At 62.7% G+C, this 57,671-nt stretch carries 49 protein-coding genes (2 of these 49 running past the window's edge); 25 read left to right on the top strand and 24 right to left on the bottom strand.

Going from position 1 to position 57,671, the window contains the following annotated elements:
* From HMPREF2760_RS09850 to HMPREF2760_RS09835, 4 genes are all read left to right on the top strand, one after another.
* A protein-coding gene (locus HMPREF2760_RS09850) for a carboxyl transferase domain-containing protein (protein ID WP_070564898.1) crosses the window boundary here: on the top strand, positions 1-1,328 show its 3' portion. Its footprint begins 4 nt before the window's first position; only the last 1,328 of its 1,332 coding nucleotides appear in the window; the start codon falls outside the window, past its left edge; its stop codon occupies positions 1,326-1,328.
* Between the two features lie 10 nt (positions 1,329-1,338).
* Positions 1,339-1,533 carry an acyl-CoA carboxylase subunit epsilon gene (locus HMPREF2760_RS09845; protein WP_070528100.1) on the top strand — a complete coding sequence of 65 codons (195 nt, stop codon included), beginning with the start codon at positions 1,339-1,341 and terminating at the stop codon, positions 1,531-1,533.
* Positions 1,534-1,537: 4 nt separating this feature from the next.
* Complete coding sequence (locus HMPREF2760_RS09840) at positions 1,538-2,134, top strand: Maf family protein (protein WP_070564901.1); 597 nt, start codon at positions 1,538-1,540, stop codon at positions 2,132-2,134.
* A gap of 99 nt (positions 2,135-2,233) precedes the next feature.
* Positions 2,234-2,650, top strand: a complete 417-nt coding sequence (locus HMPREF2760_RS09835; RefSeq protein WP_012714873.1) for a DUF3151 domain-containing protein — start codon at positions 2,234-2,236, stop codon at positions 2,648-2,650.
* 302 nt (positions 2,651-2,952) lie between these two features.
* On the opposite strand, the gene HMPREF2760_RS09830 is transcribed toward HMPREF2760_RS09835, so the two are convergent.
* Both HMPREF2760_RS09830 and HMPREF2760_RS09825 read right to left on the bottom strand, forming a co-directional pair.
* Positions 2,953-4,119, bottom strand: a complete 1,167-nt coding sequence (locus tag HMPREF2760_RS09830) for a DUF4282 domain-containing protein (protein WP_070564904.1) — start codon at positions 4,117-4,119, stop codon at positions 2,953-2,955.
* A gap of 197 nt (positions 4,120-4,316) precedes the next feature.
* Positions 4,317-5,375: a Cj0069 family protein gene (locus tag HMPREF2760_RS09825; protein ID WP_070564907.1), complete on the bottom strand. Its 1,059-nt coding sequence runs from the start codon at positions 5,373-5,375 to the stop codon at positions 4,317-4,319.
* A 289-nt stretch (positions 5,376-5,664) separates the two neighbouring features.
* Between HMPREF2760_RS09825 and HMPREF2760_RS09820 the strand changes: the two genes are divergently transcribed.
* The 3 genes from HMPREF2760_RS09820 to HMPREF2760_RS09810 all read left to right on the top strand — a co-directional run bounded on the left by HMPREF2760_RS09820 (position 5,665) and on the right by HMPREF2760_RS09810 (position 9,249).
* Complete coding sequence (locus tag HMPREF2760_RS09820) at positions 5,665-6,525, top strand: sulfurtransferase (RefSeq protein WP_070564911.1); 861 nt, start codon at positions 5,665-5,667, stop codon at positions 6,523-6,525.
* Positions 6,526-6,666: 141 nt separating this feature from the next.
* Positions 6,667-8,439 carry an ATP-binding protein gene (locus HMPREF2760_RS09815; protein ID WP_070597161.1) on the top strand — a complete coding sequence of 591 codons (1,773 nt, stop codon included), beginning with the start codon at positions 6,667-6,669 and terminating at the stop codon, positions 8,437-8,439.
* Between the two features lie 252 nt (positions 8,440-8,691).
* Positions 8,692-9,249, top strand: a complete 558-nt coding sequence (locus HMPREF2760_RS09810; RefSeq protein WP_070531085.1) for a GNAT family N-acetyltransferase — start codon at positions 8,692-8,694, stop codon at positions 9,247-9,249.
* Positions 9,250-9,750: 501 nt separating this feature from the next.
* Here HMPREF2760_RS09810 and HMPREF2760_RS09805 read toward each other — a convergent pair.
* Positions 9,751-13,182, bottom strand: coding sequence for a pyruvate carboxylase (locus HMPREF2760_RS09805; RefSeq protein ID WP_070597160.1), 3,432 nt, complete (start codon positions 13,180-13,182; stop codon positions 9,751-9,753).
* A 338-nt stretch (positions 13,183-13,520) separates the two neighbouring features.
* Between HMPREF2760_RS09805 and HMPREF2760_RS09800 the strand changes: the two genes are divergently transcribed.
* Positions 13,521-14,207, top strand: coding sequence for an ABC transporter ATP-binding protein (locus HMPREF2760_RS09800; protein ID WP_070597159.1), 687 nt, complete (start codon positions 13,521-13,523; stop codon positions 14,205-14,207).
* Positions 14,197-16,632: a BatD family protein gene (locus HMPREF2760_RS09795; protein ID WP_070597158.1), complete on the top strand. Its 2,436-nt coding sequence runs from the start codon at positions 14,197-14,199 to the stop codon at positions 16,630-16,632. Before HMPREF2760_RS09800 ends, HMPREF2760_RS09795 begins: the two co-directional genes overlap by 11 nt.
* Here the strand turns inward: HMPREF2760_RS09795 and HMPREF2760_RS09790 are convergent.
* Genes HMPREF2760_RS09790 through prpD form a run of 3 tightly spaced genes read right to left on the bottom strand, consistent with a single transcriptional unit; the run spans position 16,629 to position 20,272 of the window.
* Positions 16,629-17,777 carry a bifunctional 2-methylcitrate synthase/citrate synthase gene (locus HMPREF2760_RS09790; RefSeq protein WP_070597157.1) on the bottom strand — a complete coding sequence of 383 codons (1,149 nt, stop codon included), beginning with the start codon at positions 17,775-17,777 and terminating at the stop codon, positions 16,629-16,631. The two genes, HMPREF2760_RS09795 and HMPREF2760_RS09790, sit on opposite strands and share 4 nt — an antisense overlap.
* Before the next feature lie 50 nt (positions 17,778-17,827).
* Positions 17,828-18,760: a methylisocitrate lyase gene (gene prpB / locus HMPREF2760_RS09785; RefSeq protein WP_070563895.1), complete on the bottom strand. Its 933-nt coding sequence runs from the start codon at positions 18,758-18,760 to the stop codon at positions 17,828-17,830.
* A complete protein-coding gene (gene prpD, locus HMPREF2760_RS09780; RefSeq protein ID WP_070563892.1) occupies positions 18,761-20,272 on the bottom strand; it encodes a 2-methylcitrate dehydratase PrpD in 1,512 nt (503 codons plus the stop codon).
* 166 nt (positions 20,273-20,438) lie between these two features.
* On the opposite strand from prpD, the gene HMPREF2760_RS09775 reads away from it, so the two are divergent.
* Positions 20,439-21,746: a short-chain fatty acyl-CoA regulator family protein gene (locus tag HMPREF2760_RS09775; protein WP_070530634.1), complete on the top strand. Its 1,308-nt coding sequence runs from the start codon at positions 20,439-20,441 to the stop codon at positions 21,744-21,746.
* 134 nt (positions 21,747-21,880) lie between these two features.
* Entirely contained in the window at positions 21,881-21,958 is a 78-nt protein-coding gene (locus HMPREF2760_RS12610) for an Ltp family lipoprotein (protein ID WP_083299228.1), read from the top strand.
* A gap of 35 nt (positions 21,959-21,993) precedes the next feature.
* On the opposite strand, the gene HMPREF2760_RS09770 is transcribed toward HMPREF2760_RS12610, so the two are convergent.
* The 3 genes from HMPREF2760_RS09770 to upp all read right to left on the bottom strand — a co-directional run bounded on the left by HMPREF2760_RS09770 (position 21,994) and on the right by upp (position 25,414).
* Positions 21,994-23,418: an NAD(P)H-quinone dehydrogenase gene (locus HMPREF2760_RS09770; RefSeq protein ID WP_070530636.1), complete on the bottom strand. Its 1,425-nt coding sequence runs from the start codon at positions 23,416-23,418 to the stop codon at positions 21,994-21,996.
* 72 nt (positions 23,419-23,490) lie between these two features.
* Positions 23,491-24,672, bottom strand: coding sequence for a M20 family metallopeptidase (locus HMPREF2760_RS09765; protein ID WP_070563889.1), 1,182 nt, complete (start codon positions 24,670-24,672; stop codon positions 23,491-23,493).
* 106 nt (positions 24,673-24,778) lie between these two features.
* Positions 24,779-25,414, bottom strand: coding sequence for a uracil phosphoribosyltransferase (gene upp, locus HMPREF2760_RS09760; protein WP_070530640.1), 636 nt, complete (start codon positions 25,412-25,414; stop codon positions 24,779-24,781).
* Positions 25,415-25,475: 61 nt separating this feature from the next.
* Between upp and HMPREF2760_RS09755 the strand changes: the two genes are divergently transcribed.
* Genes HMPREF2760_RS09755 through HMPREF2760_RS09745 form a run of 3 tightly spaced genes read left to right on the top strand, consistent with a single transcriptional unit; the run spans position 25,476 to position 27,873 of the window.
* Positions 25,476-25,760: a hypothetical protein gene (locus HMPREF2760_RS09755; protein ID WP_070563886.1), complete on the top strand. Its 285-nt coding sequence runs from the start codon at positions 25,476-25,478 to the stop codon at positions 25,758-25,760.
* Positions 25,760-26,623: a C40 family peptidase gene (locus tag HMPREF2760_RS09750; protein ID WP_070563883.1), complete on the top strand. Its 864-nt coding sequence runs from the start codon at positions 25,760-25,762 to the stop codon at positions 26,621-26,623. Before HMPREF2760_RS09755 ends, HMPREF2760_RS09750 begins: the two co-directional genes overlap by 1 nt.
* 11 nt (positions 26,624-26,634) lie before the next feature.
* On the top strand, positions 26,635-27,873 hold the full coding sequence (locus HMPREF2760_RS09745) for a hypothetical protein (RefSeq protein ID WP_070530645.1): 1,239 nt from the start codon (positions 26,635-26,637) through the stop codon (positions 27,871-27,873).
* 3 nt (positions 27,874-27,876) lie between these two features.
* Here the strand turns inward: HMPREF2760_RS09745 and HMPREF2760_RS09740 are convergent, their stop codons facing one another.
* Positions 27,877-28,761 (bottom strand): amidohydrolase family protein, encoded by an 885-nt coding sequence (locus tag HMPREF2760_RS09740; protein WP_083299224.1) that lies wholly within the window; start codon positions 28,759-28,761, stop codon positions 27,877-27,879.
* 39 nt (positions 28,762-28,800) lie between these two features.
* Between HMPREF2760_RS09740 and HMPREF2760_RS09735 the strand changes: the two genes are divergently transcribed.
* Positions 28,801-30,021 carry a D-alanyl-D-alanine carboxypeptidase family protein gene (locus HMPREF2760_RS09735; protein WP_070563877.1) on the top strand — a complete coding sequence of 407 codons (1,221 nt, stop codon included), beginning with the start codon at positions 28,801-28,803 and terminating at the stop codon, positions 30,019-30,021.
* On the opposite strand, the gene HMPREF2760_RS09730 is transcribed toward HMPREF2760_RS09735, so the two are convergent.
* The 6 genes from HMPREF2760_RS09730 to HMPREF2760_RS09705 all read right to left on the bottom strand — a co-directional run bounded on the left by HMPREF2760_RS09730 (position 29,996) and on the right by HMPREF2760_RS09705 (position 35,377).
* A complete protein-coding gene (locus HMPREF2760_RS09730) occupies positions 29,996-30,727 on the bottom strand; it encodes an RDD family protein (protein WP_070563874.1) in 732 nt (243 codons plus the stop codon). The genes HMPREF2760_RS09735 and HMPREF2760_RS09730 overlap by 26 nt on opposite strands.
* Positions 30,728-30,731: 4 nt before the next feature.
* Positions 30,732-31,814, bottom strand: coding sequence for a YhjD/YihY/BrkB family envelope integrity protein (locus tag HMPREF2760_RS09725; RefSeq protein WP_070563871.1), 1,083 nt, complete (start codon positions 31,812-31,814; stop codon positions 30,732-30,734).
* A 62-nt stretch (positions 31,815-31,876) separates the two neighbouring features.
* Positions 31,877-32,911 (bottom strand): tryptophan--tRNA ligase, encoded by a 1,035-nt coding sequence (gene trpS, locus HMPREF2760_RS09720; RefSeq protein ID WP_070530655.1) that lies wholly within the window; start codon positions 32,909-32,911, stop codon positions 31,877-31,879.
* 48 nt (positions 32,912-32,959) lie between these two features.
* Entirely contained in the window at positions 32,960-33,151 is a 192-nt protein-coding gene (locus HMPREF2760_RS09715; RefSeq protein WP_049157254.1) for a hypothetical protein, read from the bottom strand.
* 65 nt (positions 33,152-33,216) lie between these two features.
* On the bottom strand, positions 33,217-34,116 hold the full coding sequence (locus HMPREF2760_RS09710; protein WP_070530657.1) for an exodeoxyribonuclease III: 900 nt from the start codon (positions 34,114-34,116) through the stop codon (positions 33,217-33,219).
* Between the two features lie 10 nt (positions 34,117-34,126).
* The gene (locus HMPREF2760_RS09705; protein WP_070597156.1) at positions 34,127-35,377 is read right to left on the bottom strand and encodes an MFS transporter; all 1,251 of its coding nucleotides are present in this window, start codon (positions 35,375-35,377) and stop codon (positions 34,127-34,129) included.
* Between the two features lie 162 nt (positions 35,378-35,539).
* Between HMPREF2760_RS09705 and HMPREF2760_RS09700 the strand changes: the two genes are divergently transcribed.
* The 5 genes from HMPREF2760_RS09700 (at position 35,540) to HMPREF2760_RS09680 (ending at position 44,263) form a co-directional block, all read left to right on the top strand.
* Positions 35,540-37,723 (top strand): NADP-dependent isocitrate dehydrogenase, encoded by a 2,184-nt coding sequence (locus tag HMPREF2760_RS09700; RefSeq protein ID WP_070597155.1) that lies wholly within the window; start codon positions 35,540-35,542, stop codon positions 37,721-37,723.
* A gap of 180 nt (positions 37,724-37,903) precedes the next feature.
* Positions 37,904-39,382 carry an RNA-binding domain-containing protein gene (locus HMPREF2760_RS09695; RefSeq protein WP_070521413.1) on the top strand — a complete coding sequence of 493 codons (1,479 nt, stop codon included), beginning with the start codon at positions 37,904-37,906 and terminating at the stop codon, positions 39,380-39,382.
* Positions 39,383-39,694: 312 nt separating this feature from the next.
* Entirely contained in the window at positions 39,695-41,053 is a 1,359-nt protein-coding gene (locus tag HMPREF2760_RS09690) for a PepSY-associated TM helix domain-containing protein (protein WP_070597154.1), read from the top strand.
* 52 nt (positions 41,054-41,105) lie between these two features.
* Positions 41,106-43,139, top strand: a complete 2,034-nt coding sequence (locus HMPREF2760_RS09685) for a M3 family metallopeptidase (protein WP_070564931.1) — start codon at positions 41,106-41,108, stop codon at positions 43,137-43,139.
* Between the two features lie 95 nt (positions 43,140-43,234).
* The gene (locus HMPREF2760_RS09680) at positions 43,235-44,263 is read left to right on the top strand and encodes an HNH endonuclease signature motif containing protein (RefSeq protein ID WP_083304508.1); all 1,029 of its coding nucleotides are present in this window, start codon (positions 43,235-43,237) and stop codon (positions 44,261-44,263) included.
* Between the two features lie 210 nt (positions 44,264-44,473).
* Here the strand turns inward: HMPREF2760_RS09680 and ppc are convergent, their stop codons facing one another.
* The 3 genes from ppc to pdxS all read right to left on the bottom strand — a co-directional run bounded on the left by ppc (position 44,474) and on the right by pdxS (position 48,969).
* On the bottom strand, positions 44,474-47,248 hold the full coding sequence (ppc, locus tag HMPREF2760_RS09675; protein ID WP_210386355.1) for a phosphoenolpyruvate carboxylase: 2,775 nt from the start codon (positions 47,246-47,248) through the stop codon (positions 44,474-44,476).
* A 66-nt stretch (positions 47,249-47,314) separates the two neighbouring features.
* Positions 47,315-48,025 carry a pyridoxal 5'-phosphate synthase glutaminase subunit PdxT gene (pdxT, locus tag HMPREF2760_RS09670; protein WP_070564937.1) on the bottom strand — a complete coding sequence of 237 codons (711 nt, stop codon included), beginning with the start codon at positions 48,023-48,025 and terminating at the stop codon, positions 47,315-47,317.
* A 41-nt stretch (positions 48,026-48,066) separates the two neighbouring features.
* Positions 48,067-48,969, bottom strand: coding sequence for a pyridoxal 5'-phosphate synthase lyase subunit PdxS (gene pdxS, locus HMPREF2760_RS09665; protein ID WP_070521426.1), 903 nt, complete (start codon positions 48,967-48,969; stop codon positions 48,067-48,069).
* A gap of 81 nt (positions 48,970-49,050) precedes the next feature.
* Here pdxS and HMPREF2760_RS09660 point away from each other — a divergent pair, with 81 nt between their 5' ends.
* Positions 49,051-50,352 (top strand): MocR-like pyridoxine biosynthesis transcription factor PdxR, encoded by a 1,302-nt coding sequence (locus HMPREF2760_RS09660; protein ID WP_070564940.1) that lies wholly within the window; start codon positions 49,051-49,053, stop codon positions 50,350-50,352.
* 43 nt (positions 50,353-50,395) lie between these two features.
* Here HMPREF2760_RS09660 and HMPREF2760_RS09655 read toward each other — a convergent pair whose 3' ends face one another.
* The 3 genes from HMPREF2760_RS09655 to HMPREF2760_RS12890 are packed head-to-tail and all read right to left on the bottom strand — an operon-like array spanning position 50,396 to position 51,784.
* Complete coding sequence (locus HMPREF2760_RS09655) at positions 50,396-51,034, bottom strand: anti-sigma factor (RefSeq protein ID WP_070521432.1); 639 nt, start codon at positions 51,032-51,034, stop codon at positions 50,396-50,398.
* On the bottom strand, positions 51,031-51,639 hold the full coding sequence (locus tag HMPREF2760_RS09650) for a sigma-70 family RNA polymerase sigma factor (RefSeq protein ID WP_070597152.1): 609 nt from the start codon (positions 51,637-51,639) through the stop codon (positions 51,031-51,033). The genes HMPREF2760_RS09655 and HMPREF2760_RS09650 overlap by 4 nt, the downstream gene beginning before the upstream one ends.
* A gap of 7 nt (positions 51,640-51,646) precedes the next feature.
* On the bottom strand, positions 51,647-51,784 hold the full coding sequence (locus HMPREF2760_RS12890; RefSeq protein ID WP_167595548.1) for a hypothetical protein: 138 nt from the start codon (positions 51,782-51,784) through the stop codon (positions 51,647-51,649).
* Between the two features lie 170 nt (positions 51,785-51,954).
* On the opposite strand from HMPREF2760_RS12890, the gene HMPREF2760_RS09645 reads away from it, so the two are divergent.
* The 4 genes from HMPREF2760_RS09645 (at position 51,955) to HMPREF2760_RS09630 (ending at position 56,714) form a co-directional block, all read left to right on the top strand.
* Complete coding sequence (locus HMPREF2760_RS09645; RefSeq protein WP_070597151.1) at positions 51,955-53,535, top strand: cytochrome c biogenesis protein CcdA; 1,581 nt, start codon at positions 51,955-51,957, stop codon at positions 53,533-53,535.
* 10 nt (positions 53,536-53,545) lie between these two features.
* Complete coding sequence (locus HMPREF2760_RS09640; RefSeq protein ID WP_070521612.1) at positions 53,546-54,148, top strand: MBL fold metallo-hydrolase; 603 nt, start codon at positions 53,546-53,548, stop codon at positions 54,146-54,148.
* 99 nt (positions 54,149-54,247) lie between these two features.
* Positions 54,248-55,567, top strand: a complete 1,320-nt coding sequence (locus HMPREF2760_RS09635; protein WP_070597150.1) for an O-acetylhomoserine/O-acetylserine sulfhydrylase — start codon at positions 54,248-54,250, stop codon at positions 55,565-55,567.
* Positions 55,515-56,714 (top strand): homoserine O-acetyltransferase MetX, encoded by a 1,200-nt coding sequence (locus HMPREF2760_RS09630; RefSeq protein ID WP_239249254.1) that lies wholly within the window; start codon positions 55,515-55,517, stop codon positions 56,712-56,714. Before HMPREF2760_RS09635 ends, HMPREF2760_RS09630 begins: the two co-directional genes overlap by 53 nt.
* A 10-nt stretch (positions 56,715-56,724) precedes the next feature.
* On the opposite strand, the gene HMPREF2760_RS09625 is transcribed toward HMPREF2760_RS09630, so the two are convergent.
* A complete protein-coding gene (locus HMPREF2760_RS09625; protein ID WP_046648384.1) occupies positions 56,725-57,039 on the bottom strand; it encodes a DUF3017 domain-containing protein in 315 nt (104 codons plus the stop codon).
* Positions 57,040-57,114: 75 nt separating this feature from the next.
* A protein-coding gene (locus tag HMPREF2760_RS09620) for a bifunctional methylenetetrahydrofolate dehydrogenase/methenyltetrahydrofolate cyclohydrolase (protein ID WP_070527991.1) crosses the window boundary here: on the bottom strand, positions 57,115-57,671 show its 3' portion. 298 nt of this gene lie beyond the right edge of the window; 557 of the gene's 855 nt are visible here — the last part of the coding sequence; the start codon falls outside the window, past its right edge; the stop codon is at positions 57,115-57,117.

Raw genomic sequence — 57,671 nt, 5'->3', positions numbered from 1 at the left:
CTGACTTGAAGACGACCGCTGGCAAGATCGAGGACCTGAGCGCCAAGCTCACCGAGTCCCGGGCGCCGCAGGGAGAAGTCCCGGCAGCCCGCAGCGCCATCGAGGCGCTCTTTGACGCCGGCTCCTTCGTGGAGACCGACGCCCTTGCTCGCCACCGCTCCACCGAGTTCGGCCGCGAGCACATCCGCCCCTACACCGATGGTGTCGTCACCGGCTTCGGCACCGTCGATGGCCGCAAGGTCTGCGCCTATGCGCAGGACGCCTCGTTGTTCGACGGCACCATGGGCGAGGTCTATGGCGAAAAGGTCACCAAGCTCTATGACCTGGCCATTAAGACCGGCGTGCCCATCGTCGCGCTCGTTGCCAGCGATAAGCCCCGCGCCCAGGAGGGCATCGTCTCCTCCGCCATGCAGGCCCGCATCCTCGCCCGCGCCACCACCGCCTCCGGCCTCATCCCGCAGATCACGGCGGTTTACGCGGAGTCCAAGGAGGCCTCGCTCGTGGCCGCGCTGTCCGATGTCGTCATCGCCCCCGACGGCGACGTGCAGGCGGACGGGGAGCACGAGGTGAGCGTCGCCAAGCGCGTGCTCTCCTATCTGCCCTCCAATAACCGTGCCGCCGCGCCCCGCACCGAGGCCACCATCGTTGCGGGTTCGGTGGAAGACAACATCAGCGAGGCCGACCACGCGCTCGATACCCTCGTGGGCGATGACGGCGCCGTGGATCTCGCCGACGTGGTCACCGCTACCTGTGAGGATGTTTTCGAGCTCGGCGCCTGGGTGCGCGGGGTCTTCACCGGCTTCGGCCGCGTGGAGGGACGCACGGTGGGCATCATCGCCAACCGCGACTCTCTCGATGCCGCAGCCGCCGCCAAGGCCGCGCGTTTCATTCGCCTGTGCGATGCCTTCAACACCCCCATCGTCGAGTTCGTCGACTCCCCGGCTCTGGATGTGGAGAAGGCAGCGTTGGCCAAGCTCGTGCATGCTTATGCTGCGGCGAGCGTGGGCAAGATCAGCGTGATCGTGCGCCGCGCGCACGGCACCGGCTACATCGCTTTCGGTTCCAAGGAGCTCGGTGCGGACCTGTCCTATGCGTGGCCGACGGCCGAGATCGCCGTGGCCGATGCCCCTGAACTGGCCGCTGAGCTGGAGCTGAGTGAGGACGAGGCCGCAGCCTACCTCACCCCGTACCAAGCCGCTGAGCGCGGTCTCGTCGATTCCGTTATTACCCCGGCAGCCACGCGCGGTTCCCTCATTGAGGGACTGCGCCTGCTGGATCGCAAGATTATTCCGACCCTGCCGAAGAAACACGGCAATATCGTTTTGTAGAGGTTTCCCCATGACCGCTTCCCTGTTTACCGTTCTCAACGGCAACCCCACCGACGCTGAGGTGGCGGCCCTGACCACGGTGCTCAGCCAGCTCGACTCCGAGGCGCGTGCCAAGGCCGCCGATACCCGCTCCGAGCGCGACCTGTGGGGCCAGCCGGGCGACGTGTTTAACCCGTCCGCCTTCCGCAACGTCCGCTACTACTAAGCACATGCGCCTGGTTCTGGCTTCTCAGTCCCCGTCCCGCCTGTCCATCCTGCGGGGTGCGGGCGTGGAACCCGTCATTGCCCCGGCCCACGTGGATGAGCGGGCCATCGAGGAGCGCCTGGCGGGTGCTGAGCCCGCCGAGATCGTCTGCGCACTCGCCACGGCCAAGGCAGAGGCCATTGCCCCGGACTATCCCGAGGACGTCGTGGTGGGCGGGGATTCCATGCTGCTTCTCGACGGCTCCCTCCAAGGCAAACCCCACACCCCCGAGGCCACCGTGGAGCGCTGGCACGCGCAGGCCGGCCGCGCCGCGGAGCTCATCACCGGCCACTGCGTGCTGCGCGGCGAGGAGCGCTTCGTGGAGGCCTCGCGCACGACGGTGCACTTTGCGGAAGCTACTGCCGCCGATATCGAGGCCTATGCTCGCACCGGCGAGCCGCTGGAATGCGCCGGCGCCTTTACCCTGGAGGCCCTCGGCGGTTGGTTCATCGACCGCATTGAGGGCGATCCTTCCTCCGTCATCGGCCTTTCGCTGCCGGTGCTGCGCCGCGCTCTGTATTCCTTTGGACTCAACGTTTCCGACTTCTGGGCCCAGCCCTAATTCGGGGCGAGCCCTTCTAGTTGCGGGTGAATCCATCCAGCTGCGGGCGAACCTTTCTAGGTTCGCCCCCTCGCTGCCACATGGCTAGAGTGGGACGGCATGGAAATGAAAGATATGCTCGCTCCCCCGCCCATCAAGCTGCCGGCCGATCCGGGTGCTGACAGCACCTCCGATCTCACCGCAGGAATTGTCGCCCACCCGGATTCCCCGCTGCTGTGGGCACTGCTGGCGGAGCAGGAACTAGACAAGCACAAGGGCGCTGAACCCACCGCTTTCATCACCGCCTACGCTTATGCGCGTACCGGCTACCACCGCAGCCTCGACCGCCTGCGCGGCAATGGATGGAAGGGCTGGGGCCCTGTCCCCTTCTCCCATGAGCCTAACCAAGGCGTGCTGCGCGCGATTGCCGCACTGGGCCATGCTGCAAAGGCCATCGGTGAGGACGCGGAGTATGACCGCATCCGTCAAATGCTTTCCGACGCCGACCCCGAGTCCGTCGCCACGCTGCTGGACTAAGCAGCCAGTAGCGCCGTTGCGCGCTATCCCGCCTACCCCGGTCCGCCACATGGTTCTAGTCAACTGGTTCTACTCAAAAGGTTTAGCTGGGGGCAGGTGAACCATCTAGGTGCCCACAGATGGTTTGTTTAGGGGCACACGAACCTTCTGACCCGAACCATATGACTGGAACCATCCGTGGCGGCTAACGGGCCTCTCCGACGGGCATAGGGCTTTAAATACAAAAATCCCGCGGACCTCAAATAATGAGGCCGGCGGGATTAGTCTGTCTGCCCTAAAGCAGCGCAGGGATTGGTATGCGATTAAGCCTTGTCGCCGTCTGCCTTAGCAACAAGATCACCGGTGTTCTGCGCGGTGCGGATGTTTGCCACGAAGAACTCCAAGATCAAGCGGAACTGGATGACATAGAAAAAGAACGCGATTCCGCCAAAAATGACAGCGCCCAGGAACGCCAAGATTCCGCTGACAAAGCTGTCAGCAAAAGCCACGAAAGAGAAGAGGATCAATCCTGCCCAGGAGAGTCCTGCCAAAATGACGAGCAGAATGTAGATGAAGGAGGAGAACTTCAGGGTGACAAAGCTGCTGAAGGAGAAGTCAAACAGCGCCTTGAAGAAGCCCGTGCTCTTAGAAGAACCACCGTTCTGTGCGGCCTGCTGCGGGTACTGATTGTTCTGTGGAGAGGCAGCAAAGGGCGAGTTCTGCTGACCGAAGCCCTGCTGTTCCTGCGTACCAAAGCCCTGCTGGCTTTGGGAGCCGAACCCTTGCTGCTCCTGTCCACCAAAGCCCTGGTTCTGCTGCTGGTAGCTACCAAAACCGGACGTGGAGTTGGAGTGAGAAGCCTGGGCGCCGAAGCCATCACCAGACTGCTGCCCAAAACCCTGGCTCTGGTTGGATTCTGCCTGCGCACTGCCGCCAAAGCCTTCGCTGCCAAAGCCGCTGTTGCCGTAACCGTGGTTGCCGTAGCCCTGATTCGAGTTCGTCGCCTCAGCGGAGTGCTCGGCGCCAGCACTGCTATCGGAGTTGTAGGAAGCGTAGGAGGCGCCAAAAGAGTCATGGTTAGCGCGGGTGTCATGGCTTTCAGACTTGTTGTCAGATGACTCCGTGTTGGCAGAACCAGAGGCGGACTCAGACGCAGCAAAGCTGGAGCCAAAAGTGCTGTCCTTGGCCTCACCTTCAGACTCCGGCTGCGAATTCTGGGAAGACGCACTTCCGAACGAGGAGGTCTCAGCGGAGCTCTCGGAGTAATCGCCGTAGCCGGCCTGGCCGCCCCAGCCGAAGTTGGAGTTCTGTCCCTGGCTGTTCCACCCAGAAGCAGAATTATCGCTGCCGGACTGAGAGCTACCGTAGCCGCCAAAGCTACCGAAGCTGTTGTTCCCAGCGTTGTCGCCGTGGGAACCGTGAGCGTTGTAGTCGCCAGCGTTGTTATCGTTCTTGTCGCCGTTCTCACCAAACTGGTTGGGGTTCGTCATAGTTTTTAAACCTTTCGGAGAATCATTGATTTTCGCAGTGCGCTACAGCACGATACTGTCATAAATTTTTTACCCCACCGAACGTACCTGAGATCTTGCTCACCGGCAGCGCGAGTTAGGCAAATGCACCCCAGAAAACGACAGTTTCCCCCGCCACGGCAGGGGAAACTCAACAGGATTAGTGCGAAATAAATCGCTTAAGCGTGCTTGGCCTCCACGCGCTTGATGGCCTCAGCAGCCACCTTCTCCTGAATGCCCATGTCCAGCTCAGAGGTGAAGCCCACGCAGGAGCAGTTGATCTCACCAAGGACGTAAGTATCTTCGCCGTTTTCGCCGTCAGCCAGCATGAAGTCCGCGGTCCAGATCAGCGGGATGTTGTCACCGCCGAGCTTCTCTGCGATGACCGGGCGAACGTCAGCGAACATATCGACGAGCTCCTGCCACTCCTCCGGCTTTTGGTAGGTGTACTTGGCGCCGGAGAACAGGGTGGCGGAGAAGGCATCGCCGCCCTCGGCCGGCTTCTTGTGCACCACGAAGACCGGGTCCGGGCCCACGAGAAGAATACGAATCTCACCCTCAACGATGCGCGGCATGAAGCGCATGTCCACGAGCATGCCGTTGTCACCCACGATGTACTGATCGCAGAAGTCCATGAACTCGCCCAGCTCGCGCTCCTCGGAGTGGTTGTCCACAGCCTCGGTGCACTTGATCTTGGTGTCGAGCGACAGAGCCGTGCCCGGCTCGACGGACTCGGCCAGCTTCTCGTCGGCAAGGCGCACGCGCCAGATGCCGGAGCCGGTGGAGCCACGGTTCTGCTTAAGCACGCGCTCGCCGTAGGACAGGGAGGTCGGGAAGGTGTTGTGGAAGGACTCGACGTCGTAGTAGGCGGCGGTATCGGACGGGACCAGGTCGGTGTCGTTGAGCTTGACCAGGGCATCCTTAGCGCCGTAGGCCATCATCTCGTACGGGGTGGACATGCCGACCAAACCAGCGTCGGACAGCTTGGAGAGCAGGTCAAAGTAGCCCTTTTCACCGCCCGGGATGTTGCCCGGGTTCACGCGGGAGATGTAGGCATCAAAATTCTCGGATACATACTCGAAGAGCTTCTCGGACCACTCAGGGCGGTAGAACACGACCTCTGCATGCCAGCCTGCATCCTTGATGCAGTCGACGATTGGCATGGTGTCCTTACGGTGTCCGTTGATCTGCTTGTCTGATCCGCCCTCAACCTCGAAGACGACGATTGCCTTGTGCACAGTAATTCCCTTTCGCTAGGGGGTTGATGAGTGTCACTACTTAAAATAACCCAGGTTTGGCCCGCGCGCTCCCCTACAAAATCGGCCCAACAGAAGGTTAAAAAGCGAGCTTAGCGCACTTTTCAGCCCCTGACCTGCATACTTGTTATAACCAGTAAGTGCGAAGCGGCACAACCCGCCCAAGAAATGTATCCAACACCACAAAAGGCTCTCCCCCGTGACCACTTTTCGGCCAAGCACGCTAGAGTTGAAGCGAACGTTCCCCCTTAACGAGAAAGGCAGGTGGACCGTGGCCGAATTCGACCCGAATCCCCCTTTCCAGGAATACGCGCACCCCGAGCGTCTCGTGTCCGCACCGTGGCTATCCGCGCGACTGGGCATTAACGGCCTCCACGTGATCGAGGTCGATGAGGATTCACTCCTCTACGATATCGGCCACATCCCCACCGCTATCCGTATCAACGTCCAGACGGAACTGCTCGATAGCACAACGAGGGACATCATCAGCGCCGAAGACTTCACCGCCCTCCTTCGCTCGAAGGGCGTCGAGCGCGATGACACCGTCATCCTGTACGGAGACAAGTCCAACTGGTGGGCCGCGTTCGCCCTGTGGATCTTTGAACTGTACGGCCACGAAGACGTGCGGCTTCTCGACGGCGGCAGGGACGCCTGGATGTCCGAAGAACGCGATACTTCCTTCATGGTTCCCGAACCATCCGTTTCCTCTTATCCGGAGGTTTCCCGCGAAGAATCCTCTCGCATCTTCGTCGATGAGCTGCGCGGATCCACCGCCACCGTTGTCGACACCCGCAGCCCAGACGAGTTCTGCGGCGAAGCCGCCTTCAAGAACGGAACCGGCGAGTCTGCCTACGGCACCACCTTGACGCACGGCCATATTCCCGGGGCCATCAACTTGGAATGGGATCGCGCGGTCTACCCCAACGGCTGCTTCCGTACACTCAGCGAGCTCAAGGTCAACTATGGTGAGCTAGAGCCCGCAACGGAAACCGTCCTTTACTCGCATGTCGGCGCTCAGGCCGCGCACACCTGGTTTGTGCTGAAGTACCTGCTCGGCTTCGACACCCCGCGCGTCTACGATGGCTCGTGGGCAGAGTGGGGCAACATGGTTCGCATGCCCGTTGAGCGCTAGCAACACGCCGAAATAAGCCCGCATCCTCGCTGGTGCGGGTTTATTTTTTGACACGAAACCAAGACGTGACGGTATCCTCATGTTTTGGTGTGCAAGAATAGTACGCAGTCCTATCAGAAAAATTGGAGGAGGGTTCCTGCCGTGGCAGTTGAAACCAAGAACATCACCAAGGTCCTCGTGGCCAACCGCGGTGAGATTGCGGTCCGCGTCATCCGTGCGGCTCGCGATGCCGGCATCGCATCCGTAGCGGTTTATGCCGAGCCCGATGCTGACGCCCCATTCGTCACGCTTGCCGACGAAGCCTTCGCACTCGGCGGCCAAAACTCCGCTGAGTCTTACCTCGATATCAACAAGATTCTCGACGCCGCCTCCAAATCCGGCGCCGACGCTATCCACCCCGGCTATGGCTTCCTCTCCGAGAACGCCGACTTTGCCCAGGCCGTCATCGACGCCGGCCTGATCTGGATCGGCCCCTCGCCGCAATCGATTGCGGACTTGGGTGACAAGGTCACCGCCCGCCACATTGCCGAGCGTGCCGACGCGCCCATGGCACCGGGTACCAAGGATCCCGTCGCCAGCGCCGAAGAGGTCGAGGCCTTCGCCGACGAGCACGGCCTGCCCGTTGCCATCAAGGCTGCCTTCGGCGGCGGTGGCCGCGGCATGAAGGTCGCTCACACCCGCGAGGAGATCAAGGACCTCTACGAGTCCGCCACCCGCGAGGCCACCGCAGCCTTCGGCCGCGGCGAGTGCTTCGTTGAGCGCTACCTGGATAAGGCCCGCCACGTCGAGGCGCAGGTCCTGGCTGACCAGCACGGCAACGTCGTCGTCATGGGCACCCGCGACTGCTCCCTACAGCGCCGCTTCCAGAAGCTCGTCGAAGAGGCCCCTGCCCCCTTCCTCACCGATGAGCAGCGCGCCTCCATCCATGAATCCGCCAAGCGCATCTGCCGCGAGGCCGGATACTACGGCGCTGGTACGGTGGAGTACCTCGTAGGTGCGGATGGACTCATCTCCTTCCTCGAGGTCAACACGCGCCTCCAGGTGGAGCACCCCGTTACCGAAGAAACCACCGGCTACGACCTCGTTCGCGAGCAGTTCCGCATCGCCGAGGGCCGCGAGCTTTCCATCGCCGAGGACCCGACCCCGCACGGCCACGCCTTCGAGTTCCGCATCAACGGCGAGGACGCCGCTGCGGGCTTCATGCCGGCTCCTGGAACCATCGTCTCCTACTCCGAGCCTTCCGGCCCGGGCGTGCGTATGGATTCCGGCGTGCGCGAAGGTTCCGTCATCGGCGGACAGTTCGATTCCATGCTGGCCAAGCTCATCGTCTGGGGCCCGGACCGCGAGACCGCCATCGCGCGCGCACGCCGCGCGCTGTCCGAGTACCGCATCGAAGGCCTGCCCACGGTTATCCCCTTCCACCAGGCAATCCTCACCGATCCTGCCTTCACCGCCGAGGACGGCAACTTCACGGTCTACACCAAGTGGATCGAGGAAGAGTGGGTCAACGAGCTGCCCGAATACACCGACACCGCCGAAGCACCTGAGGATGAGGACCAGGAAGCACCCCAGAAGTTCGTCGTCGAGGTTGGCGGCCGCCGCATCGAGGTTGCCCTGCCGGGCAACTTGCTCTTGGGTGGCGGCAACAAGCGCAAGAAGTCGAAGAAGCGCCGCGGTAAAGGCGCAGCAGCCAACGTGTCCGGTGACGCCGTGACCGCACCGATGCAGGGCAGCGCCATCAAGGTCGCCGTCGAAGAAGGCCAGGAAGTCGAAGAGGGCGAGGTCGTCGTCGTCCTTGAAGCCATGAAAATGGAGAACCCCGTCAAGGCCCACAAGTCCGGCACCGTGACCGACCTCAAGGTGTCCACCGGCACGCAGATCAACAAGGGCGAGCCGATTCTGGAGATCAAGTAATTTGCCGATGCTTCCTTACGGCCAGGGAGCACTGCAATAACCTTGCTTCAGTCAGCAACGTTACATACTCTTTGTACGTGATACCCCGGTGGAGCTCTGCTCCGGGTCACTGACTCGCTGAGTACAACTTACCGGGGTGCTGACTTGTCGCTCTGAGGGGATGCAACAGTGGCGCATCAGGATAGCGCCACCAACTCCACTCGAACCACTCAGTGAGTAGCTAGATTCAGAGATCAAGTAGCCTCGAAAGGCATGAGCGTTAACGATTCTGAGTTCGGTGTACGGTTGGCCAAGGAGCACGACCGTACCTACCTCTCCCGTCTCCTTTTCCTCGCCGATGTCCTCGGTGACGAGGACGCCCATATCGGGGATTTCCACACGCCTGACGTGGGGCTGTACATCGACGAATGGTCGCCCCATGTCGACGGCGGCGTCATCGCAGTCTCCAGCCATCGCGTCCCCGTCGGTGGTGCGTGGCTGCGCTACTACACCACTGAAGCGAAGGGTGCCGCCTACACCGGCAACCCCGAGGCCGATCCTTTTGATGAGTCTCAGTGGGCCACCGACCTAGATCCGGAGGAAATCCCCGAGCTCTTCATTGCTGTGGAGTCTCGCTACAGGGGCCTAGGCGCTGGGCGACGCCTCCTGCGCAACGCCTGCGACCTCGCCGAGGCGCAGCAGGCTCCCGCCGTATCGCTGTGGATTGAGCCGGAGAACACTGGCGCCCGCAAGCTGTATGAATCCGAAGGCTTCGTCGACATCGACGTGCCCGGCCGCCCGGATGCTCACGTGATGCTCAAGCGCTTCTAGTACGCAAACCGACAAAAGGTGTCGACTATACTCGACACTTCCTCGGTTTCTTGTAAAAGAGTCGACTATACTCGACGCCTTCGGCGGCGCGCCGACGACAGCGCCAAGAGCGACGTTGCTCACCCACCCATGACCCAAGTCGGGTGACAACGACCGTTTCCGTAGAACGCTGCACGTATCTTCGCGAAACGGATTACCTTCTTCGCACCCCTCGCAACGCACAGCATCTGCATGCCTCCATCGACATGCTGGAGACATCTGCCAAAAGGCGTCTGGTAAAAGGCATCTGCCAAAAGGCGTTTTCACGGCTAAAAACGCCTTTTACTCATTGCAGATGGCGTTCTTGGACCCAAAGATGCCTTCTGCCAGATGCCTTTTACGAGGCACGCCCTCCTGACTTAGGCCAATGCAGTGCGGAAAAATCCCACCCCACCGCTGAAAACCACCGGTGAGCAGCGCCAAGAATGACGCTGCTCACCCATCCATGACCTAAGTCGACTTTTAGTTGATAACGGCGATGAGGTCGCCGCCCTCCACCTTGGTGGCGGCGCCAATGGCGACGCGCTCGATGGTGCCATCCTTGGTGGCGGAAATAGAGGCTTCCATCTTCATGGCCTCGATGACGGCGATCTGGTCGCCGGCCTTGACCTCGTCGCCAGGCTTGGCGGTCGGGTTCACCACGCCGGCGAACGGTGCGGCCACGTGGCCCTCGTTGGACGGATCGGCCTTCTCCACGGTGGCGACGGTGGACTCGACGTTGTTGTCGCGCACCTTGAGCGGGCGGATCTGGCCGTTGACGTTGAGCACGACGTTGCGGATGCCCTTCTCGTCCGGCTCACCCATCGCGTCAAGACGCACGGTGATGGGCTTAAGATCCGCGCGGTCGTTGGAGCCCTCCGGGAAGTGGTGAACAATGTAGTCCTTACCTTCTTCCAGACCGTAGAAGAAGACCGTGTCCGTCAGCGCCTCGGTGTTGCCGTAGGTGCGGCGGAACTCGTTGAACTCCTCGAACTGCTTCGGGAAGAGCAGGCGGTTGAGGGAAGCGCGGCGCTCGGTGGAATCATCCGAAGCCAGGTGCTTCTTCTCATCCTCCGGCACGGGCTTGACGGTGACGTCGCCAGGCGCGCGGCCCTCCAGGACCTTATCGCGCAGCGGCGGCCAACCACCCGGAGGCGTACCGAGCTCACCGCGCAGGAAGGCGATGACGGAATCCGGGATGTCGTACTTGGTCGGGTCGGCCTCAAAGTCAACCGGGTCTACGCCAGCGCCCACAAGGTGCAGGGCGAGGTCACCGACCACCTTGGAGGACGGGGTCACCTTGGTCGGGCGGCCGAGCATCTCATTCACCGCAGCGTAGGTGTCCTCGATGATCTCGAAGCGATCCTCCAAGCCCAGAGCGGTAGCCTGCGCGCGAAGGTTGGACAGCTGGCCACCTGGAATCTCGTGGCGGTAGACGCGGCCGGTCGGTCCAGGAATACCCTTCTCGAAGGGCTGGTAGAGCTGGCGGACGGCCTCCCAGTACGGCTCAAGGTCGGAGACGGCCTTGAGGGAGATGCCGGTATCACGAGAGGAGTTCGAGAATGCCGCGATGATGGCGGACAGCGAAGGCTGGGAGGTAGTGCCCGCCAGCGGCGCGGAAGCACCGTCGACGATGTCGGCACCAGAAAGCGCTGCCGCGTAGTAGGTGGCCAACTGACCGCCAGCGGTGTCGTGCGTGTGCACGTGAACCGGCAGGTCGAACTCCTTGCGCAGAGCCATAACCAGCTTCGATGCGGACTCCGGACGCAACAGGCCCGCCATGTCCTTGATGGCCAGGACGTGAGCGCCGGTGTTCACGATCTCCTCGGCCAGCTTGAGGTAGTAGTCCAGCGTGTAGAGCTTCTCATCCGGGGAGCACATGTCGCCCGAGTAGGCCATAGCGACCTCGGCCACGGTGGTGTTGGTCTCCAGGACGGCGTCGATTGCCGGGCGCATCTGGGTGACGTCGTTCAGCGCATCGAAGATGCGGAAGACGTCCACACCAGACTTGGCGGCCTCCTGCACGAAACCGGTGCACACATCGTTGGAGTACGGCGAGTAGCCCACGGTGTTGCGGCCGCGCAGCAGCATCTGGATGTTCTGGTTCGGCATGGCCTCACGCAGCAGATCCAGGCGCACCCACGGGTCTTCCTTGAGGAAGCGCATGGCGACGTCGTAGGTCGCACCGCCCCATGCCTCCACCGAGTACAGCTCCGGGGTCATGCGGGCGACGGCTTCAGCGGCGGTGACCAACGCGGTACCGCGCACGCGGGTGGCCAGCAGGGACTGGTGGGCGTCACGGAAGGTGGTATCAGTGACGGCCAGAGCGTCCTGCTTGCGGATCTTCTCCGCCCACTTCTTCGGGCCCAGCTCCAACAGTTCATCGCGGGAACCGCGGGGCAGCTCAGAGTTAAAGTCCAGGTCCGGCAGCTTGTCGAAGGGGCGCAGGGTGGTCGGGCGCTCGCCGTTCGGCTTGTTGACGGTCACATCAGCGATGTAGTCGATGATACGGCCAGACTCATCCACGGCCGGCGGAGCCTTGAGCAGGTCCGGGTGCTCCGGAATGAAGCTGGTGTCCACGCGGGTGTTGACGAAGTCCGGCTCGCGCAGCAGGGCGCGCAGGAAGCCGATGTTGGTGGCCACGCCGGCCACGGTGAACTCGTTGAGCGCGCGCTGTGCACGTGCCACGGCCTGCTCAAAGTTGACTCCACGGCAGGTCATCTTCACCAGCAGGGAGTCGAAGTTCGGGGAGACCTCAGCGCCGACGGCCGTTGCGCCGTCGAGACGCACGCCTGCGCCGCCCGGCGAGCGGTACTGGGTCAGCGTGCCGGTATCCGGGCGGAAGCCATTGGAGGGATCCTCGGTGGTGATGCGGCACTGGAGCGCCGCGCCGGTGATGTGGATGTCCTCCTGCTTCAGGCCCAACTCCTCGAGGGAGAAGCCCGCCGCAATCTGCATCTGGGACTTCACGATGTCCACGCCCGTGACCTCCTCGGTCACGGTGTGCTCGACCTGCACGCGGGGGTTCATCTCGATGAAGACGTGGTTGCCCTTCTCATCGACGAGGAACTCGACGGTGCCGGCGCCTTCGTAGTTGATGTGCTTGCAGAACTTCACGGCGTCCGCACAGATGCGGTCACGCAGCTCTGGGTCCAGCGTGGGTGCCGGGGCGATCTCGACGACCTTCTGGTGACGGCGCTGCACGGAGCAGTCACGCTCAAACAGGTGCAAGACGTTGCCGTGGGAGTCAGCCAGAATCTGCACCTCGATGTGCTGCGGACGAATCACCGCGGTCTCGAGGTAAACGTTGCCATCGCCGAAGGCTGCCTCAGCCTCGCGGGAGGCCTCAGCACACTTGGTCTTCAGCTCCGCCTCGTTCTCGATGAAGCGCATACCGCGGCCGCCACCGCCGGCCACTGCCTTCACGAAGACGGGGAAGTTAAAGTCCTTGGCGTATTCCGCCAGCTTGTCGACGTCCGTCGAGGGCTTCGAGTCCTTCAGAGTCGGCAGCCCCGCCTCCTGGGCAGCGGCAACCGCGGCGGCCTTGTCACCGGTCAGGTCCAAGGTCTCCGGGGTGGGACCGATGAACTTAATACCGTTGTCACGGCAGGCACGCGCCAAATCGGCACGCTCCGATAGGAAGCCGTAACCAGGGTAAATGGCATCCGCGCCGGACTTCTTGGCGGCGCGAATGACCTCATCGATGTCGAGGTATGCCTTGACCGGCTGGCCCTCGGTACCGATGCGCACTGCCTCATTGGCAAAGGCGCGATGGAAGGAGTTGCGGTCTTCCTTTGGATAAATTGCAACGGTCTTGGAGCCGACCTCAAAGGCAGCGCGGAAGGCGCGCACGGCAATCTCACCGCGGTTGGCCACCAAGATCTTAGAGAAGGACTTGTGGGCGGTATCAGACACTGGGAGTGATCCTTTCAGATAAGCACAATACGAACTTAAGGATAGTGTCCGAGGCGACAACGCGCGCGGAAATCGACATATCGGTCAACAGATTTCGAATAGGTTCTCGCCAGACTCCTAGGCACACCCCTAGAAGACTCACCCCTTCATGAACAGCTCCCCTTCCCCCCCCCCTTTAAACATGCAGCGGCCAAATAGGAGAAGAGTTACTTCGCTTTTAAAAAAATATAAACCTATTGACATGTTCTACCCTCCGTTTCTATCCTTCAATCAGGTTCATAAGAACCAACTTCATCCTTCACTTCCAAAGACCGCACGGTGAAGACAGAAAAGAGCTTATGAACTCAGTCACCATTTCTAACGTCCACAAGTATTTAGGCGAAGGCGCCCAGCGCACGCATGTTCTCAAAGGCGCAAGCCTAGAAGCTGGTGAAGGCGAGTTTCTCGGCATTTCAGGAAAGAGCGGCTCCGGTAAAACAACTCTCCTGCGCGCGGTTGCAGGTCTTCTACCTATCGATGAAGGCTCAATCTCGGTCTTCGATACCTGTGTATCCACCGCTGCTCCCAAGAAACTACTCGCCTTGCGCCGCAACACAATCGGCTTCGTCCATCAAGACGACCTGTTGATGAATGAACTCACAGCGCTCGAAAATGTCATGCTTGTGCTTGCCGCAGCGGGATTCGACGAGACGACGGCACACGACAAGGCTTGCGAGGCCTTAACCCAGGTAGGACTTGCAGAACTCGCTCAACGATTTCCCGCAGAGATGTCGCGCGGCCAATGCCAAAGAGTAGGAATCGCCCGAGCACTGTCTGGGAAACGGCGAATTCTCTTGGCTGATGAGCCGTCTGCTGCGCTCGATTCTGAAAACTCGCACGGCATTTTTCGACTCTTCAAGAAGCTGGCATCAACTGGCACAACCGTGATAGCGACCAGTCACGATCCCATCATGTTGGACTATTGCGGCACGGCCTACACGCTGATCGACGGCCAGCTTGGGAAAGCAGCCCCGAATGCTCAATGAACTAATCACGAAAGTCGTGCATTCTTCGAAACGGTATCGTTTCGGCGCAGCGGCAATCGCAGTGTGCTTAGGATTATTCGCATTTGCTGTCTCGGCTGATCTCTTCATGACGTTGTCCCCGCAGCAGAAGGCGCAGTCAGAATTGGGAAACAACGCCGTGCGGGTGGACGTGCCTGTGTACACGCGGGCGGGCGTGGTTGAACAGACGCTGCCGCAACTTGATTCCCCAGAGAGGGGCTTTACTACCCAACTCGAGACTTACGATCTCTATGTCGATAGCAATCCATCAGCTTCCCTTGTCTACAAGGAGTCTCACTGGGAAGAGCAAGCTCCCGATTTTGGGTTGGCATTGGTTCAGGGCCATTGGCCCAGCGCTCCTGGCGAGGTAGTAGTTACCGAGGACGTGAACTTCAACGTCGGAGAACACACAACCGCATTCAACGGCACGCTACCGCTCCGCATCGTTGGCGTTGTATCGAATTCCTTCCACAGCCAGGAGAAAGCGGTGTACGGCGCATCGGGAACATGGAACACCATCGACGCCGACGCTTATTCCATGACCTCCGCTTCGGTCCGGCCGATTGTGTTCGGTTCCGAAGGAACGACTCCTGCCGAGCTCACCGACTTCATTAGCAGTCAGCTCGAAACTACAAACCTCGTTGATCGCGCCGCGCTTGACGACGCCTTTTCGACCTCACTCCTCACCCGCGAAAGCCTGCTCGCCACGCCGCCTTCAGGGTTCGCCGATAGCTATTCTTTCTTCTTCGGCCTGTTCGCCATTGTCATACCGTGTGCTTTGATCCTCTTTTTGTGGCGAGTCACGTACCTAGTTCTTCACCCGTTGAACCGGCGGTTCTTCGAGCTAGGAATCTCGCCCTTCCTGTTGTGGAAGTCCAGCACATCCACCCTGCTTCGTTCAGCCCTGATGTACTCCGTCTTAGGCCTCGTTGTAGGTGCAGGCCTGGCGCAATGCGTGCGCCCATTCATTTCGGGACTTGCAGGGTTGCCTGATCCTGGAGTCCTCATTCCGTGGAAATGGTTAGTGCTTCTTCTCGCTAGCTCGCTTGCAGCACTCCTGATTGGCGGTATTACCACCGCGCCGTCGACCCAGCCGCATCCGTTCTGGAAAGATATCCCGCTGCCGGCCCTATCGGCATCATTCTTGCGTTGGAGTGCTATAGCTATTGTCCTTGTGGCCGCACTCTTTACGGTCGCTTCAGCACTGCTGGGGCCAGACGTGTTCGAAACTTGGGCGCCATTGCCAACCGTGGCATTGTGCATCGTCTTTTCTCTTCTTCTCGCACGCTGTCCGCGAACCAGCCGGCCCTACACTCCAGCAGGCGTGGCCCTGAGACTTGCAGAGAAGCACCGGCAGCTTATTGGCACGGGTCTGACGTTGTTGGTCCTGTGCATGGGAACCGCAGTGTTTAGCAGTTCGATGTCAGCCAGCTTCACAGCCAGTGAGAATGACAGCTTGATGTCAACGATCGCCCCAAACCAGGCACACATTTTAGAGAAGACAGATGACGGGCTTTCCACGCGTGCTGAATCCGTTCAGCACGTAGCCACTGCGTTGGATGTGCCCGCCCCAGTTCGTGTTTCTTATGTCCAAGCCACACTGGACATGCCCACGGAGATGTCGGGGACCTTTGGCGTACTGAGCGTCGAATCCGTTCATGACGTAGAGCAACTCTTAGATCGAGAGCTTACTGCCTCAGAAAAAGAAGTCCTTAAGACTGGAGCATTAGTCCGTGATCACAGATTCATCAACCAAGACCACGTTTCAATCAGCACAAGCAAGAACTCAGGCCCCACATCACTTTCAGCGCTGAGTATGGACTTCGGGCCACACTGGGAGAAGCTAGCTGGAGGATTTATCCTTGCATCCACGGCGCAGAAACTAGATGCATCGGCAGGTAGGACACAATGGGTCTTTACGGGTCTCCAGGAAGACCAAGAAAAGCGCTTTCTTGATAGCGCTGCACAAGCCCATATCCCCCACGAGCTCGTACTACTGCCGCTGATTCAAACCTCTTCGACACCGCGGGCATTCTATATCAGTTTGGCAGCCGCGCTGCTCAGCGCGTTAGCCGTAACCTTTGTTTTCTCGCGGCAACTTGCTTGCGCCACCGAAGCAATCGAGACCACCTTCAAAGTACTAGGCCTCGATTCTTCCTGGCACCTAAGAATCGTTGTACTCACTACGGCCACACTGGCATGTGCCGCGATCATTACTGGCTGTCTCGCTGGAATCCTCCCGCTTGCCGGAATGGTCTACGCAATGGGAGATGGCCTCACTTTTGCCATCGATTGGAATGCACTTCTTGTTGCCGCAGGCGCAATAGCATTAGGCGCTGCATGTGGCGTCGGCATGTCATGCCTTCGCCACATGCAGCGCCCGTCGTCAAGCGCAACCGCTAATTAGATCTGCTTCGGCGGAACGGAGCGCTGCTCCTTGCCGTTGTAGGCAGACAGCGGGCGGATCAGGGAGTTGTTCTCGTTCTGCTCCACGATGTGTGCGGTCCAGCCGGTGATGCGGGCCATCACGAAGATCGGGGTGAAGAACTCAATGTCGAAACCAAGGATGTGGTACGCGGGGCCAGCCGGGAAATCCAGGTTCGGCTGAATCTTGATGGAGGTGTTCTCGTACATGGTCTTCGCCATGTTCTCGTACATCTCCACCCACTGCTCCTGGCCGTGGTCCTTGGCCAGCTCGCGGAAGGCAGCCTCCATGGTCGGAACACGGGAGTCACCGTTCTTGTACACGCGGTGACCGAAGCCCATGACGAGCTCCTTGTTCTTGAGCTTGTTGAGCGTCCACTCCTCTGCCTTGGCCGGGTCACCGACCTCCAGGAAGTTCTTCATCACGGCCTCGTTAGCACCACCGTGCAGCGGGCCCTTGAGGGCGCCAATGGCGGCGGTGACGGCGGAGTAAGTATCGGACATCGTGGAGGTCACCACGCGGGCGGCGAAGGTGGAGGCGTTGAAGGAGTGCTCGGCGTAGAGGATGAGGGACTTATCAAAGGCCTCAATATCGGAGCGCGACAGGGCCGGCGAACCTTCCTCCTCACCGAAGACCATCCACAGGAAGTTCTCCGCAAAGCCCTTCTTGCGGGAAGGCTCGATGTAGCCCTCACCGCGGCGACGGCGGATATCGAGGGCGACGATGGTCGGCAGCTTCGCCATGAGCTCCAGCGCGGTGCGGCGGATGTGCTCAGAATCCTTGGTGTACTCCTCCGGGTCCTGGGAACCAATGAAGGAGACTGCGGTGCGCAGAACGTCCATCGGGTGGCAAGACTTCGGCATGGAGGTGATCAGGTCAATGAGGTGGCGGTCCAGGTGGCGCAATGCCTTCTCACGAGCGGAGAAACGAACCAGCTCATCCTGGGTGGGCAGCTCGCCGTTCCACAGCAGGTAGGCAACCTCCTCGAAGGAGCAGTAGCGTGCCAGCTCCTGGACCGGGTAGCCGCGGTAGGTCAGGGAGTTGGTCTCCGGGACAACCTTGGACACGGCGGTCTCATCGACGACAACGCCGTACAGGCCCTTGCGGATTTCTGGGGTTTCAGACATGGTGTTTTCTCCTTTTATTGGGTTCTAGTGTGAGTTTCAGGCCGTGTGCCCTAGTCGAAGGTGGGCTTGTAGCTGTCCTTGGAGTAGGTGAACACGCTCTGGTCGAAGGCGTTGTACTCGTCGTAGCGCACCAGCTCATACAGGCGGGAGCGGTGCTGCATGCGGTCGAGCCATTCCTCGGATTGCAGGCCGGTTTCCTGCATGTCGCGGAGGAATTCTTCGGTAGCGCCCATGGCCACGCGCAGGGTGGATACCGGCCAGATGACGGCGTTATAGCCCAGCTCCTCGATGCGCTTGGCGGACAGCAGCTCGGTCTTGCCGAACTCCGTCATGTTGGCCAGCAGCGGGGTGTCCACGGCGGCGCGGAACTTTTCAAAGTCCTCCGGCGAGTACAGGGCCTCAGTGAAGATGAGGTCCGCGCCGGCGTCGGCGTAGGCCTTGGCGCGCTCGATGGCCTCATCGATGCCGTGGATGCCGGCGGCATCGGTGCGCGCACAAATGATGAAGTTCTCATCGCGGCGCTCGTTGACCGCGGCGGTGATGCGGCGAACCATAAGGTCCGTCGGCACCACTTCCTTGCCATCGAGGTGACCGCAGCGCTTCGGGTTGACCTGGTCTTCCAGGTGGCAGCCGGCCAGGCCGGCGTCCTCCAGCGCGGCAACCGTACGGGCGGCGGACATGGGCTCGCCGAAGCCCGTGTCGGCGTCGACAAGCACAGGCAGGTCCGTGGCGCGGGCAATGTGCCCGGCGCGCTGCGCCACCTCAGTGAGGGTGGTGAGACCAATGTCCGGCAGACCCAAATCATTAGCCAGCACCGCGCCGGAGACATAGACGCCGCCGAAGCCGCCGATGTCCTGGATGAGCCGCGCGGTCAACGGGTTGAAGGCGCCCGGCAGCGTGGTAATTCCCGGTGCGTTCAGCGCCTCGCGGAAGCTCTTGCGCTTGTCTGCATTGCTGGTAGTAGAGCCAAATAGGCCAGCCATTTAGAACAGTCCCTTCGGGGTCTCGGGTGCGGTGGCGATAGCCTCGTCGGTGAGGCGAACGTTGAGCTCGCTCAGGTCGGTGAGGTTTTCCAGGTTCTGGGCGGCAGCGAGGAAGCGCTCCTGTTCCTCCTCCGATACCTTGCCGGCGGCGAGCTTCTTGAACTTGTTGATGTACTCCTCGCGGCCGAAGGGGCGGGCGCCGAGCGGGTGGGCGTCGGCCACCGCGCGCTCATCCTCAATCACGGTGCCGTCCTTGAAGGTAATGACAGCCTTGCCGCCGAAGGCCTTCTCCTCCAGGTCGTTGGAGTGGTAGCGGCGGGTCCACTCGGGGTCCTCGACGGTGGAAATCTTGTGCCACAGGTCGATGGTGTCCTGGCGGTGCTTGCGCTCGTCGGAGTAGGAGGTCTCGTAGTCCCACTCGCCGTCCTGCAGGGCCACGGCGAAGATGTACATGATGGAGTGATCCAGAGTCTCACGGGAGGCGTTCGGGTCCATCTTCTGCGGGTCGTTGGCGCCGGTGCCGATGACGTAGTGGGTGTGGTGCGAGGTGTGCAGGACGATGGACTCGATGTCCTCCACCTTCAGGCCCTTCTCAGCCAAGGTCTTCTTGAGGGCAAAGGCCATGTCAATCGGGGCCTGTGCCTGGTACTCCGCGGAGTGCTCCTTGGTGTAGGTGTCCAGGATGGCGCGCTTTTCCTCGCCCTCAGCCGGGAGAGGGACGGTGTAGGTGCGCTCCGGAGAGTGGAGCATCCAGGCGATGAAGCCGTCCTCGCCTTCCCAAATCGGGGCCGGGGCACCCTCGCCGCGCATGGAGCGGTCTACTGCTTCGATGCCCATCTTGCCGGCAAACGCCGGTGCATAGGCCTTCCAGGAGGAGATGAGGCCCTTGCGGGACTGGCGGGTGGCGGTGGTGGTGTGTAGCGCCTGGCCGATGGCCTGGTAGATGGTGTCGACGTCGAGGCCGAGCATGGTGCCGATGCCCGCGGCGACGGAGGGGCCGAGGTGCGCCACGTGGTCGATCTTCCACTCGTGAAGGCAAATGCCCTTGACCAGGTTGACCTGGATTTCGTAGCCGGTGGCGATACCGCGGATGAGCTCCTTGCCGGTCAGCCCCTTGTGCTGTGCCACGGCCAGGATTGGCGGGATGTTATCGCCCGGGTGGGAGTATTCGGCGGCGAGGAAGGTGTCGTGGTAGTCCAGCTCGCGCACGGCAGTGCCATTGGCCAGGGCTGCCCACTCGGCGGAGTAGGTGCCGTCAACACCAAAGATGGTGGCTCCGCCTTTTTGAGCCGGGTGGGCCTGAGCGATGACTCGGGCGGAGGTCACCGGGCGGCGGGTGGCAGAGGCCACGGCCACGGAGGCGTTATCGATGATGCGATTGATGATCATCTCGGTGGTCTCGGCCGGAACCTCAACGGGATCTGCTGCGACCTTGGCAATCTTGTACGCCAGGTGCTCTTCGATGGGGAAGTTCTCAGCGGACTTGTGGGTACGTACTTCGTGGTTAATCAACGGGGTTTTCCTCCTAGACAACAACGGCTGCGATAGCCATCACACTATCCCCCGCCCGTGTGGCCTGCCACATGTGTAAACTGTGTTTATCTGTTGCAGGGTTTTGCGTTGTTTGCAAACCTTGTGTAATTACCTGTTGGGGCGGCTTTTTGGGAGGACGCACACAATGAGCAAGCACTACGCGGGGGCAAGAATCCACGCACTACGCAAAGAACGCAAACTCACCCAAGCGGCCATGGCACAACAACTGGGGATGTCCACCAGCTATCTCAACCAGCTGGAGAATGACCAGCGCCCCCTCACCGTCACCGTCCTCATGCAGCTGACACAACGCTTTGGCGTTGACGCCACCTACTTCGCGGGAGACCGCGACCTGCGCGCGCTCGCCGAGCTGCGTCAGCTCTTCCCCGAGGCCTCCGACACCACACTCACTGACTTAAGCGGGCGCTTCCCCGAGCTACTCCCCAGGCTTGTCGCCGCCGCCGCACACACCCCCGCGGAAACCGGCCCTTTCGAAGCGGTCCGCGACTTCTTCTACGACGCCCACAACTACATTCACAGCCTGGACGTCGCCGCCGAGGAGCTGTCCGATTCCCTCGGTGACCGCGTCCTGCGCCGCGGGCGCTTGGCCTCAGTCCTGCAGGACGAGTTCGGCGTTACGACACGATTCTCCTCAGCCTCACCGCGCCGACGGACCTTCCACGACCGCGAGCTGCACCTGCGCGCAGGACTCACGGAAGCCCAGCTCGTCTTCGAGATGGCGCTCCAGTACTGCCTCCTGGCCTACCCGGAGCATTGCGCGGAACTCGTGGCTGAACTCCCCAGCGCCGAAGCCCGCTCCATCGGCACCTATGGTCTGGCCCAATACTTCGCGGCGGCCGTCACCATGCCCTATACGCAGCTCCTCACCACCGCGGAGGAGACGCGCTACGACATTGATGTGATCGCGGCATCCTTTGGCACTGGTTTCGAGACCACCGCGCAGCGCTTGTCGACGCTTCAGCGGCCCCACCACCAAGGTGTCCCTTTCTCCTTCATCCGGACCGACCGCGCGGGCAACATTTCCAAGCGCCAGTCCTCCACCGCCTTCCACTTTGCGCGCAGCGGCGGCTCGTGCCCGTTGTGGGTGGTCCACCGTGCTTTTGAAACGCCAAACCGCATCACGCGCCAGGTGGCTTCGATGCCCGATGACCACACCTACCTGTGGATCGCGCGCTTCGTCCAAGGCCAGGCTCAGGCTTGGGGCACGCCGCGCAAGGAATTCGTCGTGGGGTTGGGCTGCGATATTGCGCAGGCGGATCGCGTGGTTTACGCCGATGCGCTCAACCTCTCCCCTTCCGAGGCAACCCCCATCGGCCCCGGTTGCGCCGCCTGCCCACGCCCGGCCTGCCCGCAGCGCGCCTTCCCACAGGCGGGGCGCTCCGTCAGCCTCGACCTCAATGCCACTCCGGTTTCGGCTTACGCGACCTCGTAGTTTTCACCAATTCGCCCACGCTTTCGAATTTCCTGCAGCAATGTCCAGGTGGCTTGCCAAGATAGGACTCGCTCGGCACCACGCCGGGCTCTCGTCTCTCACCTAAGCAGGAGGTTCTCTCATGTCCAACCCCTATGCAGCTCACCAGCGACTACGGCGAGCGGTTCACCATGGAAGAAGCCCAGCATGCGGTGAGCACACTGGGCTTATAAAACCGAGCTGAAGCTAGAACAGAGCTGGAGCCTGCCTACTCGAGGTCGTCGTGGGCAACGAGGCGGCGGGCTGCCTCGGTGATGGTGCCGGACAGCGACGGGTAGACCGCGAAGGAATCCGCCAGCTGGTTCACGGTGAGCTGGTTGGTTACCGCCACGGCGATGGGCAGGATGAGCTCGGAAGCGGTCGGGGCGACGATGACGCCGCCGATTACGCGGCCGGAGGTCGCGCGGCAGAAGAGCTTGACAAAACCGTGCTGGAGAGAGCGCATCTTGGCGCGCGGGTTGGTGTTCAGCGGCATCGTGATGGTGCGCGCGGCGACCTCGCCCGCCTCAATCTCCGCCTGGGTAAAGCCCACGGCAGCGATCTCCGGGCGGGTAAACACGGCGGTGGCGACCGTCTTCAAGCGCAGCGGGGATACACCCTCACCCAGGGAGTGGTACATGGCGATACGCCCCTGCATCGCGGCAACGGAGGCCAGTGGGAAGAGGTCGGAGCAGTCACCCGCGGCGTAGATGCCGGCAACGTTGGTGCGGGAAACGCGGTCAACCTCGATGTGACCGGACTTCGTGGTAGCCACGCCAACGTGCTCGAGGCCCAGGTTCTTCGTATTCGGGATGGAACCGATGGACATGATGACGTGGGAGCCGTGGATCTCGCGGCCGTCCTGGGTCTTCACCACGACGTTTCCGTCCTCGGTGCGGGAGACCGTTTCGACGCGGCAGTTCTTTTCCAGCTCCACGCCGCGCTCAGCCAGGACGGTCTCGAGGACGTCGGCAGCATCGGCGTCATCATGCGGCAGAATGCGGTCGCGAGAAGCCACCATGGTCACGCGCACACCCATCTCCGCGAAGGCGGAAACGAACTCGGCACCGGTCACGCCGGAGCCGACGACGATGAGGTGCTCCGGCTCCTCCTTGAGGTCATAAACCTGCTGCCAGGTCAGGATGCGCTCGCCGTCCGGCTGAGCGCCCGGCAAGATGCGCGGGGTGGCACCGGTGGCAACGAGGACCAGGTCCGCGTCGAGGGTCTCGGTGGTGCCATCAGTGTGGGTGACATCAACCTTGTGCGCGGCACCCTTCACGCCGTGCTGGTCCTCGGAGAATGCGGCGCGGCCATCGATGACCTTGACGCCGATCTTCTCCAGGCCCGCGCGCACGTCGCGGGACTGGTTGCCGGCCAGCGCCTGCACGCGGCCGTTAAGCGCCTCCAGGCTCAGCTTCAGCGAGCCGAGCTGGTGGTTCAGGCCCATATCATCCGCGCGGCGGAAGTCGGTGCGAATGTTGGCGCCGGCAATAAAGGACTTCGACGGGACGCAGTCCAAAAGAACGGAGGAGCCACCGGGGCCCTGTTCCTCAACCAACGTAATGTGCGCGCCGTACTTGGCGCCGGCAGTCGCAGCCTCGTAGCCTGCGGGGCCGCCGCCGATAATTACGATGCGGGGGGCTTCCTGTGACACTGTCGCTCCTTTTTTAAAAATCTGCCTATAAGAACTCTGGGAAATCCTTGTCACAGTGTAGTAGTTAGAAAACTAATCCTCCACGTTGGCAAACTGTTCCGCCACGGAGCCGAAGAGTTTGACGCCCACGCCGATAGCCCTCTCATCGGGGGCCAAATCACCCATATGCAGATCGTGCTGCTCGCCTTCGCCGGACCAACAACCCAGGCGGGCCATGGAACCGGGGACCTTCTCCAAGTACCAGGAGAAGTCCTCGCCGCCCGAGGACTGCGGCGCTTGGACCACGGCTTGCGGGTCGATGGCCTGGGCAGCGCTGGCGAGGAGGGCGGTGGAGACGTCGTCGTTCAGCACCGGCGGAACCCCACGGTGATAGACCAGCTCATGTTCCACGCCCAGGGGCGCCAGGACCTGCTCCACAAGCTCAGAGAACAGCGTTTGCATCTCGCGCCAGATCCCGATATCCGCCGTGCGCATGGTGCCAGACACCGAGCCGGTCTCGGGAATCGCGTTCGGTGCATAGCCGGAATTCACCTGACCAAAGACCAAGACGGTGCCGGTGCGTGGATCGACGCGGCGCGAGAGCAAACCCGGCAGGTCCGTCAGCAGCTTGCCCAACGCATAGACGACGTCCGCCGACAAGTGCGGGCGCGACGTGTGCCCACCCGGGCCGGAGACGTTGATTTCCACGACGTCAGTCGCGGAGGTGATCGCCCCGGCGCGGACGCCAATGCGCCCGACGCGCAGCTTCGGCTCGACGTGGACGGCAAAGATGGAGTTCACGCCTTCGAGCGCACCCCACTCGATGACGTCGGTGGCGCCGCCTACCCAAACCTCTTCGGCAGGTTGGAAGATGACGCGAACGCCGAAGTCCAGCGGGTGCTCACGGTTGAGATCCGCCAAGGCACAGGCCGTGGCTAGTGCAATGGTGGTGTGCATGTCATGCCCGCAGGCATGCATGACGCCGGGGACCTCGGAGGTGTACTCAAGGCCCGTGACCTCCGTGACCGGGAGCGCGTCGATGTCGGCGCGGAAGGCCAGGCGCCCAAGTTCCGTATCGGGCCCGATGTCCACCATGAGGCCGGTTTCGGGGAAAAGCTGCGGCTCCAGACCGTACTCACGCAGGGTGCGAGACAGGAAGCGCGTGGTTTCCACTTCCTTATTGGAGGTCTCCGGGTGGCGGTGAATATGGCGGCGCCACGCGATGACCTCCGCGCGGTGGTTGCTGAACCACTCACTGACGTAGTCCGAGATCACTGCTTCCTCCTCCGTGGTGTCCTGTTGGGAAGAGTCTACAACTAGACCATGCGGTTCAGTTAGCCGGGCAGGTCACACGCCGGATATACTAAGCGGTCTACCTTCGCTACAGGTCGATATTGCGGGGACCGTAGAGGCGGTCGCCGGCGTCGCCAAGCCCCGGCACGATGTAGGCGTCCTCGTTGAGGGCCGGATCAATCGCCGCGGTAACCAAGCGAACCGGCAGCCCCGAGTTGGCCAGCGCATCGACGCCCGGCTGCGCGGACACCATGCAGATCGCGGTGATATCGGTGGCGCCGCGGTCCGCGAGGAGTTTCAGGGAATGCAGGAGGGAACCGCCCGTGGCGAGCATCGGATCGACGACAAAGACGCTACGCCCGCTGAGATCCTCCGGCAGGGCCTCCAGGTAAGGCACCGGCTCATGGGTTTCTTCATCGCGCGCCATGCCAATGAAGCCAACTTGGGCATCAGGGATCATCGACAGCGCCGGGTCAATCATGCCCAGTCCAGCACGGATGATGGGCACGATAATTGGCGGGTCCTGCAGGCGGGTGCCCTCCGCCGTGGCAACGGGAGTAACGCAATCAAAATGCTCGACGGGCAGGTCGCGCGCTGCCTCATAGACAAGCATGGTGCCAAGATCCCGCAGAGCTGCACGGAAGGCGGCATTATCGCTGCGGGCATCGCGCATGAGTGTGAGCCGGGAGGCGGCGAGGGGGTGGTCTACTACGTGGATATCCATGCCCTTCACTGTATAAGAATCGGCCGGGAACCGATCAGCGGGCAGCACAGTCTAATAAGCCATGACTAGCTTCCACACGTTTAATATCGACACCGAACACACCCGTAGGCTGGCGCATGAGCTTGCCGCCATCTCCCAGGCCTCCTCCACTCCCCCTCCTGAGCTACCGGTCGATACCGTTCTGGGCGGTTTCACTGGAACCTTTAACACCGCCATGGAGAACCTTGCTGCCCGCCTTACCCAGGTCAGGGCGGATGCCGGTGCCGTGGCGGACTCCAGCTTCCGCATGGCCCGCGAAGCGGAAGACGCCGATGGTGCTCTCGCGAACGCGTGCGGGGGTCTGTGATGTTGGAGTCAGCACTCGCCCACATTGCCCGGATTCAGCCGGCGCAGCTTCCCGACGTCTCCCTGCCCACTGTGCCCGATCTCACTGCTGCAGGGCCGCTAGCGGAAATTGCGCATGGGGATCCACGGGCGTTGTTAGACACTGCACGCCAAGCCACTGAGGATCTCTCCACCGCCCGCTCAGCTCTGGATACTGCCCGCGGGCTCATCGCGGCGACAGTCAGGGACCTCATCGGTCTGGGCTTCGAGCTTCTCCAGCGCGGACTACCTATCGCTCTCGGGTTGCTTATCCCAAATCCTGCAACACAGGCTGCGGCGCGTTCAGCATTGCAAGCCCTGGCCATGGAATACGTTGGCAAAGCGATGCTTCGCGTCAAGCAGCTGGCTGGGGAGCTCCTGCAAGCAGCAGCTCCCCTCATCCCCATTGGCCAGCGTGCTGTTCGCCCCTCGGTGCGCGGCCCGCAGGAGGAAGGCGTGGTGCGCCACGCACTCACCGCGTCCTCCACCGCAAGCGAAGGAACCACGCAAGGGCAGGCAGCGACACAGGCCGCCTTGTCCCAGGTGGGGACTCCCTATGGGTGGGGCGGTACCGGCAATGGCAGCTTTGATTGCTCTGGGTTGACGCAATGGGCTTGGCGCCAAGCGGGGGTGGAGCTGCCGCGCACCGCAGAAAGCCAGACCGTGGGCCGTCAGGTAAGCGCAGACGAACTGCAGCCCGGTGACCTCATCGTGTGGGATGGTCACGTGGCCATGTACTCCGGCGGCGGACAAATGGTGGAAGCGGGCAGCCCTGTGCAAACCAATCCGCTGCGTACTAACAACATGGGGATGGCTTTCAAAGGGTTCTGGAGGCCTACAGGGTAGACTGTTTGCCCATGAACACCCGCGCGATTGTACCCATCCAGCTCTCCCTTTCTGAGGGTGATTTTTATACCCTCTGGGCGCCGAAGTGGCGCCAGAATGGTTCCGAGTGGCAGGCCTTCCTCGGTGATGACGAGTCCGTCTTGCTCTTTAACACCGAAGCCGAGATGCTGTGCTTCCTCGAATCCGGCTCGAAGCACGACCTGCTCGATCACCCAAAGTGGGAGGCCTTCAATTCCCAGGCGGCGGACCGCGTCGTTCCGGAGAAGAAGCACGTATACGACCTCATCGGCATGCCAAAGCACTTGGCTGGCCGCCCCAGCCACGAGAACGTGTCCACCGTCGCACGCTGCCTAGAAATTGCACACGCGCTGGCAGAGGTCGGGGCCGCGGAGCACACCGTGATTTTCTTCGCTTCGCATTCCATTTTGCGCAACCCCGCCCGCGGAGCCGATCACTATGCCGGTGACCAAGGCATGGGCGAATGGTCCGGCGTAGGCCGCGTTATTCATAGCAACTGGCGTGAGGTCATCGAGGACCTCGACAAGGTAGTCAAGGTCATCCCTTCCTCCGATTTCAGCCAGGAGGCAACCGCGGATGCCGCTACCCGCATCTCTGCCGCCAGCGAAGCCGCGGAAGAAGCACGCAAGAAGGCCGAAGAAGAGCGCGAGGCGGCAGCGAAATCCGCCGATCCCTACGACAATTCCCCGTGGGCAGCCGCAGGCATCGACCCGATTAAGATCACCGCCAACCAGCGGACGGTCTACACCCTGCGCACCTACCTCAACGGCAAGCCGGTGTTCCTGGGCAAGTGGGGCGAGATCTTTACCTTCCCCAGCTCCAAGGTGCTCGTGCGCTGGATCATGGAGAACGACGACCATGACCTAGCAAAGGTTTCCACCTGGGAGGAGGTCGTTGCCGCGGCGAACGCGGGCGAGCTCGAGGTCACCGTCCACCCGGATAACCAGTACACCTTCAATGGCATCGTGCGCGACATTGAAAAGGGTCCGGAGGCAGTCGATACGGATCAGATGAGCCGCTGCTACGAGGTCTGTGCCGACGCTGCCGACTGGGCCGGGGATGACTCCATCAACTCTTATATGCTGCAGAACCCGCGCTTCCAGGACTACCTGGGCTACATGCTCGGCTCCACCGAGCACGCGGGCTACGTCCCCTCCAAGCCCTACACCGAGCACGCGGAGTCCTGGAAGGGCCTGGAGGAAATGCTGACGAAGCGTTTCTCCCGCTTCTAGCTTCTACTTGGAAGACTCGCTGTCTTCTTCCGCATCGGAATCGCTCATTTCTGAAGCGTCTTCCGCGAATTCCGGATCCGCCAGTTCCTCATAGGCGGGCAGGATCTCCTGCTCGATGAGGCGCTGGCGGTCTTCTTCGCTAGCAAAGGAATTCTCAATGGCCTTGATGGTGAGGTCGAAGAACTCCTCGAGGCCATAGCCGAAGGTCTCGCTCAGGGCGAGGAAGACATCGCTGAGCTTCTCGCCCGCCACCGTGCAGGTAAAGCCGAGCTGCTGCAGCAGCGGCAGAGGGTGATCGACCAGCTCCTCTGCGGGCAATTCCTCTAGCGGCGCGAAGGTCAGCGCGATGCGGCGATCCCGCACCCACGCAGAGGCCTTGCCCGGGCGAACGCCGTCAAGGTCGGCACCGAAATCATCGATGAGATCCGTTGCGTGGACCAAACGCGTCGCACCGGCGTGCACGGCTGCCACGGCATCCTCGTACGAAGCCACGTCCCGCTCCCAGGGAATGAAATTTTCACGCAGCTTCTCCGCTGCGGACAGCTCAGTCAGCGCTGCACCGGCAACAGCCTCGCCGGCATCCACATTGTCGGCCGCGCCCTCCACGATGATCCGCGCATCAATACCGGGAACATCAAGACCCTCTTGCGCCGCAGCCAGCGCCTCGGCGGCGCCGAAGGGGAAAGCACTGGGGCGCAGGCGGAGCTCGGCGTAGACCACGTGGTCGTCGGCAAGCGCCTGCACAGCAGCGTGCGTGGCCGCGCGGAGCTCGTCCGGGGTGGATGCAACCGTGGGCAGCGGCGCCAACAGCGTCACTTTGGGCAGACGAGCGAAAATCTCGGCGCCGGAATCTTTGTTTTCGGGGCTAATCAGAGGTGCGTCATGCATGAGGTTCATCCTAGGACGGGGTCTAGGATTAAGCACGCTATGAAACATGTCCCCGCGCTCCTCACCGTCATCGCTCTGGCCGCCACGCCGCCGGCGTTTGCAGAAGAGGAAGAGTCATCATCGCCCACGCGCACCACTGCGCCGGATACTGACTTGTGCCCGCATTCCCTCGTGCCTGAGGAGCCGACGACCACCTCGGAGCGGTTGGCTCCCGGCCAGGCAGCGCCCACTCCCCTGCCCGCGGTTGAGGGCGCTGCGTGCGGTGTCACCGCGCCGTCGGGTTTTCGGGTCAATAAGGACGTCGTGGCCTCGGCGTGGATGGTCAGTGACGTGGACACGGGCGAGATCATCGCCATGAAGGACCCCAACGGGCGCTACCGCCCGGCCTCCATCATCAAAGCACTGTTAGCGCTCGTGGTCATCGAGGAGCTTCCCTTGGACCAACGCATCACCGCCACGCTTGACGACGCCTCCGTCGAAGGCTCCGCCGTCGGCCTCGGCCCGGATGGGGTCTATACCGTGGAGCAGCTTCTCCAGGGTTTGCTCATGGCTTCCGGCAACGATGCCGCACACGCTCTCGCGCAGGCCATAGGCGGGGATGAGGAGGCGCTGGAGAAGGTCAACGCGAAGGCGAAGGAGATTGGCACGCGCTCGACGGTGGCGGCCAGCTACTCCGGGCTGGACGCGGCGGGTATGTCGACGTCCGCGGCGGATATCTCGCTGATTTACCGCGCGGCTTTTGCCAACGACACCTTCGCGCGCATCGTCGATACTGAGCACGTGGAGTTTCCCGGCTGGGGTGACATGCCCGGTTATGAGCTGTGGAACGATAACGGGCTCTTCCTCAATGATCCGGATGGTATCGGCGGCAAGACCGGCTATACCGAGGACGCGCACCACACTTTCGTCGGTGCGATCAACCGCGATGGGCGCCGCCTCCAGGCGGTTCTCCTCGATACGACCGTTGAGCATGGTTTCCGCGCGTGGGAGCAGGCGCAGATGCTTCTCGACGAAGCCTCCGACGTCCAGCCCGGCGACGGCGTGGGGCAGCTCGATGATTTCGCGGCTGGGAGGCATGAGCCTTCGGAGTCGCAGGAGCCCAGCACAGCGCCCACCACGCCTTCTGCCACCGCCACCGCTGAGGCCCCGGCGACGGCGTCGTCCTTCGCGGACTCGCAGGGCTGGATCGGGTGGCTGGTGGCGGGCCTCGTCACCCTCCTCGTGGTGGCGGTGGCTACTTTTTCACTACTTCGGCGTTAGCCATGATGTCGTGCTGGCCGCGAAGCGCGTTCTTCGGGCCAATCGTGGTCACCACGTAGAGGGCTCCGAAGAAGGCAATGAGCGGGCCGACAAGCGGCACGAGGGAGGCCACGCGCCACCAGTTGCGCTTAATGCTCTGCTGCCAGGTGAGCTTCTCGCGGGTGGTGACATCGCGCACCGTGTATCCAGCTATCAGCTTCGCCGGCGTTGCTCCTACGAGGACCTCGAAGCAGATGTAATAGGCCACCGTGATGATGCCCGAGATGCTGGTGAGCCAGACCTCATTGAAAGCGGAGTTGTACACCCCGAGACTTACGAGGAGGGACACACCGATCGCCGCAATGACGTAGTCGATGACGGCCAAAAGCACGCGGGTGCCGGGGGTTGCACGCGGGGCGTCGTGCGCGGGCGCGGGAGCGTGGTGGCTTTCGTCCCAGCGGCCGGTATTCGCGTAGTCCTCCAGTTGCGCCCAAGTAAGCCGGGCGCCTGATTCTACCTTTTGGTCATAGCTTGCCCGGGTAGAAGGCTCGCAGAGGATGCGGGCGGCAACGGCGAGCTCCTCGCGCTCCGCATCCTCGGGGAGGTAGCCGAGGCCTTCGAGGCGGGCGTCGGCAGCCGCCAGCTGCACGCCGAGTTCGCGTGAGGTCGCGCGCGAATCCAGGGTGAAGTGTTCATACAGGTTCGGAGCGAAAGATACTGGAAGCATCGGCCTACTTTCGGCGCAGCAAGGCCCATGCGCCTGCGGCCGCCGCGCCGAGTGCGGCACCGGCACCCAAGGCCACGCCCGGGTTCGGGCCCCGGCGGATCTCATTGCGGACGCGGATAACCGCCTGATCCGGAACCGGCGGGACCATCAGCTCAAGGGATTCCTCGGTGGTGGCCGTCCACGCGGAAACGTAGAGCACGACGCGCCAGACCAGGTACATGACCACCATGAGGACAATCACAGGGCCGAACACGGCACCGGCTGGGTTGCCCGCCGCGGAGGACATGATGACGGTGGACAGCTGCTTGATGGCTTCAAAAAGCACCGCGCCAATGGCCGCGCCCATCAAGCCCGACTTGGTGGGCACCTTCGTGCGCGGCAGGAAGGCCACCATCCACCAAAAGACCAGGAAGTTAGCGATAAGACCAATCACGATTCCGGCGATAACAAGCACCGCTCCCATGCCAGGGAAGGACTCGATGCCGACCCACTCGAAGATCTTCTGGGTCAGCCCGGACGAACCCGCTGCCGTCACGCCGAAGGCGATGATCATGGCCACGAGCAGGCCGATGAGGCCCAGCAGGTCGCTGAGCTTATGGGTCACGAAATTGCCCGGTGCGTCGGTGGGGTCCTGGTTCCACATGGCAGAAATGCCGATGCGCAGATTATTCATCCAGCCGAGCCCGGACCACAGGGTGGTCAGGCCACCGATGCCGTACATCGCGCCGCGCTGCTTAATCGCGGTGTGGAGAAGCTCCGTAATCGAATTACCCAGATCGCCCGATACGGCGTTGGTGATCTGCTCCTCCAGCTGCTGCATGAGGTCGGGGCGGTTCGCCAGCACGGTCGCGGCGGCGGCCACGGTGAGCATGAAGATGGGAAAGAGAGCTAGAACCGAGAAATACGTAATTCCGGCCGCGAACTGGTTGCCGCCTTGGCTACCGTAGCGGTCCAGCATCTTCATAATGTGGTCGATGAAGCCGGACTTCTCACGGACTTTGTCTACCGCGCCCGGTTCATCGGCGTGAGCTCGCTCAATGCCGTAGTCATCGGTCTTCTTCTCATCAGGTCGAGTCGTTGGCGCCACTGGCGTTCCCCTTAAAAGTTAATTACAGAAACCTCTACACAGTCTTCATCATGCTAGCCAACTCAGCCGCGACGCGCGGGGAGGAACCCCACCGCCTCGTAGACCTTGTCCACGAGGGGGGTGGCGATCTCCGTAGCGCGCTCGGCGCCCTGGGCCAAGATGCGCTCGAGCTCGCCGCGGTCTTCCATGAGCTCGTCGTAGCGAGCCTTGAGCGGAGTGGTGAAGGCCTCGAGCGCCTCGGCCGTATCGACCTTGAGGTGGCCATAGCCCTGACCGGCATACTTGTCCACGAGATCCGGGATGCTCTCCCCCGTCAGCGCGGACTGGATGGCCAGTAGGTTGGACACGCCCGGCTGCTTCTCACGGTCAAAGGCCACCACGCCGAGGTCATCGGTCACCGCGGACTTGATGCGCTTGGCGGAGGTCTTGGGAGCATCGAGCAGGTTCACGATGCCCTTCGGGTTGGCCCCCGACTTCGACATCTTGGACGTCGGCTCTTGCAGGTCATAAATCTTGGCCGAGCCTTCCGGAATGAAGGCCTCCGGCACGCGGAAGACCTCACCGTACTTGTTGTTGAAACGCTCCGCCAGGTTGCGGGTGAGCTCGAGGTGCTGGCGCTGGTCCTCCCCCACCGGCACGTAGTGCGGGGAATAGAGAAGGATATCCGCGGCCATCAAAACGGGGTAGGTAAACAAGCCCACCGAGGTGCGGTCCTGGCCCTGCTTTTGAGACTTGTCCTTGAACTGGGTCATGCGGGAGGCCTCACCGAAGCCGGTCAGGCACTGCAAAACCCACGTCAGCTCCGCGTGCGCGGGGACGTGGGATTGGACGAAGAGGGTAGATTTCGCCGGGTCGATGCCCAACGCGATCAGCTGCGCAGCACCCGCCACAGTGCGGTGGCGCAGCTCCTCCGGGTTCTGCTCCACCGTGATGGCGTGCAGGTCCGGGATGAAGTAGAAAGCCTCGTGCGAGTCTTGCAGGTCAATCCACTGCTTGAGCGCTCCGAGGTAGTTACCCAGGTGGTAAGAGTCCGCCGTGGGCTGAATGCCAGAGAGGACTCGGGAAGCGGAGTTCGATGCAGAAGTGGAGTCAGTCATGGTTGACCACTCTACTCTGCCGCCTCCGCTGGGGCGGCGCTGCGTCGGTTAAATCTTGCGGGAGGTCGGGCTAATAACGTCCATCATGACGGCGAAACCGGCCACCATGAACGCGCCGCCAACGCCCTGGAGGACGATCGGGCCAAGGAAGGCAAAGGACGGTCCGACGATGGTCCACCACCAGATACCCAGGGCAAGCAGAATAGCGCCGAGGACAAAGTAGATGATTGCGCGGGTCATGAGCATCTCCTGCGAAATAGAAAAGGACGTTAAGACGGGATTATCGTACCACTACTTGGAGTGGGCTACTTATACTCGACCAGAAGCGGAGAGTGATCAGACCAGCGCTCCTCCACCGTCGGCGCCTTCTCCACCCAGGTGCGCTGCGCGCGCTCCAGCATGGCCTTCGTGGCCGCCTGGTAGTCAATGCGCCATCCGGCATCGTTGTTGAAAGCCTGGCCACGGTAGGTCCACCACGTGTAGGGGCCATCCGCCGCCGGGTGCAGGCGCCTGGCGACGTCAAACCACTGCGGATCCTTGGCCGCCTCCCAGGCGGTCTTGGTTTCGTAGTCCACCACGCCGAGCCAGTCCCCCAGCCCCTTCTTGTCCTGCGGCTGCTCATCCGGGAAAGAACCGAAGACGCGGTCCATGAAGGCGCGCTCCTCCGGCAGGTGGCCGGACTTCTTCTCGTTGGCCTTATTGTTCTTCAGGTCCTGGGCGCGGTGGCAGATGTTCCAGTCACCGCCGATGACGGCCTCCGGGTAGGTCACGGCCATCTCATCCAGAACGTCAGAGAATTCATCCAGGAAGAGGTATTTCTCATCCTGCTTCGGGGAATCGGTATCACCGGAAGGCAAATACAGGGAAGCCACCCGCACGCCTTCCACGGTGGCGGCGATGAAGCGGCCGGATTCGACGAAGGAGCCGAAGCCTACGGAGACGTCGCCAAGCGCGTGCTTCGATAGGATTCCCACGCCCGCGCGGCCCTTGGCGGCGGATTCGGCCTGTACCAGGTTCCATCCGGCCTCCAGAGCCGGGGCCAGGGCCTTCTGGGTCTGCTCGGGGTTAGCACGCACCTCCTGCATGAGGACGACGTCGGCCGGGGTGGTCTCCAGCCACGCGTTCATGCCTGGGTTGTTCTCGTTGCGCTGTTTGCAAGCCGCGCGGATGCCGTTGACGTTGACGGAGGCGATGGTGAAACTCATGCCGGACAGTCTAACTCTGTTCAATAATCTTCACGGAAGGGGCTAGACGGCGCTTGTCCCACATTGTGACAACCCAGGTGAGGCAGCCTGCCACCGCCAGGCCCGCACCGGCCAGCGCGGTGGAGTTATAGGAGTAGCCCGCGCCCACGACTGCGCCGCCGATGGCCGCGCCCGCCGCATTGGCGATGTTGAGGGCGGACTGGTTCAACGCCGCCGCGAGGGTCTGCGCATCCCCCGCCACATTGACCAGGCGCAGCTGCAGGGAGGGCACGAGGATGGAGCCGAAGAAGGCCAAGACACCAAAGACAATCGTGCCCGCCCACGCGCTGTGCGCCACGAAGTAGAAGGTCACCGACACACTAACCATGCAGATAAGGGCAAAAATGATGCCGAATTCCAGGTTACGGTCCGCCAACCAGCCACCGGCGACGTTGCCTGTGGTCATGCCGATGCCATAGGCCATGAGCACAATCCACGTGTGGCTCGGGTCCATGCCGGCGACGTCTGTCATGGTCCACGTGATGTAGGTATAGACGGCGAACATCCCGCCGAAGCCAACGGTGCCGAGGAAGACGGTGAGCAGAACCTGGCTGTTTTTCAGCGCGCCGAGCTCTGTAAACATATCTGTTTGCGGCATGCGCGTCATGTGCGGGAAGAGGAAAAAGAGCAGGATCATCGTGAGCCCCGCAATGGCCACGACCACAAAGTACGCCGCATGCCAGCCCAATCCTTGGCCTAGGGCCTGGGCCGCGGGCACGCCGATCACGGTGGCGATGGACAGGCCCATGCCCACCATCGACATGGCAAAACCTTGGCGGCCAGGCGGCGCCATCGATACCGCCGCCAGGTTAGCTACGGAGAAGTACGCGCCGTGCGGCAGGCCAGCGATGAAGCGCGCCACCAGCAGGACCCCGTAGTTCGGGGCCACGGCCGTGAGCAGGTTGCCCACGAGCAAGAAGCCAATGAGCAGGATGATGAGGCGGCGGCGTGGGAGCTTGCCCGTGAGTGCTGCGATGACCGGCGCGCCCACGACGACGCCGAGTGCATAGACGGAGATGACTACCGACGCCGTGTCTTCCGTAATCCCGAAATCATCCGCGATGAGCGGTAGCAGGCCCATCGAGGTGAACTCCGTGGTGCCGATGGCGAAGGCACCCAGCGCCATGGCGATCATGACGATGGTGCGGCGGGTTGAGGAGATTTCCGTTTGGCGCGGGACGGGACGGCGTTGGATGCGGGGAGCGGAGTGCGGGAGATTCACGTGCGCGTACCTTAGTCCCTTTCCCGCGCGCAGACGAGAAGGCCCTAGCGATCACACAGCCCCGCCCCGCTGGTGGCGCGAGTCACAGGGGGACCGGCACCGCGAGAAAATAAGACAGGTATCCTGTGAGGTTGAACAGTTTTCAACTTCTTTAGGAGAACCATGGCAAAGATTATCTGGACCCGTACCGACGAGGCGCCGCTGCTGGCGACCTACTCCTTCAAGCCGGTCGTGGAGGCCTTCGCTTCCACCGCGGGCATCGAGGTAGAAACCCGCGACATTTCCCTGGCCGGCCGCATCCTGGCCCAGTTCCCGGAGCGCCTTGGTGACAAGAAGGTTTCCGACGCCCTGGCTGAGCTTGGCCAGCTGGCCAAGACCCCGGAAGCCAACATCATTAAGCTGCCGAACATCTCCGCTTCCCTGGTGCAGCTGAAGAAGGCCATCGCTGAGCTGCAGGCCGCCGGCTTTGATCTCCCGGAGTACGAAGAGGCTCAGGAGAAGTACGACGCCGTCAAGGGCTCCGCCGTCAACCCGGTTCTGCGTGAGGGCAACTCCGACCGCCGCGCTCCGATTGCGGTCAAGAACTTCGCTAAGAAGAACCCGCACAAGATGGGCGCTTGGTCCGCTGATTCCAAGACCAACGTGGCCACCATGGACGCTAACGACTTCCGCCACAACGAGAAGTCCGTCATCATGCCGGAGGAGGACACCCTCTCCATCGTCCTGAAGACCGCCGAGGGCGAGCAGACCCTGCTGGAGAAGCTGCCGGTCCTCAAGGGCGAGGTCATCGACGGCACCTTCATGTCCGCCAAGGCACTCGATGAGTTCCTCAAGGCGCAGGTTGCCCGCGCCAAGGAAGAGGGCGTTCTCTTCTCCGCTCACCTCAAGGCCACCATGATGAAGGTCTCTGACCCCATCATCTTCGGCCACGTGGTGCGCGCTTTCTTCGCTGACGTCTTTGAGAAGTACGGCAAGGAGCTCGAGGCCGCTGGCCTCAATGGCGAGAACGGCCTGGGCGCTATCTACGAGGGCCTGGACAAGCTGGAGAACGGTGCTGAGATCAAGGCTGCCTTCGACGCCGCGCTTGCCGACGGTCCTGACCTCGCCATGGTCAACTCCCACAAGGGCATTACCAACCTGCACGTTCCGTCTGACGTCATTATTGACGCCTCCATGCCGGCCATGATCCGCACCTCCGGCCACATGTGGAACAAGAACGACGAGGAGCAGGACACCCTCGCCGTCATCCCGGATTCCTCCTACGCCGGCGTCTACCAGGCCGTGATCGAGGATTGCAAGGCCAACGGCGCTTACGACCCGACCACCATGGGTACCGTCCCGAACGTCGGCCTCATGGCACAGAAGGCTGAGGAGTACGGCTCCCACAACAAGACCTTCAAGATCCCGGCTGCGGGCACCGTTGAGGTTCGCAACTCCAAGGGCGAGGCCCTCATCTCCCACGACGTGGAAGCTGGCGATATCTGGCGCGCCTGCCAGACCAAGGACGCCCCGATCCAGGACTGGGTCAAGCTGGCCGTCAACCGCGCTCGCCTGTCCGGCATGAAGGCCATCTTCTGGCTCGACCCGGAGCGCGGTCACGATGCCAACCTCATCGAGCTGGTCAAGAAGTACCTCCAGGATCACGACACCGAGGGCCTGGACATCTCCATCGAGGATCCGGTCACCGCGACCAAGACCTCCGTCGAGCGCATCCGCAAGGGCGAGGACACCATCTCCGTCACCGGTAACGTCCTGCGTGACTACAACACCGACCTCTTCCCCATCCTGGAGCTGGGCACCTCCGCGAAGATGCTGTCTGTGGTTCCACTCATGGCTGGCGGCGGCCTCTTCGAGACCGGTGCCGGCGGCTCCGCTCCGAAGCACGTCCAGCAGGTTCAGGAGGAGAACCACCTGCGCTGGGACTCCCTCGGTGAGTTCCTGGCCCTGGCTGAGTCCTTCCGCCACGAGCACAACACCAACGGCAACGCCAAGGCTGGCGTGCTGGCCGCTGCGCTGGACAAGGCCACCGAGACCCTGCTGGATGAGGGCAAGTCCCCGTCCCGCAAGGTGGGCGAGAACGACAACCGCGGCTCCCACTTCTTCCTGACCCTCAACTGGGCCAAGGAGCTGGCTGCGCAGACTGACGACGCCGAGCTGGCCGAGGCCTTCAAGCCGGTTGCTGAGGCCCTCGAGGCCAAGGCTGGCGAGATTGAGCAGGCGCTTCTCGACGTCCAGGGCTCCCCCGTCGACCTCGGCGGCTACTACGCCCCGAACGAGGAGAAGCTCAACCAGACCATGCGCCCGGTCGCTGCCTTCAACGACATCATTGATGGCCTGAAGAAGTAATTCTGCGCTAGGCGCTTAACAAAAGACCGCTTCGTCTCCTCCCCGGAGTTCGAGGCGGTCTTTTCTTGCTTCATTAACCACAAACAGGCCTAAAACAGCACTCCGCGACGCTATTTTTACCCGTTGAGCTGCGAAGACTTTTTCTTGACTGTTTCTTGCTTCTCGCGCATACTTTTACTCATGACTCCCATCAATACTGCGCCTGAGGAACAACTTGTAGCCCGCGTGAAACGGTTTACAACGCTTCCGGCTGAGCTACCGTGGCTCGAGTTCAAGGTAAACAAGCTATCCTCCGGCGCGGAGATTGCGAAATATGCTTGCGCCTTGGGAAATTCGGCGCGCCTGCATGATGAGCCTGCGGGATATCTCGTGTGGGGTGTCAACGACGACCGAACCATCGTCGGGACGACCTTTAATTGGCAGCTCACCAAAGGGAAGGGAAACGAGGATCTCCTTCCTTGGCTCAACCGCGTCATTAGCCCAGCCCCTGAACTGACCTTCGACGAGATCACGGTTGATGGACATCTCGTTGTGCTTCTGCGCATCCCCGCCGCATTGTCCGCCCCGTATTCCTTCGAAGGGAAGCGGTATTTCCGCAAGGGCAGCTACATGAAAAACCTCATGGACTTTCCCAATGAGGAACGTCAGCTCTGGCAAAAACTCAACCAGTTCGAATTTGAGAACACAGTAGTGGCCGAGGGCCTTGAGCCCGAATCGATTACCGACCTGCTTGATCCTGAGGCTTTCTTCCTTAATAGACCGGAACTCCCACATACGACAGGCGCCGCCCTCATCGACACGTTAAGGAGCGCCAAAGCCATCTCCTACTCACACGAGCAAGGCTGGCATATTCCGGCTTGGTCCGCACTCATGTATGCGCGCTCTCTTCAGGACTTTCCGGAGCTGCGCGGGCGCGCTCCCCGCGTCCTACATTTCAACGGTCCTTCACGCACGGAGGTGGAACGAGAATGGGAATTCACCGAAGGCTATGCGTCTTCCTTCACCCACATAGTCACGCTCTTCAACACCATTCGTCCAGGTGGCGAACATATTGATTCCAGTGGTAAGCGCGTAGTGACTCCGTTGTTGCCAACGGTAGCCTTCCGCGAGGTGCTAGCAAATGCGCTCATGCACCAGGATCTTGAACAGCGTGGCCGGTTCTTAACCGTGGAGATTTTCAGCGATCGGGTCGAAGTAACCAACCCAGGCACCCCGCTTATCGACCCCCAACGGTTCATTGACTCGGCGTCCACCACACGCAATACCCATCTCGGTGAAGCTTTACGTCTGGCGCATTTTGTCGAGCAACGCGGAAGTGGCTGGGATAAAATCGTCTCTTCACTCGAAGCCGAGCACTTCCCACCTGCTCTCATTCGCGCCAACGGAAGTACCACCGTCTCCCTAAGCGCCTACCGCCCCTTTGCGCTGATGACTATGGAAGAAAAGACCCAAGCCGTCTATCAACACGCTTGCCTTCGCTTCCTCGAGAACCTCCCCGTTAACAATTCCTCAATCCGTCAGCGCTTCGGGCTGAAGAATTCACAAGCCGCTCAGGCCACACGCCTGCTTGCTGCCACCGTCGAGGAGGGACTCATCCATGCCTACGATCCCAACGCCGGTCCGCGTTCGTTGCGCTATGTTCCGTTCTGGAGCGAATAGGGATCGCTTTCTTGCTTCATTAACCACAAACAGGCCTAAAACAGCACTCCGCGACGCTATTTTTACCCGTTGAGCTGCGAAGATTTTTTCTTGACTGTTTCTTGCTTCTCGCGCCTTATCTCGCGGGATTTTCATCCTTTGAGCACCGAGGACCCCAGTTAGTTAAAAAGTTTTTCAATACCTGGGAACCGAGAAACCCTCGCCTCCGACTACTAGTGCAGTTGATATCAGCACCTGTCCATCGCCCCTCCTGAACGCCCCGCGAACGTTCAGCAGAGGCCCTAATCAATAGACCCCGAAAGAGCACTACTTATGAGTCGGACGGCTCTGCGATCCTTCATTCAACGCATCCACTTTTATGGCGGCATGTTCGTCGGCCCCTTCATCCTCATCGCGGCATTGACCGGCTGTCTTTATGCCGTGGCGCCCTCCCTGGAGAAAGTGGTCTACCACGACGTATTGACGGTGCCTACCGTGGAGAATCCGCTGAGCTTGGAGGAACAAATCCAGGCCGCACAGCACGAGCACCCTGACATGCCGGTCACTCAGGTCTGGCCCGCCACGACACCGACGGATTCCACGCGCGTGCTGGTGTCCGATGAAAGCATCGACGAGAGCCTGCAGCGCACCGTCTTCATCGACCCCGCCACCGCCGAGGTCATCGGCGACTACCCCACCTATTCTGGCCTAGGCGAGATGCCACTGCGCCGCTGGATTTCCTCCCTGCACGAAAGCTTTCACCTGGGCAAGGTCGGTGAGCTCTACTCGGAGCTAGCCGCTTCCTGGTTGTGGGTCATGGCCTGTGGAGGCCTCTACATGTGGTGGATTCGCCGCCGCCCGAAGAACAAGGCAACCGCGAACTCCGCGCAGCCGCAGACCAAGCGCTCTGCCCGCTGGAAGGCCACCCGCCTGCATTCCACCGTCGGGGCTTGGATATTCATCGGCCTTCTCGGCCTGTCTGCCACCGGCATCACTTGGTCAGGTCTGGCCGGCGACAACGTCGATTCCCTCGTCGAGCGCATGCACTGGAAAGCCACTCCCATCAACACCGCCCTGCACGGCACCACCACTGAAACGCATGAGCACACCGGGCATGAAGGCCATGAAGGGCATGGAGCGTCGTCAAGCGCGAGCGTGGCTGCCGACGCCGAGCGCGTCCTCGCCACCGGCCGCGCCGAGGGGCTGACCGGACCGCTGCGCCTGTACCCGCCGGAGGATGCCCACTCCGCCTGGCAGGTCAGCGAACGGTGGGTGGAATGGCGCACCACCTCCGATGCGCTCTCGGTGGATGGCGCCACCGGAGAGGTCATCGACCGGCAGCCTTTCTCCAGCCTGCCGCTGTTTAGCAAGCTCAGCAGCTGGGGCATCTACCTGCACATGGGCATCATGTTCGGGCTGCCACTGCAGATTGCACTGCTCGCACTGGGGCTGGCCACCGCCGCGCTGGTGGTGCTGGGCTACTACATGTGGTGGAAACGCCGCCCACGCTTCCTCCCGACTGCCCACTTTTCCTGGGCCGCCACAGGGTTGGGCGCGCTATTCGCCGCCACCGCCGGAGTCTTCCTGCCGCTCTTAGGAATCACCTTGGCAGCTTTCCTGGTTCTCGATGTCATTCTGGTGAACCGTGCCACAACCCAGCGCAAGGAACGCACGCCGGTCCCGGTCGGATAGTTTAGTGAAAGCGATCACATAGGGCGGAGCTTATTAGGTACGGTAGTTTCTTATGACTAACCCACTGCTGACTCCCTCCACGCTGCCCTACCAGCTCCCGCCGTTTGCGAAGATCAAGGTCGAGCACTACCGCCCCGCCTTCGACGAGGCACTCTCGCTTCACGACGCCGAGATCGCCTCCATCACCGACAACCCCGCCGCCCCCACGTGGGAAAACACGGTGGAGGCGCTCGAGCGCTCCGGGCAGGACCTCGACCGCGTTATGGCGGTCTTTGGCAACCTCTCCGGCACGGACGTCACCGAGGAGATGGAGGAGATCGCCGCCGACATCTACCCGCGCTTGTCCGCGCACTATGACGCGATCTACCAGAACGAGGTGCTCTACGCGCGCATCAAGGAGGCCACGCCGCCTGCCGACGACGCCGAAGGCCAGCGCCTCCACGACCACCTCCTGCGCACCTTTGCCCGCAAGGGCGCCGACCTCGACGCGGCTGGCAAGGCCCGCCTGTCCGAGATCAACCAGCGCCTCTCCGCGCTCTCTGAAGAATTCGGCCGCAACCTCATGGCGTCTACCCGCGAGCGCGCGGTCTCCTTCACCGAGGAAGAACTCGAGGGCCTGCCCGCCGAGCGCATCGCCTCCGCCAAGGCCGACGCCGAGGCGATAGGCCGCGAGGGCTATGTCATCCCGCTGGAGCTGCCGACCGTGCAGTCCGAGCTGAGCCGTCTGGCGCGGGAGGATGCGAGGGGGAGGTTGTATGGGGCGTCGGCAAGCAGAGGCTCCGAGAACAACATCCCGGGTCTCATCGAGGCCGTCCAGCTGCGCGCCGAGCGCGCCGAGCTGCTGGGCTTTGCCACGCATGCCGACTACGTCATCGCCGAGGAAACCGCCGCGACTGCCGACGCCGCCCGCACCATGCTCTTCGACCTCGCCCCCGCCGCCGCGGCCAACGCCGAAGGCGAGCAGAAACTCCTCGCGGAGGAAGCAACGCTTAACGGTCAAGGTTTTAGCGCCGCGGACTGGCCTTATTGGGAATCCAAGGTCCGCGCCCGCGACTTCTCCCTCGATGAGGAAGAACTGCGCAAGTACTTCCCGCTGGACCAGGTCCTGGAGAAGGGTGTCTTCGCCGCCGCCGAGCGCCTCTACGGCATCACCGTCACCCCACGCGATGACCTCGAGGGCTACGCGGAGGGGGTTCGCGTCTGGGAGGTGATTGACAGAGACGTCAATCACGAGAGTAAGGGGATCGGCCTTCTTCTTACTGACTACTTCGGGCGCCCCACCAAGCGCGGCGGCGCGTGGATGAGCGAGTTCGTGGGCCAATCCCGGCTGCTGGAGCGCAAGCCGGTCATCGTCAACGTCATGGGCATCACCAAGCCCGCCGACGGCTCGCAGCCGCTGCTAAACATGGACGAGGTCCGCACCGTCTTCCACGAATTCGGCCACGCCCTGCACGGCCTGCTTTCCGACGTCCGCTACCCCACCTTCGCCGGCACCAACGTCCCGCGCGACTGGGTGGAGTTCCCCTCGCAGATCAACGAGAACTGGGCGCTCGATGAGAGACTGGTCAAGGAATACGCCCGCCACGTGGAGACCGGCGAACCTATTCCGGACGAGCTTCTCGCTGCCATCTCCGCCGCCTCCGAATTCGGCCAGGGATTCGCCACCTCGGAGTATCTGGGGGCATCGATCATCGACCTCGCATGGCATTCCCTGAGTGCTGCCGAGGCTGCCAAGTTGGAGGCCACCCCGGAGGCCGTCGCCGAGTTTGAGGCCGAGGCCCTGCGCGCGGCCGGGCTGGACAACGAGCTCATCGCGCCGCGCTATCGCTCGACGTACTTCAACCACATCTTTGCCGGCGGCTACTCGGCGGGCTACTACTCCTATCTCTGGGCCGAGGCGCTCGACGCCGATGGTTTCGAGTGGTTCAAGGAGCAAACCGACCTCCGCGAGGCCGGTCAGAAGTTCCGCGATGTCATTCTGTCGAAGGGCGCGTCCCGCGACTTCACGGAGGCTTACCGCGAGTTCCGCGGCCGCGACAAGGACGTCGCGCCGCTGCTCAAGCGCCGCGGTCTCGCCGGGGCCTAGTGCCGACTAGTTATCCACAGATTTCGTCGGATGGCTAGTTCGGATGGCTAGTTCGGGGCTTGGCGGCGGGATGGGGTGCTTTTAGGCTGCGGGGTATGAGATTGCAGACCTTCTTCGCCGCCCTCGGCCGCGCCATTGACTTGGTGGCCGAGTGCGCGGGTCTGTCTGAAGCTGACCTAGTCGCCCTCGGCGCCGCGCCTGCCGACGCCACCGTGTTCCTCTCCCTCCACCACACCTACTTCGGGCACACCTCATCGACGAAGAAGCAGCGCACGGCGGTCGAAGCCGCGCGCCGGCGGGGACACGGGCTGGTGACCTTGCAGCTTATCGAGCACTTCGTAGCCAAAGTTCGGGACCACAACAAAGTATGGGATTTGCGCGTGGAACTGTGCCAGACCAGCGCGGAGCTGGTGGAAAAGGTAGCGCGCAAGCGCCTGCGTCAAATGCGCAAGCCCCGCACGTATGCCGAGCGCGCCAAGCTCACCCAGCATGGCAACGGCCTGGCCACGCTCACGGTGACGGCGGACTCGCTCCAGCTGACGGGCGTATTTGAGGGTATCGACCAGGAACGCCCCGGCGAGAGCTTCCTAGAAAATCTGGAGGGCGGCGTCGTCAAGACTGAGGTTGCCACCATAGCGGTCCTGCAGCTCGATGACTACGCCGAGCTGCTCAAGGGCAATACCGACAAGGACGGCGAGGAGTTCATCGTCCGCACCACCAGTGGCGCGACGATGACCGGCTCGCAGCTGGTGGAGCGCGCTTTGCTGGACAAGGGGGTTATCGTGGCGGTCAGCCGCGAACACGGTCCGCTCGATGTCTTCCGCTTCCAGCGCTTCGCCACCGCCAAGCAGCGTCTCGCCTTGGCCGCGGAAAATCCTTGTTGCGCCTGGGAGGGCTGCAAAGTTCCTTTTGAGAAGTGCCAGATTCACCACATCAAGGCTTGGGCCCGCGGCGGGCCCACCAACATCCTCAACCTGGTGCCGCTGTGCCCGTACCACAACGGAGTCAACGACGATGACCCCGATGCCCCTCCCTCGCGCGGCCGCATGGATCGCATCGGCGGGCGGGTGGCATGGATCCCGCCATACGACGCCTCGCCAGTCTTCACAAGCGCCTTCAACTAGCCAGCCTTCAACTAGCCACCGCGCCCACCTTGGCAGCACTCATCTTGGCAGCGTAAAGCCGGGCAAGGTGCATGATTGAACCGAACCCCGCAGGAAATCACCTCCTCGCGGGGCCTTCGGCGTGCCGGCTTACCTCATGGAACTGATCATCCGCTCAAGCCTGTCCTGCAGGAATTTTGGCCGTGCCGGTTGGCCGGGCGGGCGGGCGGTTTAGCCGGCGTTGCGCAGCGCGGTGGCTAACCCGTTCATCGTGACCTGGATGGTCTTGGACACCAGGAACTGGTCGTCGCCGCGGCGGTAGCGGCGCAGCAACTCCAACTGGACGGCGTTGAGCGGAAGCAGATAAGGATAGCGCCGCTTGAGTGAACGCGCCTGGCGCTGATTCTCGCTCACCAGATCCGCGTTACCGGTGACCTTGAGGTAGACCTCGCGGGTGCGCTCAAATTCCTCGGATATCAGGCCGAAGATGCGGTCTGCGGTGTCCTTGTCGTCGACCAAGTTGGCGTACAGGCGCGCCAGCTGCATCTCCGCCTTGGCCATGACCTGCGCCATGTTGGCAAACACAGAACGGAAGAAGGGCCACGTGCGGTACAGCTCGCGCAGCTCCTCCCAGCGCTTCTCTTCTCCAGCTCCGGTATCTGCTCCAGCCTTCTCGGTCGCTGCTACATCCGCTGTGGCATCTACCGCTCTTGCTGCACCTCCGGAGGCTGTCGATCCTCCAGAGGGTTGCTGAACCCACGCCGTCACCGCGCTGCCCACGCCGAACCAGCCCGGAATGTTGGTGCGGGATTGTGACCACGACAGCACCCAGGGAATCGCACGCAAATCCGAAATCGCGGTGGTCTGCTTGCGCGAGGTCGGGCGCGAGCCCAGGTTGAGCTCGCCAATCTCGTGCAGCGGGGTGGACTGGGTGAAGTAGGTGATGAACCCGGGGTCGTCGACAAGCTGGCGATAGGCCACGCCACTCAACGCCGCCAGCTCGCGCATGATCTCGTAGGCGCGCTCCGGATCCGTAATGGGCTCGGTATCCAACAACGATGCCTCCAGCGCTCCGGAAACAAACGCCTCCAAGTGGCGGCGCGCAGTCTCCGGCGCACCGTACTTCGCAGAAATCACCTCCCCCTGCTCGGTAATGCGCACCGAACCCGACACCGCCCCCTTCGGCTGCGCCAAAATCGCGTCATACGTCGGGCCACCACCGCGGCCCACCGCCCCGCCGCGACCATGCGCCAGCCGCAACTCCACGCCGTGGCGCGCGCAGAGCTCAACGAGGGCCAGTTCGGCGTCGTATAGCGCCCAGTTCGCCTGCAAATACCCGCCGTCCTTGTTGGAATCCGAGTACCCCAACATGACTTCTTGGATATCCCCGCGCGAGCGCAGATGCTCGCGGTACACGGGCACCTGCCACAGCTTCTCCAGGATGCCGACGCCGGCCTTCAGATCTTCGATGGTCTCAAATAGCGGCACCACATCGACCTCGCTCAGGCCCACCTCCTTGAGTAGCACCATCGGCTCCAGAATGTCGGAGACGGTTCCCGTCATAGAAATAATGCAGTGCGACACCGACTCCGGCCCAAAGTCCCGCACAGCGCGCGCCGCCGCACGGAAGATGCCCAGCTCCTTCGCGGTATCCTCGCTGAATCCCTTCTCAGCGTCGGGGAAAAGCAGCGGCCGATTGGTCTGCAGCTCGCGCACGAGCACCGCGACCTTCTCCTCCTCCCCCAGCGCGCGGTAGTCCGGGGTGATGGTGGCCGCGGCGAAAATCTCGGTGAGGACGTTCTCAAAGGACTCCGAATTCTGGCGCATATCCAGCGTCGAGAGGTGGAATCCAAACGTGGTCACCGCCGAGCGCAGCCGGGCGAGGCGGTCATCGGCGATGATGTCATCGTTGAATTGGCGCAGCGAGCGGTCGATCACGTCCAGGTCCCGCTTGAGTTCCTCCGGCGACGCATAGGCGCTTGGCGACGTCTCCCCCTCCAACCTCGCCAGCACCTTCTTCCGGATGCCGAAGATCGCCCGGCGGTAGGGTTCGTCGACGCGGGATTTTTCGTCGTTGTGGGAGGCGTCGGCAAGCGCGCCCAGCTCTTTGGAGCTGGAGGAATACCGGTCTGATAGGGAGAGCTCGCGCTCCAGCTCCCCGAGCTCGTCGGCGTAGTACTGGAGCACCGTCGCCGCGGCCTTGCGGGTGGCATAGGTCAGGGTGTGCTCATCGACGTACGGGTTGCCGTCATGGTCGCCGCCAATCCAGGAGCCGGGGCGGACGACGGGGGAATCGGGAAGCTGCTGGCCAAAGGTCTCACGCATGGCGTGGCGAATTGCGCGGTTGAGGGCAGGGACCTGATCAAGCAGCGACAGCTTGTAGTAGCGCAGGCCGACGTCAATCTCGTCTTCGAGGGTGGGGCGGGCGATGCGAATCAGCGCCGTCTGCCAGAGCAGCGTCATGCGCAGGTACATTTCCTTCTCGATTGCCGCCATGTCGCCACCGCGGTGTGATTCCTTGAGGAGAGTCTTGATGCGGGTTTGCGTATCAAAGACGGTGCGGCGGCGGGTTTCGGTGGGGTGCGCGGTGAGAACGGGGGCGACGTGCGCGCCGCGGATGACGGAGGAGGCGTCGGTTGGCGTGACGCCTTCTTCCTTGAGCTTGGCGAATGTCTTGCGCAGGGAGACGGGCGCTTCAACGGACTCGTCATCCAGATCCTCTACGAGGTTGGCGATGAGCGCGAAATAGCTGAATGCACGGGCCACGAGGTTGACCTTGGTGATGTCGAGATCGCGGAAGATGGCGACGAGGTCTTCGGGCTTTGCATCGCCGTGCGCCACGTCGAAGGCCATGCCGCGGGTCGATTCGACGAGCTCGAAGACGTCCTCGCCTTCCTGCTGCGCGATGACCCGGCCGAGGAAGCGGATATCTTCGCGGACTTGTTCAGGGGCGGGTGTGCTCACGGCAAAGTGCCTTTCTGGGCGTGATGTGTTCAGCTGGCACATCTCAATGTATCCCAGATCACTATTGAGCGATAGTTATTTAAGGAAAGAGCTTCCGGGCAGAATTAGTTAGCGAACGAGGGAAGCGAGCCACGCGGCGTGGAGGCGCGAGTCGCCGTTTTCTTCCGGATGGAAGCTCAACGCCGTGACGCATCCTTGGCGCACGCCCACAATCACCTCGCGCCCTGCGGCAGGACGAGTTCGCGCCCCGACACCACTTCCCTCGCCACCGGAAACAATGTCAGGTGCAGGGAGGGGCACGGTGGCGATGACCTCGACGCCCTCACCCGCGCGGGTAACGATGGGCGCGCGAATGAAGCTCGCCTCGATGGCTAGAGGCTCGCCGACTCCTGAGGCTCCTACACCGGACCACTGGCTTTGCATCGCGACGGGCACGGTGCGCTCCTCGGAGAAGCGCTGGTTTCCGAAGGCGTTGCGGCGCACGGTGACGTCGATAAGCCCCAGCGTCTGCTGGCCCGGGGCGGGGTTTTCCAGCTCGCGGGCGCTGTAGATGAGCCCCGCGCAGGTGGCCAAGACCGGCAGCCCATTTTCGACGGCGCGGCGCAGCGGCTCAGCGACGCCAAAAGAGCGCGCCAGCTTATCGATGGTGCTCGACTCGCCGCCCGGCAGAATGATTCCGTCCAGCCCGTCGAGATCCTGCGGCAGGCGCACCCGGCGCGTTGCAGCGCCGAGGCTCTCCAGCACAGCGATGTGCTCTTCCACTCCGCCTTGCAGCGCGAGCACGCCAACGAGCGGTCGCGTCGTGTCCGCCGCCGTCATCGTGCCCTGTGCGCACTCTATGTTCTTTGCGCGCACAGGTCCTACCAGCCGCGCTCAGCCAGGCGGTGCGGGGCGGGGATGTCGTTGACGTTGATGCCCACCATGGCCTCGCCCAGGCCGCGGCTGATCTTAGCCAGCTCTGCCGGTTGGTCGTAGAGGGTCGCCGCCTTCACGATGGCCTCCGCACGCTTCGCGGGCTCGCCGGACTTGAAGATGCCGGAGCCGACGAAGACGCCTTCGGCGCCCATTTGGCGGACGAGGGCGGCGTCGGCAGGCGTAGCCACACCACCAGCAACGAACAGCACGACCGGCAGCTTGCCGGTCTCCGCAACCTCAGCAACCAGGTCGTACGGTGCCTGCAACTCCTTGGCCGCCACGTAGAGTTCGTCGCGGTCGAGGTTCTGGAGGCGCGCGATTTCGCCCTTGATGGTGCGCAGGTGCTTGACGGCCTCGGAGACGTCGCCAGTGCCGGCCTCACCCTTGGAGCGGATCATGGCCGCGCCCTCGGTGATGCGGCGCAGGGCCTCGCCCAGGTTGGTAGCACCGCAGACGAAGGGCACGTCGAAATCCCACTTGTTGATGTGGTTGACGTAATCGGCGGGGCTGAGCACCTCGGACTCGTCGATGAAGTCCACGCCCAGCTCGCCGAGAATCTGCGCCTCCACGAAGTGGCCGATGCGGGCCTTCGCCATCACCGGGATGGACACGGCGTTGACGATGCCCTCGATGAGGTCCGGATCGGACATGCGGGCCACGCCGCCCTGGGCGCGGATATCGGCCGGCACGCGCTCCAGCGCCATGACGGCGGAAGCACCCGCGTCTTCAGCAATTCGTGCCTGCTCCGGGGTAACGACGTCCATGATGACGCCACCCTTGAGCATGTCAGCCAGTCCACGCTTGACGCGCGTCGTGGCGCGTCCCTGTTCATTCTTCTGTTCAGTCATGGCTCACATAGTGGCGCAGGAAATTGGTCCAAGACAAGAGCCATTTCCCGAGTGTTGAATTAGACCACTTATGATGGGGCCGTGTCTTTCCGTCTCGACCCATCTGATACGCGCGCGCTGCCGGTGCAGATCGCCGAAGCCCTCCGCACCCAAGTCGCGGCGGGCATTCTGCTGCCCGGCGAGCAAGTTCCGTCGACGCGATCGCTAGCCCGCGATTTGGGCGTTTCCCGAGGCAGTGTGGTCACCGCCTATGAACAGCTCACCGCCGAGGGCTACCTGACCGCGGCGGTTGGATCGGGCACCGTCATCAACCCGCACCTGCCCCACGGGCGCGCCCCGCAGCCTCATCCTGCGCCACGGCCCTCCCCTGCCCCACCGCGCGTGGAGTTGACCCCCGGTTTGCCCGATACAGCCGGAATCATCACCCCCGAATGGAGGGCGGCGTGGCGCAAGGCCGCGGTGGATCCTTCCGGCGATCTCCCCCGCGAGGTGGCCGCGCACCTGCGCCACATGCGCGGGCTGACCGTCGACCCGGCTTATGTCGTCATCACCGCCGGCGCCCGCGACGGGCTGTCGGTGCTGCTGCGCGCGCTGGGCGGCCATTTGCGCGTGGGCGTGGAGTCCCCCGGCTACCCCAGCCTGCGCCGCATCCCCCAGGCCTTGGGACACACGCTTGTCGACGTCCCCACTGACGCCCACGGCGTCACCGTCCCCACCGTTGACCTCGACGTTCTCATCGTCACCCCCTCCCACCAGCACCCCTATGGCGGTTCGCTGCCGGCTGCCCGGCGCGCGGAGCTCGTCGAGTGGGCGCGCGGCAATGACGTGCTCATCATCGAGGATGATTTCGATTCCGAGCTGCGCTACGTCGGCCAGCCCTTGCCCGCGCTCACCGCGCTCGCCCCGGAACACACGGTGTTGCTGGGCACGTTTTCCTCGGTGATTTCGCCGTCGATTGCGTGTGGCTATCTGGTCGTGCCGCCGAACCTGCGCGCGGGCGTGGACCGCGTGCGGGAGGTCTTCGGCCAGCCCGTCGGCTCTATTCCCCAGGCGGCGCTGGCGAACTACCTGGCCAGCGGGGCGCTGCGGCGGCATACCGGGCGGATGCGCCGTGCTTACAAGCGTCGCCGCGACCTCGTCCAAGCCGCGCTGGAAGACACTCCCGCTACCCTTCTGCCCATCCACGGCGGGCTCCACGCGGTGTTGTTGTGTGAGGAGGGCGTCGTCCAGCGCGCGGCCGATCTGGGCCTCACGCTGACCCCGCTGCGCGATTATTGGGGCGGCGCGCCCGCCGAGGAAGGCGTGGTCTTGGGCTTTGGGCATTTGAGCGACGTCGAACTCGCCGCCGCGCTGGAGCTGGTCAAGCAGGCTTTAACTAGCTGACACGTAGCTGGCCTGGCGCGTAGCTGCCCTATCGCATACAAGGCTAGCTAGCGCTGGCCAAAGTAACGGTGGCGAGGGTGCGGCCTGTCGGTTGCTCGCTGCCGCCTGCGGGTTCCTCGGTGACCATGACTTTGACTGCCGCGCCGTCGAAGGGCATCCATACCCCATCGTGTGGGTCCTGGCCGATGACCCCCGCCGAAGCCATGCCGCCATCGGCGCTGACTGCCCATACCTGGGCGCCCATGCCATCGGCGAGCTGCGGCTGGCCATCCACCATCGCGCCGGATTTCTCCATCGACGCCGAAGACACGATATCCAGCTGTGCACCCGATGCATCGGCGTTGCCCTGCATGAGATCCTCTGCCCCCATGATGGCGTGCATCGACTTCTCGCCGGGCGATTCAGCCTCTACCCGCGCGCTATCGCTCGTCTGATTCTGCGAGTCATCGGACTGCAACAAGGGCGGCACGGCAACCATGCCTACTACGAGGACCGCCGCCGCAGCCGGCACCGCCACGAAGGCCCGCCAACGGCGGCGCGGAAGCTCGATGACCTCGGTAGCTTCGCCACCGTCAATTTCCGCAAAGACGGCATCTTTCATTCGCACCGGCGGTTCGACCTCGGGGAGGGAATCGAGGAAGTCATCGAAAGTCTCATCAGAAAACTCATGCGTGTTGCTCATCGCCCCTCCCTTCCGAGAATCGCTTTTAGCTTCTTAACACCGTCGCGCACGCGCGTCTTGGCCGTACCCAGCGGTACTCCCGTTGATTCTGCCAGCTCAGCATGCGTCAAGCCATCGAAAAAAGCGAGCGCCACCGCGGTGGAATGCGGCTCCCCAATCTCGACGACGGCCCGGCGCAGGAGGTGAGCCTCCACATTGTTCAGGGCTTCGTCTTCAATCGGCTCAGCAAAAGTGGCGTGCTCAAGCTTCGAGTCGCGGTCATCGCGCTGCACTGCGGCCACATGGCTGCGCAGCTTATCGACGGCCCTCCCATGCGCCAACCTGCCCACCCACGAGCGAGCATTCCCCCGTCGCGGGTCAAACTTCGCGGCGGAGGTCCAGACCTCAACGAAGACGTCTTGAGCAACTTCCTCTGCTAAGGCGGGATTGCGCAGAACGCTCAGGCACACGCTGTACACGGTGGGTGCGAGGGCGTCGTACAGCGCGCTGAAGGCATGCTTATCTGCGGAAGCGGTCTGAACCAAAAGGCGGTTCAGCCGCTCGTGTTCATTGGGGGACATCGCAGGCACGGGTGTTGAGCTTACCTCCAGCAGCGGGGTGGACATGGCAGTTTTACTTAGTCATTTCCTCGCTCGGGGCCATCATCTCCGAGCTGGGCATCATGTCCATGTCTTCCTTCTTGTCGTTGCAGGCGACCAACCCACTGGCGGCAACAGCAAGTGCAGCGGCGACAGTAACAAGCTTCTTCATTTCGGTGCTCCTTCTTCAAGCAATCGGGGCTCGGCTTTTCCGGGCCCTGTATCTGACTATTCGGAGCCGCCCCGCGATGCGGATTGGATGGATTTAAAACCAATCCGTTTTTCACTCGTGCTCCGAACTAGTTGCATACCCACACCGCACACCAAGCGAAGGAGTACAGCATGCTATCAACGCTGTTCATCGGGTTTACCGGTGGCCTTATCACGGGCATCTCGCCCTGCATCTTGCCGGTCTTGCCGCTGGTCCTCGCCGTTAGCGGCGGCTCACGGTGGCGGCCATGGCAGGTCGTGGGCGGACTCGTCACAAGTTTCAGCCTCGTCACGCTGTTTGCCACAACGCTGCTCAATTCCCTGGGCCTGCCGGCCGACATCCTGTGGAAAGTGGGAATCGCGCTGCTCGTTCTCGTGGGCCTGGGAATGGTGTTTCCCCGCGTGCAAGAAATCCTTGAGTGGCCTTTCCAGAAACTCTCGAAAGCTGGCAGCTTGCAATCCAAGGCCCGCGGCAAAGGCGGGTTCGTCGTCGGCTTGGCCATGGGGGTTGTCTTCGTCCCCTGCGCCGGCCCTGTACTCGCCGCCATCTCCGTGGCGGGCGCCACTGGGACTGTCGACGCCCACATCCTCACCCTCTGCCTCTCCTTCGCTCTCGGCGTGGCCATCCCCCTGCTGGCCTTCGCTTTGGGCGGCAACGAGGTGGGCAAACGCGTCGATGCTTTCCGCTCCCACCAGCGCGGGGTGCGCATCACCGCGGGAGTGGTAGTTATCGCCATGGCTGGTGCGATTTCACTCGGCGCGCCCGCCTGGCTGCAGCAGAAGCTCCCCAGCATCAACGCCGACGCCACCCCAGTTGAGCAGGCCGCCCGAACAGCCGAAGGAACCCCAGTGCCCGCGTTCGCGGGGTTGACCGGCTGGTTCAACACGGATCTGCCGGTCGATCCGCGTACCTCTGGCAAGGTCACCCTCATCGATTTCTGGGCCTATGCCTGCATCAACTGCCAGCGCAACAACACGCACCTGACCAAGCTCTATGCGCACTACAAGGACTACGGCCTCGACATCGTCGGCATCCATGCGCCGGAATACGCTTTCGAGCACGAGGCTGCCAACGTGCGCCGCGCGGCCCGCGAGCAAGGAATCGAATACCCGGTGGCGCAAGACAATGACTTCGCCACGTGGAAGAACTTTGGGAATCGGTACTGGCCGGCGCACTATGTCGTCGACAAGCACGGCATGCTGCGCCAATCCCACCATGGCGAGGGCGACTACGCCGAGACCGAGCGCCTCATTCGTGAGCTTCTCCTCGAGCGCGACCCCAGCATAGAGCTACCCGAACCAATCGAGACCGCCGATGCGAACAGCGCGCCGCGCTCGCCGGAGACGTACCTCGGCACCGCACGCGCACAGTATTTCGCCAACGCCGACTACCGCGTCGGCACGCACCAGTTCACCATGAACGAGCCGCCGTTAGGTCAATATTCGCTGGGCGGGACGTGGACGCTGGCCGACCAGCCCATCACCGCCGGACCTCACGCGCGCCTGCGACTGAACTACCGCGCCGCCCGGGTACAGCTCGTGGCATCAGGGCAAGGAACGGTTCGCGTGCATCACGCCGATGGTTCGGTCCGCACCTTTGACATCACCGAGGACGGCACGGTGGATCTCGTCCGGGAACCTGACAATCACACCGAAACAATCGAGCTGGAAGTAAGCGAAGGGCTCTCGCTGTATTCCTTTACTTTTGGCTAGCGTGGGAATCATGAAGCTATCTCTGCATGGACAATCCGCCGTGGCCGTCGAGGCACCCCAGGGTCGCATCGTTATCGACCCCGGTCCCCTCTCTGACCTGAGCTGCCTCGAAGGCGCCGAAGCGGTGCTGCTCACGCACGCACACGGTGACCACCTCGACGTCGATGCCGTGCGCGGGAGCGGCCTGCCGGTGTGGGGAACGCGGGAGGCTATCGACGCCCTCGGCTCCGGCACCATCGTGCATGCTGGAGAGACGTTTACAGTTCTGGGCCTTGAGATTCACGCGGTGGGCGGCCTCCACGAGGAGATCCACCCCAATATCCCGCGCCCGGAGAACCTGGGTTATTTCTTCGGCGGCGTGCTGCACCCCGGCGACCAGTGGGTTGTCTCGGAAGGACTCACGGTAGACGTGCTCCTGCTCCCCATCGCCGGCCCGTGGGTGCGCGGGGCGGATGCCGCGGATTACGCCATGCGCATCGGTGCGCGGCTTACGGTTCCCATCCATGACGCCGTGCTTTCCGACGCCGGCAAGCAGATCACCGACGGCATGCTCCAACGCGCCGGGGTGAGCGGCTATCGGCGCCTGCGGGTTGGTGAAAGCATCGAAATCTAAGCCGAACCAACCGCTCGGTCTATTTTTATTCTCGGGCTTGCCTGCGGTTTCTAGAAAACCACTAACGGCACTGAACCGCTTGGTCTAGCCTTTCCTGACATGAGCACCAAATACGATAATTCCAAAGTCAACGAGTGGTCCTTTGCCACCCGCGCCCTCCACGCCGGCCAGAACCTGGACGGCTCCACCAACGCACGCAACGTGCCGATTTACCAAACCACCTCGTATGTCTTCAACGACGCCGAGCACGCCGCCAACCGCTTCAACCTCTCGGATGCCGGCCCGATTTATACCCGCCTGACCAACCCCACGCAGGACGCGCTGGAGGAGCGCCTCGCTTCCCTCGAAGGTGGCGTGGCCGCCGTGGCTTTCGCCTCCGGCCAGGCCGCCGAGACCGCTGCCATCCTGAACCTGGCCTCCGCCGGCGACCACATTGTCACCTCCCCGCGCCTCTACGGTGGCACCTCCACCCTCTTTACCGTGACCTTGAAGCGCCTGGGCATCGATGTCACCCTCGTGGAGAACCCCGACGACCCGGCATCCTGGCAGGACGTCGTCCAGCCCAACACCAAGGCTTTTTACGGCGAGACCTTCGGCAACCCAGTCGCCGATGTCCTCGACATCCCCGCCATCGCCGAGGTAGCGCACAAGAACCAGGTCCCGCTCATCGTGGATAACACCATCGCCACCGGCGCGCTGGCCCGCCCGCTGGAGCTGGGCGCAGACATCGTCGTGGTTTCCACCACCAAGTTCTACAGCGGCAACGGCTCCGCCATCGGTGGTGCCATCATCGACGGTGGCTCCTTCGACTGGACCGTCGAGCGCGGCGGCGAGCCCGTCTTCCCCTACTTCGTCACCCCAGACGAGGCTTACCACGGCCTCAAGTACGCCGACTTGGGCGCGCCGGCCTTCGCCGTCAAGGCGCGCGCCGGCCTGCTGCGCGATACGGGTGCCGCCATCTCCCCCTTCAACGCCTGGCTGACGCTGAATGGCATTGAGACGTTGCAGTTGCGCGTCGAGAAGCACAATGCCAACGCCCAGGCCGTGGCCGAGTACCTGGAGTCCCACGCCAAGGTCACGAAGGTCAACTACGCCGGCCTGGAGTCCTCGCCGTACAAGGCCACCAAGGAGAAGCTGGGCTATGACTACACCGGCTCCGTGCTCTCCTTCGACATCGACGGCGGCCGCGAGGAGGCGTGGGCGTTTATCGATGCGCTGAAGCTGCACTCGAACCTGGCCAACATCGGCGATACTCGCTCATTGGTGGTGCACCCGGCGACCACCACGCACTCCCAGTCCGACGAGGCAGCGCTCAAGGCCGCGGGCATTACGCAGGCCACGGTGCGCCTGTCGGTGGGCATCGAGGATGTCAACGACATCATCGCCGACCTCGAGCGTGGGTTCGCGGCCATTGGTTAGCGCCATCCCGGAGCTCGCGCCCGAAGGCGAGCTCGCCGTCGTCCCCATCGGTGACTTCACCACCGAAGCAGGCGCCGTGCTTGCCGACGCCCACGTGGCCTACCAACGCTGGGGCGCTTTCGCCGGCGACCCGGACGGCGTCAACAATGTCTTGGTGGTCGAGCACGCGCTGACCGGGGATTCCAACGTGGCGGACTGGTGGGCCGACCTGGTGGGCCCAGGCAAGGCCCTGGACACCACGCGCTGGTGCGTTATCGCGACTAATGCGCTGGGCGGCTGCAATGGCTCGACGGGGCCGAAGTCGCTGCACCCGGATGGAAAGCCGTGGGGCGGGCGCTTCCCGGCGCTGTCGATTCGGGACTTGGTGGAGGCCGAGCACGACTGCTTGAAGGAGCTGGGTATTTCGCGTGTGCACGCGGTGCTCGGCGGCTCGATGGGCGGGGCGCGGACTCTGGAGTGGAGCTTGCTGCACCCGGAAAGCGTGTCGGCGGTGTGTGTGATTGCGGTGTCGGCCAGGGCTTCGGGCTGGCAGATTGGCATCCAATCCGCGCAGATTTCCGCCATTGAGCGCGACCCGTTTTGGCATGGCGGCAATTACTACCTCACGGACAAGACTCCGCGGGATGGCCTGGCGGCGGCGCGCCGTATCGCGCACTTGACGTATCGCGGCGAGCAGGAAATCGACGAGCGCTTCGGCGCTACCGCACAGCAAGGCGAGAATCCCTTGGGGCCGCACCGCCAGCTGAACCAGCGTTTCGCGGTGAACTCCTACCTGGATTACCAGGGGGCGAAACTCACCGAGCGCTTCGATGCGGGTTCCTACGTGGTTCTCACGGAGGCGCTGAACCGGCATGACGTCGGCCGCGGGCGCGGCGGGCTCATCAAGGCGTTGGCGGCCTCCCAGGTACCAACGATGGTGGTGGGCGTGGACACGGATATCCTCTACCCCTATCACCAGCAGGAGCACATCTCCCGCAACGCCAACCAGCTGCTGGCGATGGCCAAGATTGTCTCACCCGTGGGCCACGATGCTTTTCTGACGGAGACCCGGCAGATGAACCGTATCCTGCGCAACTTCCTGCTGCTCTCGGCGCCAAATGGCTTAGACGTGGGCCCTGCGTACGTGGGCGATGAGTATTACATCTAATCCTGTCTGATTACGATCCAAGCGCGTCGATGGAAAAGGCCATGAACACCATCGCCGCGCCCAAGATGCCTGTAAAGCAGGCGTCGAAGCGCCGGGAGCGCACCGCGAGCACGCCGACCCGCGAGGAATCGCAGGTCAGGCGGACCACCGTCAGCCACACCAGCGCCCCGCCCAGCAGCAGCGTGGCGCGGCGCCAGTGCTCGAACACGGCATAGAAGCCCGACACCACAACCGCCGCCACGAACAAGCCGATGGCCAACCACTGAAGAGCCGGCGGCAGCGCCGAGGGCTTCAGGTGCGCATCGTGCGGGTTCGATAAAGACACCGGCGGCGCAGTTTTCCCGCGCGGCTGTGCTGGTTGCTCAGACATACTCAATACTCGAGCGCTCGACTTCACGCGCTACTGAGCGGCGAGCTTTTCGGCACGCTCGACGATGTTGCTCACCAGGAACGCGCGCGTCAGCGGGCCCACGCCGCCCGGGTTCGGGGAAACGTAGCCGGCCTTCTCCCAGACGTCCTCAGCCACGTCGCCGGCGAGTTTGCCGTCGACGCGGGACACGCCGACGTCGAGAACCGCGGCACCTTCCTTAATCATATCGGCGGTGAGCATGTGTGCCTTGCCAGCGGCCGCGATGATGACATCGGCCTCACGGGTCTCCGCGGCCAAGTCCTTGGTGCCGGTGTGGCACAGCGTCACCGTGGAATTCTCGCTGCGGCGGGTCAGCATCAGACCAATCGGGCGGCCCACGGTCACGCCGCGGCCGATGACCACGACCTTGGCACCATCGAGCTCCACGCCGAAGCGGCGCAGCAGGTGGATGCACCCGTTCGGCGTGCACGGCAGCGGGGCGTCCTCGTTGAGCACCAGCTTGCCCAGGTTGATCGGGTGCAGGCCATCGGCGTCCTTGGCTGGGTCGATGAGCTCGAGCACGCGGTTTTCATCCAGGTGCTTCGGCA

The organism is Corynebacterium sp. HMSC065D07 (genome assembly GCF_001810695.1).
Lineage (GTDB): Bacteria > Actinomycetota > Actinomycetes > Mycobacteriales > Mycobacteriaceae > Corynebacterium > Corynebacterium hesseae.
This window is presented reverse-complemented; position numbering and strand designations above follow the sequence as displayed.

Coding starts and splice junctions, on each gene's coding strand:
- HMPREF2760_RS09845 (WP_070528100.1), top strand. CDS start 1,339: ATGACCGCTTCCCTGTTTACCGTTCTCAACGGCAACCCCACCGACGCT.
- HMPREF2760_RS09840 (WP_070564901.1), top strand. CDS start 1,538: ATGCGCCTGGTTCTGGCTTCTCAGTCCCCGTCCCGCCTGTCCATCCTG.
- HMPREF2760_RS09835 (WP_012714873.1), top strand. CDS start 2,234: ATGGAAATGAAAGATATGCTCGCTCCCCCGCCCATCAAGCTGCCGGCC.
- HMPREF2760_RS09830 (WP_070564904.1), bottom strand. CDS start 4,119: ATGACGAACCCCAACCAGTTTGGTGAGAACGGCGACAAGAACGATAAC.
- HMPREF2760_RS09810 (WP_070531085.1), top strand. CDS start 8,692: ATGAGCGTTAACGATTCTGAGTTCGGTGTACGGTTGGCCAAGGAGCAC.
- HMPREF2760_RS09800 (WP_070597159.1), top strand. CDS start 13,521: ATGAACTCAGTCACCATTTCTAACGTCCACAAGTATTTAGGCGAAGGC.
- HMPREF2760_RS09795 (WP_070597158.1), top strand. CDS start 14,197: ATGCTCAATGAACTAATCACGAAAGTCGTGCATTCTTCGAAACGGTAT.
- HMPREF2760_RS09790 (WP_070597157.1), bottom strand. CDS start 17,777: ATGTCTGAAACCCCAGAAATCCGCAAGGGCCTGTACGGCGTTGTCGTC.
- prpB (WP_070563895.1), bottom strand. CDS start 18,760: ATGGCTGGCCTATTTGGCTCTACTACCAGCAATGCAGACAAGCGCAAG.
- HMPREF2760_RS09775 (WP_070530634.1), top strand. CDS start 20,439: ATGAGCAAGCACTACGCGGGGGCAAGAATCCACGCACTACGCAAAGAA.
- HMPREF2760_RS12610 (WP_083299228.1), top strand. CDS start 21,881: ATGCAGCTCACCAGCGACTACGGCGAGCGGTTCACCATGGAAGAAGCC.
- upp (WP_070530640.1), bottom strand. CDS start 25,414: ATGGATATCCACGTAGTAGACCACCCCCTCGCCGCCTCCCGGCTCACA.
- HMPREF2760_RS09755 (WP_070563886.1), top strand. CDS start 25,476: ATGACTAGCTTCCACACGTTTAATATCGACACCGAACACACCCGTAGG.
- HMPREF2760_RS09750 (WP_070563883.1), top strand. CDS start 25,760: ATGTTGGAGTCAGCACTCGCCCACATTGCCCGGATTCAGCCGGCGCAG.
- HMPREF2760_RS09745 (WP_070530645.1), top strand. CDS start 26,635: ATGAACACCCGCGCGATTGTACCCATCCAGCTCTCCCTTTCTGAGGGT.
- HMPREF2760_RS09740 (WP_083299224.1), bottom strand. CDS start 28,761: ATGCATGACGCACCTCTGATTAGCCCCGAAAACAAAGATTCCGGCGCC.
- HMPREF2760_RS09735 (WP_070563877.1), top strand. CDS start 28,801: ATGAAACATGTCCCCGCGCTCCTCACCGTCATCGCTCTGGCCGCCACG.
- HMPREF2760_RS09730 (WP_070563874.1), bottom strand. CDS start 30,727: ATGCTTCCAGTATCTTTCGCTCCGAACCTGTATGAACACTTCACCCTG.
- trpS (WP_070530655.1), bottom strand. CDS start 32,911: ATGACTGACTCCACTTCTGCATCGAACTCCGCTTCCCGAGTCCTCTCT.
- HMPREF2760_RS09715 (WP_049157254.1), bottom strand. CDS start 33,151: ATGACCCGCGCAATCATCTACTTTGTCCTCGGCGCTATTCTGCTTGCC.
- HMPREF2760_RS09710 (WP_070530657.1), bottom strand. CDS start 34,116: ATGAGTTTCACCATCGCCTCCGTCAACGTCAACGGCATCCGCGCGGCT.
- HMPREF2760_RS09700 (WP_070597155.1), top strand. CDS start 35,540: ATGGCAAAGATTATCTGGACCCGTACCGACGAGGCGCCGCTGCTGGCG.
- HMPREF2760_RS09695 (WP_070521413.1), top strand. CDS start 37,904: ATGACTCCCATCAATACTGCGCCTGAGGAACAACTTGTAGCCCGCGTG.
- HMPREF2760_RS09690 (WP_070597154.1), top strand. CDS start 39,695: ATGAGTCGGACGGCTCTGCGATCCTTCATTCAACGCATCCACTTTTAT.
- HMPREF2760_RS09685 (WP_070564931.1), top strand. CDS start 41,106: ATGACTAACCCACTGCTGACTCCCTCCACGCTGCCCTACCAGCTCCCG.
- HMPREF2760_RS09680 (WP_083304508.1), top strand. CDS start 43,235: ATGAGATTGCAGACCTTCTTCGCCGCCCTCGGCCGCGCCATTGACTTG.
- ppc (WP_210386355.1), bottom strand. CDS start 47,248: ATGTGCCAGCTGAACACATCACGCCCAGAAAGGCACTTTGCCGTGAGC.
- pdxT (WP_070564937.1), bottom strand. CDS start 48,025: ATGACGGCGGCGGACACGACGCGACCGCTCGTTGGCGTGCTCGCGCTG.
- pdxS (WP_070521426.1), bottom strand. CDS start 48,969: ATGACTGAACAGAAGAATGAACAGGGACGCGCCACGACGCGCGTCAAG.
- HMPREF2760_RS09655 (WP_070521432.1), bottom strand. CDS start 51,034: ATGAGCAACACGCATGAGTTTTCTGATGAGACTTTCGATGACTTCCTC.
- HMPREF2760_RS09650 (WP_070597152.1), bottom strand. CDS start 51,639: ATGTCCACCCCGCTGCTGGAGGTAAGCTCAACACCCGTGCCTGCGATG.
- HMPREF2760_RS12890 (WP_167595548.1), bottom strand. CDS start 51,784: ATGAAGAAGCTTGTTACTGTCGCCGCTGCACTTGCTGTTGCCGCCAGT.
- HMPREF2760_RS09645 (WP_070597151.1), top strand. CDS start 51,955: ATGCTATCAACGCTGTTCATCGGGTTTACCGGTGGCCTTATCACGGGC.
- HMPREF2760_RS09640 (WP_070521612.1), top strand. CDS start 53,546: ATGAAGCTATCTCTGCATGGACAATCCGCCGTGGCCGTCGAGGCACCC.
- HMPREF2760_RS09635 (WP_070597150.1), top strand. CDS start 54,248: ATGAGCACCAAATACGATAATTCCAAAGTCAACGAGTGGTCCTTTGCC.
- HMPREF2760_RS09630 (WP_239249254.1), top strand. CDS start 55,515: ATGTCAACGACATCATCGCCGACCTCGAGCGTGGGTTCGCGGCCATTG.